General features: G+C 69.7%; 55 protein-coding genes (2 of these 55 cut by a window edge). 20 read left to right on the top strand and 35 right to left on the bottom strand.

Annotated elements, in window-relative coordinates; all coding sequences use genetic code 11:
- The 5 genes from ACT53Q_RS03535 to ACT53Q_RS03515 form a co-directional block, all read right to left on the bottom strand.
- On the bottom strand, positions 1-1,623 hold the 5' portion of the coding sequence (locus tag ACT53Q_RS03535; protein ID WP_476185278.1) for an ATP-binding protein. It extends 549 nt beyond the left edge of the window; the window shows 1,623 of its 2,172 coding nt (coding positions 1-1,623); its start codon is at positions 1,621-1,623; its stop codon lies beyond the left edge, outside the window.
- 52 nt (positions 1,624-1,675) lie between these two features.
- Positions 1,676-2,197 (bottom strand): TspO/MBR family protein, encoded by a 522-nt coding sequence (locus ACT53Q_RS03530; RefSeq protein ID WP_476185277.1) that lies wholly within the window; start codon positions 2,195-2,197, stop codon positions 1,676-1,678.
- A gap of 87 nt (positions 2,198-2,284) precedes the next feature.
- Entirely contained in the window at positions 2,285-3,760 is a 1,476-nt protein-coding gene (locus ACT53Q_RS03525; protein WP_476185276.1) for a sigma-54-dependent transcriptional regulator, read from the bottom strand.
- Between the two features lie 358 nt (positions 3,761-4,118).
- Positions 4,119-4,319: a CsbD family protein gene (locus ACT53Q_RS03520; protein ID WP_476185275.1), complete on the bottom strand. Its 201-nt coding sequence runs from the start codon at positions 4,317-4,319 to the stop codon at positions 4,119-4,121.
- 124 nt (positions 4,320-4,443) lie between these two features.
- The gene (locus ACT53Q_RS03515) at positions 4,444-4,794 is read right to left on the bottom strand and encodes a BON domain-containing protein (protein ID WP_476185274.1); all 351 of its coding nucleotides are present in this window, start codon (positions 4,792-4,794) and stop codon (positions 4,444-4,446) included.
- Positions 4,795-5,021: 227 nt separating this feature from the next.
- On the opposite strand from ACT53Q_RS03515, the gene ttcA reads away from it, so the two are divergent.
- From ttcA to ACT53Q_RS03500, 3 genes are all read left to right on the top strand, one after another.
- Positions 5,022-5,939, top strand: coding sequence for a tRNA 2-thiocytidine(32) synthetase TtcA (ttcA, locus tag ACT53Q_RS03510; protein WP_476185273.1), 918 nt, complete (start codon positions 5,022-5,024; stop codon positions 5,937-5,939).
- Positions 5,940-6,054: 115 nt separating this feature from the next.
- A complete protein-coding gene (locus tag ACT53Q_RS03505) occupies positions 6,055-6,957 on the top strand; it encodes a recombination-associated protein RdgC (RefSeq protein WP_476185272.1) in 903 nt (300 codons plus the stop codon).
- 109 nt (positions 6,958-7,066) lie between these two features.
- A complete protein-coding gene (locus ACT53Q_RS03500; protein WP_476185271.1) occupies positions 7,067-7,870 on the top strand; it encodes a M48 family metallopeptidase in 804 nt (267 codons plus the stop codon).
- Positions 7,871-8,008: 138 nt separating this feature from the next.
- Here ACT53Q_RS03500 and ACT53Q_RS03495 read toward each other — a convergent pair whose 3' ends face one another.
- Together ACT53Q_RS03495 and hemH are read right to left on the bottom strand one after the other, a co-directional pair.
- On the bottom strand, positions 8,009-8,860 hold the full coding sequence (locus ACT53Q_RS03495) for an alpha/beta fold hydrolase (RefSeq protein ID WP_476185270.1): 852 nt from the start codon (positions 8,858-8,860) through the stop codon (positions 8,009-8,011).
- Positions 8,861-8,883: 23 nt separating this feature from the next.
- Positions 8,884-9,879 carry a ferrochelatase gene (gene hemH / locus ACT53Q_RS03490; protein ID WP_476185269.1) on the bottom strand — a complete coding sequence of 332 codons (996 nt, stop codon included), beginning with the start codon at positions 9,877-9,879 and terminating at the stop codon, positions 8,884-8,886.
- A gap of 139 nt (positions 9,880-10,018) precedes the next feature.
- On the opposite strand from hemH, the gene ACT53Q_RS03485 reads away from it, so the two are divergent.
- The 5 genes from ACT53Q_RS03485 to ACT53Q_RS03465 all read left to right on the top strand — a co-directional run bounded on the left by ACT53Q_RS03485 (position 10,019) and on the right by ACT53Q_RS03465 (position 12,796).
- The gene (locus tag ACT53Q_RS03485; RefSeq protein ID WP_476185775.1) at positions 10,019-10,873 is read left to right on the top strand and encodes a lipid-binding SYLF domain-containing protein; all 855 of its coding nucleotides are present in this window, start codon (positions 10,019-10,021) and stop codon (positions 10,871-10,873) included.
- A gap of 96 nt (positions 10,874-10,969) precedes the next feature.
- Positions 10,970-11,194, top strand: a complete 225-nt coding sequence (gene tatA, locus ACT53Q_RS03480) for a twin-arginine translocase TatA/TatE family subunit (RefSeq protein WP_476185268.1) — start codon at positions 10,970-10,972, stop codon at positions 11,192-11,194.
- Between the two features lie 36 nt (positions 11,195-11,230).
- A complete protein-coding gene (gene tatB, locus ACT53Q_RS03475) occupies positions 11,231-11,632 on the top strand; it encodes a Sec-independent protein translocase protein TatB (protein WP_476185267.1) in 402 nt (133 codons plus the stop codon).
- Positions 11,619-12,365: a twin-arginine translocase subunit TatC gene (gene tatC / locus ACT53Q_RS03470; RefSeq protein WP_476185266.1), complete on the top strand. Its 747-nt coding sequence runs from the start codon at positions 11,619-11,621 to the stop codon at positions 12,363-12,365. The genes tatB and tatC overlap by 14 nt, the downstream gene beginning before the upstream one ends.
- Before the next feature lie 17 nt (positions 12,366-12,382).
- On the top strand, positions 12,383-12,796 hold the full coding sequence (locus tag ACT53Q_RS03465) for a hypothetical protein (protein ID WP_476185265.1): 414 nt from the start codon (positions 12,383-12,385) through the stop codon (positions 12,794-12,796).
- Between the two features lie 78 nt (positions 12,797-12,874).
- On the opposite strand, the gene ACT53Q_RS03460 is transcribed toward ACT53Q_RS03465, so the two are convergent.
- Both ACT53Q_RS03460 and ACT53Q_RS03455 read right to left on the bottom strand, forming a co-directional pair.
- A complete protein-coding gene (locus tag ACT53Q_RS03460; protein WP_476185264.1) occupies positions 12,875-14,539 on the bottom strand; it encodes an MFS transporter in 1,665 nt (554 codons plus the stop codon).
- A 14-nt stretch (positions 14,540-14,553) separates the two neighbouring features.
- Entirely contained in the window at positions 14,554-15,924 is a 1,371-nt protein-coding gene (locus ACT53Q_RS03455) for a DcaP family trimeric outer membrane transporter (protein WP_476185263.1), read from the bottom strand.
- A gap of 200 nt (positions 15,925-16,124) precedes the next feature.
- On the opposite strand from ACT53Q_RS03455, the gene acs reads away from it, so the two are divergent.
- The 3 genes from acs (at position 16,125) to ACT53Q_RS03440 (ending at position 19,309) form a co-directional block, all read left to right on the top strand.
- Entirely contained in the window at positions 16,125-18,086 is a 1,962-nt protein-coding gene (gene acs, locus ACT53Q_RS03450) for an acetate--CoA ligase (RefSeq protein WP_476185262.1), read from the top strand.
- Between the two features lie 88 nt (positions 18,087-18,174).
- Complete coding sequence (locus ACT53Q_RS03445; RefSeq protein WP_476185261.1) at positions 18,175-18,843, top strand: response regulator transcription factor; 669 nt, start codon at positions 18,175-18,177, stop codon at positions 18,841-18,843.
- A gap of 127 nt (positions 18,844-18,970) precedes the next feature.
- Positions 18,971-19,309: a lysozyme inhibitor LprI family protein gene (locus ACT53Q_RS03440; RefSeq protein WP_476185260.1), complete on the top strand. Its 339-nt coding sequence runs from the start codon at positions 18,971-18,973 to the stop codon at positions 19,307-19,309.
- 21 nt (positions 19,310-19,330) lie between these two features.
- Here ACT53Q_RS03440 and ACT53Q_RS03435 read toward each other — a convergent pair whose 3' ends face one another.
- The 3 genes from ACT53Q_RS03435 to ACT53Q_RS03425 form a co-directional block, all read right to left on the bottom strand.
- On the bottom strand, positions 19,331-19,522 hold the full coding sequence (locus tag ACT53Q_RS03435) for a CPXCG motif-containing cysteine-rich protein (RefSeq protein WP_476185259.1): 192 nt from the start codon (positions 19,520-19,522) through the stop codon (positions 19,331-19,333).
- A gap of 150 nt (positions 19,523-19,672) precedes the next feature.
- Positions 19,673-20,317: a class I SAM-dependent methyltransferase gene (locus tag ACT53Q_RS03430; RefSeq protein ID WP_476185258.1), complete on the bottom strand. Its 645-nt coding sequence runs from the start codon at positions 20,315-20,317 to the stop codon at positions 19,673-19,675.
- Positions 20,314-20,739 (bottom strand): hypothetical protein, encoded by a 426-nt coding sequence (locus ACT53Q_RS03425; RefSeq protein ID WP_476185257.1) that lies wholly within the window; start codon positions 20,737-20,739, stop codon positions 20,314-20,316. The genes ACT53Q_RS03430 and ACT53Q_RS03425 overlap by 4 nt, the downstream gene beginning before the upstream one ends.
- Positions 20,740-20,860: 121 nt before the next feature.
- Between ACT53Q_RS03425 and ACT53Q_RS03420 the strand changes: the two genes are divergently transcribed.
- On the top strand, positions 20,861-21,166 hold the full coding sequence (locus ACT53Q_RS03420) for a winged helix-turn-helix transcriptional regulator (protein ID WP_476185256.1): 306 nt from the start codon (positions 20,861-20,863) through the stop codon (positions 21,164-21,166).
- Positions 21,167-21,216: 50 nt separating this feature from the next.
- Here ACT53Q_RS03420 and ACT53Q_RS03415 read toward each other — a convergent pair whose 3' ends face one another.
- The 7 genes from ACT53Q_RS03415 to ACT53Q_RS03385 all read right to left on the bottom strand — a co-directional run bounded on the left by ACT53Q_RS03415 (position 21,217) and on the right by ACT53Q_RS03385 (position 32,302).
- A complete protein-coding gene (locus ACT53Q_RS03415) occupies positions 21,217-21,966 on the bottom strand; it encodes a hypothetical protein (protein ID WP_476185255.1) in 750 nt (249 codons plus the stop codon).
- A gap of 29 nt (positions 21,967-21,995) precedes the next feature.
- A complete protein-coding gene (locus ACT53Q_RS03410; RefSeq protein ID WP_476185254.1) occupies positions 21,996-25,460 on the bottom strand; it encodes a NahK/ErcS family hybrid sensor histidine kinase/response regulator in 3,465 nt (1,154 codons plus the stop codon).
- A 662-nt stretch (positions 25,461-26,122) separates the two neighbouring features.
- Positions 26,123-27,382 carry a JmjC domain-containing protein gene (locus tag ACT53Q_RS03405; RefSeq protein ID WP_476185253.1) on the bottom strand — a complete coding sequence of 420 codons (1,260 nt, stop codon included), beginning with the start codon at positions 27,380-27,382 and terminating at the stop codon, positions 26,123-26,125.
- Positions 27,379-28,530, bottom strand: coding sequence for a hypothetical protein (locus ACT53Q_RS03400; protein WP_476185252.1), 1,152 nt, complete (start codon positions 28,528-28,530; stop codon positions 27,379-27,381). Before ACT53Q_RS03400 ends, ACT53Q_RS03405 begins: the two co-directional genes overlap by 4 nt.
- Positions 28,527-30,929, bottom strand: coding sequence for a DUF6624 domain-containing protein (locus ACT53Q_RS03395; protein WP_476185251.1), 2,403 nt, complete (start codon positions 30,927-30,929; stop codon positions 28,527-28,529). The genes ACT53Q_RS03400 and ACT53Q_RS03395 overlap by 4 nt, the downstream gene beginning before the upstream one ends.
- A gap of 78 nt (positions 30,930-31,007) precedes the next feature.
- The gene (locus tag ACT53Q_RS03390) at positions 31,008-31,229 is read right to left on the bottom strand and encodes a hypothetical protein (protein ID WP_476185250.1); all 222 of its coding nucleotides are present in this window, start codon (positions 31,227-31,229) and stop codon (positions 31,008-31,010) included.
- An 83-nt stretch (positions 31,230-31,312) separates the two neighbouring features.
- Positions 31,313-32,302, bottom strand: coding sequence for a helix-turn-helix transcriptional regulator (locus ACT53Q_RS03385; protein WP_476185249.1), 990 nt, complete (start codon positions 32,300-32,302; stop codon positions 31,313-31,315).
- 105 nt (positions 32,303-32,407) lie between these two features.
- Here ACT53Q_RS03385 and ACT53Q_RS03380 point away from each other — a divergent pair, with 105 nt between their 5' ends.
- Genes ACT53Q_RS03380 through ACT53Q_RS03370 form a run of 3 tightly spaced genes read left to right on the top strand, consistent with a single transcriptional unit; the run spans position 32,408 to position 34,046 of the window.
- A complete protein-coding gene (locus ACT53Q_RS03380; RefSeq protein WP_476185248.1) occupies positions 32,408-32,995 on the top strand; it encodes a hypothetical protein in 588 nt (195 codons plus the stop codon).
- Positions 32,992-33,486, top strand: coding sequence for a hypothetical protein (locus ACT53Q_RS03375; RefSeq protein ID WP_476185247.1), 495 nt, complete (start codon positions 32,992-32,994; stop codon positions 33,484-33,486). Before ACT53Q_RS03380 ends, ACT53Q_RS03375 begins: the two co-directional genes overlap by 4 nt.
- A 47-nt stretch (positions 33,487-33,533) precedes the next feature.
- On the top strand, positions 33,534-34,046 hold the full coding sequence (locus ACT53Q_RS03370) for an N-acetyltransferase family protein (RefSeq protein ID WP_476185246.1): 513 nt from the start codon (positions 33,534-33,536) through the stop codon (positions 34,044-34,046).
- 154 nt (positions 34,047-34,200) lie between these two features.
- Here the strand turns inward: ACT53Q_RS03370 and ACT53Q_RS03365 are convergent, their stop codons facing one another.
- The 3 genes from ACT53Q_RS03365 to rpmB form a co-directional block, all read right to left on the bottom strand.
- Positions 34,201-35,610: a phospholipase D-like domain-containing protein gene (locus ACT53Q_RS03365; RefSeq protein ID WP_476185245.1), complete on the bottom strand. Its 1,410-nt coding sequence runs from the start codon at positions 35,608-35,610 to the stop codon at positions 34,201-34,203.
- A 232-nt stretch (positions 35,611-35,842) separates the two neighbouring features.
- Positions 35,843-36,007, bottom strand: coding sequence for a 50S ribosomal protein L33 (gene rpmG, locus ACT53Q_RS03360; protein WP_476171532.1), 165 nt, complete (start codon positions 36,005-36,007; stop codon positions 35,843-35,845).
- A gap of 13 nt (positions 36,008-36,020) precedes the next feature.
- Positions 36,021-36,257 (bottom strand): 50S ribosomal protein L28, encoded by a 237-nt coding sequence (gene rpmB, locus ACT53Q_RS03355; RefSeq protein ID WP_345302467.1) that lies wholly within the window; start codon positions 36,255-36,257, stop codon positions 36,021-36,023.
- Between the two features lie 489 nt (positions 36,258-36,746).
- On the opposite strand from rpmB, the gene ACT53Q_RS03350 reads away from it, so the two are divergent.
- Positions 36,747-37,466, top strand: coding sequence for a 2OG-Fe(II) oxygenase (locus tag ACT53Q_RS03350; RefSeq protein WP_476185244.1), 720 nt, complete (start codon positions 36,747-36,749; stop codon positions 37,464-37,466).
- A 162-nt stretch (positions 37,467-37,628) separates the two neighbouring features.
- On the top strand, positions 37,629-38,141 hold the full coding sequence (locus tag ACT53Q_RS03345) for a hypothetical protein (RefSeq protein WP_476185243.1): 513 nt from the start codon (positions 37,629-37,631) through the stop codon (positions 38,139-38,141).
- 39 nt (positions 38,142-38,180) lie between these two features.
- On the opposite strand, the gene ACT53Q_RS03340 is transcribed toward ACT53Q_RS03345, so the two are convergent.
- The gene (locus ACT53Q_RS03340; protein WP_476185242.1) at positions 38,181-39,341 is read right to left on the bottom strand and encodes a PA0069 family radical SAM protein; all 1,161 of its coding nucleotides are present in this window, start codon (positions 39,339-39,341) and stop codon (positions 38,181-38,183) included.
- Between the two features lie 50 nt (positions 39,342-39,391).
- Here ACT53Q_RS03340 and cls point away from each other — a divergent pair, with 50 nt between their 5' ends.
- The 3 genes from cls (at position 39,392) to ACT53Q_RS03325 (ending at position 42,062) form a co-directional block, all read left to right on the top strand.
- Positions 39,392-40,849 carry a cardiolipin synthase gene (gene cls, locus ACT53Q_RS03335; protein WP_476185241.1) on the top strand — a complete coding sequence of 486 codons (1,458 nt, stop codon included), beginning with the start codon at positions 39,392-39,394 and terminating at the stop codon, positions 40,847-40,849.
- A 150-nt stretch (positions 40,850-40,999) separates the two neighbouring features.
- Entirely contained in the window at positions 41,000-41,293 is a 294-nt protein-coding gene (locus ACT53Q_RS03330; protein WP_476185240.1) for a hypothetical protein, read from the top strand.
- 19 nt (positions 41,294-41,312) lie between these two features.
- A complete protein-coding gene (locus ACT53Q_RS03325; protein ID WP_476185239.1) occupies positions 41,313-42,062 on the top strand; it encodes a pyridoxine 5'-phosphate synthase in 750 nt (249 codons plus the stop codon).
- A gap of 39 nt (positions 42,063-42,101) precedes the next feature.
- On the opposite strand, the gene ACT53Q_RS03320 is transcribed toward ACT53Q_RS03325, so the two are convergent.
- The 12 genes from ACT53Q_RS03320 to dnaA form a co-directional block, all read right to left on the bottom strand.
- Positions 42,102-42,503 carry an ExbD/TolR family protein gene (locus ACT53Q_RS03320; protein WP_476185238.1) on the bottom strand — a complete coding sequence of 134 codons (402 nt, stop codon included), beginning with the start codon at positions 42,501-42,503 and terminating at the stop codon, positions 42,102-42,104.
- A gap of 172 nt (positions 42,504-42,675) precedes the next feature.
- Entirely contained in the window at positions 42,676-43,089 is a 414-nt protein-coding gene (locus ACT53Q_RS03315) for an ExbD/TolR family protein (RefSeq protein ID WP_476171541.1), read from the bottom strand.
- Between the two features lie 21 nt (positions 43,090-43,110).
- On the bottom strand, positions 43,111-43,533 hold the full coding sequence (locus tag ACT53Q_RS03310) for an ExbD/TolR family protein (RefSeq protein WP_476185237.1): 423 nt from the start codon (positions 43,531-43,533) through the stop codon (positions 43,111-43,113).
- Positions 43,534-43,574: 41 nt separating this feature from the next.
- Entirely contained in the window at positions 43,575-44,345 is a 771-nt protein-coding gene (locus ACT53Q_RS03305) for a MotA/TolQ/ExbB proton channel family protein (protein ID WP_476185236.1), read from the bottom strand.
- A gap of 89 nt (positions 44,346-44,434) precedes the next feature.
- The gene (locus tag ACT53Q_RS03300) at positions 44,435-45,103 is read right to left on the bottom strand and encodes an energy transducer TonB family protein (RefSeq protein ID WP_476185235.1); all 669 of its coding nucleotides are present in this window, start codon (positions 45,101-45,103) and stop codon (positions 44,435-44,437) included.
- Positions 45,104-45,343: 240 nt separating this feature from the next.
- Positions 45,344-46,513 carry a tetratricopeptide repeat protein gene (locus ACT53Q_RS03295; RefSeq protein WP_476185234.1) on the bottom strand — a complete coding sequence of 390 codons (1,170 nt, stop codon included), beginning with the start codon at positions 46,511-46,513 and terminating at the stop codon, positions 45,344-45,346.
- Between the two features lie 82 nt (positions 46,514-46,595).
- A complete protein-coding gene (locus ACT53Q_RS03290) occupies positions 46,596-47,429 on the bottom strand; it encodes a M48 family metallopeptidase (RefSeq protein WP_476185233.1) in 834 nt (277 codons plus the stop codon).
- A 175-nt stretch (positions 47,430-47,604) separates the two neighbouring features.
- Positions 47,605-48,363 carry a lysostaphin resistance A-like protein gene (locus tag ACT53Q_RS03285; protein WP_476185232.1) on the bottom strand — a complete coding sequence of 253 codons (759 nt, stop codon included), beginning with the start codon at positions 48,361-48,363 and terminating at the stop codon, positions 47,605-47,607.
- Positions 48,356-50,824, bottom strand: a complete 2,469-nt coding sequence (gene gyrB, locus ACT53Q_RS03280; protein ID WP_476185231.1) for a DNA topoisomerase (ATP-hydrolyzing) subunit B — start codon at positions 50,822-50,824, stop codon at positions 48,356-48,358. The genes ACT53Q_RS03285 and gyrB overlap by 8 nt, the downstream gene beginning before the upstream one ends.
- A gap of 587 nt (positions 50,825-51,411) precedes the next feature.
- Positions 51,412-52,518: a DNA replication/repair protein RecF gene (gene recF / locus ACT53Q_RS03275; protein WP_476185230.1), complete on the bottom strand. Its 1,107-nt coding sequence runs from the start codon at positions 52,516-52,518 to the stop codon at positions 51,412-51,414.
- Between the two features lie 109 nt (positions 52,519-52,627).
- Positions 52,628-53,728, bottom strand: a complete 1,101-nt coding sequence (gene dnaN, locus ACT53Q_RS03270) for a DNA polymerase III subunit beta (RefSeq protein ID WP_476185229.1) — start codon at positions 53,726-53,728, stop codon at positions 52,628-52,630.
- Positions 53,729-54,027: 299 nt separating this feature from the next.
- Positions 54,028-54,612: the end of a chromosomal replication initiator protein DnaA gene (gene dnaA / locus ACT53Q_RS03265; RefSeq protein ID WP_476185228.1), read on the bottom strand. Its footprint extends 753 nt past the window's final position; only the last 585 of its 1,338 coding nucleotides appear in the window; its start codon lies beyond the right edge, outside the window; the stop codon is at positions 54,028-54,030.

Here is a 54,612-nt window from a genome sequence, read left to right as displayed (position 1 = left end):
CATCACCGCGTCGGGACGGAAGCTGCGCCCCATCGCCACCGCCTGTTCGCCGTCGCGCGCCACCGCGACGACATGGCGGCTGCCGTGCAGGTAGCCGCGGGCGACTTCGATGTTCCACTCGACGTCGTCGACGATCAGGATGCGCAGCGGCGGCAGGCGATCGAAGTCCGCGCGCTCGTCGCCGTCGCCGGCGCCGGTCGCGGCCACCGGGATCGCCGGCGACAGGTCGGGCAGCATGACCTGGAAGGTCGTGCCTTCGCCGATCCGGCTGCTGAGCTGGATGTTGCCGTGCATCAGGTCGACGAGGCGGCGGGTGATGCTCAGGCCCAGGCCGGTGCCCTGGCGATGCCGGCCGTCGGGGCTGTCGGCCTGGAAGAACGGCTCGAAGATCTGCGCCTGCGCGTCCGCCGCGATGCCGGTGCCGGTGTCGCGCACCGTCAGCCGCAGGTCGCGGCCGTCGCCCAGCGGCGCGGGCCGCATGGCCACCGACACCACCACTTCGCCGCGCTCGGTGTACTTCACCGCGTTGCTGATCAGGTTCATCAGGATCTGGCGCACGCGGTGCGCGTCGATCGCCACCGGCACCAGCTCGGTCTCGTCGATCTCGCTGCGCAGGACGAGGCGCTTGGCCTCGGCCATCGGCTCGAACAGCGCGACGATCTCGCCAGTCAGTTCGGCGATGTCCGTGCCCTGCGGATTGAGCTGCAGCTTGCCGGCCTCGATCTTCGACAGGTCCAGCACGTCGTTGATCAGCGCCAGCAGCATCTGCCCGCTCTTGCGGATCGACGCCACCCACTCGCGGTGCAGCGGCTCGCGCAGCTGGTCGGCGAGCAACTGCGCGAAGCCGAAGATCGCGTTCATCGGCGTGCGGATCTCGTGGCTCATGCTGGCGAGGAACGCGCTCTTCTCTTCGCTGGCGCGGCGCGCCTGCGCGGCATGCAGCTCGACCAGCAGCGTGTTCTCGGCCTCGCGCTGGGCGCGGCGCAGCGCGAAGAAGCCCAGCAGGCCCGCGAACAGCGCCAGGCCGTTGGCGATCAGCAGCGTGGCGTTGGTCTGCTTCACCAGCGAATCGCGCTCGATGCGGCGCAGCGCCAGCAGCCGGTTCTCCTGCGCCGCCATTTCCTCGATCCGGGCGCGCATGCGGTCGACGATGGCCTCGCCCTTGCCGTCGCGGAGGCGGCGGATCGCCGCCAGCGCGTCGCCCTTGCGCATGTCGGCACGCTTGATCGCGACCGAAGCCTCGGCGCGCTGCACCAGCAGGGCGTGGTCGTCGGCCAGCCCGGCCAGCGCACGCTGGTGCGCCGGATTGTCGGTGGTCATCGTCTTCAACTGGCGGATGTTGGTGCGGATCTCGTCGAGATGCCGGCGCATGCCGTCGAGGTGTCCGTCGTCGCCGACGATCATGTAGCGCAGGCCGTCGGCTTCCATCCCGCCCATCGCGTTCTGCAGCACGGCGAGGCGGTCCTTGACCTGCACGGTGTGGCTGATCCACGAGATCGACGTGCGCAGTTCGTCGATCGATTTCACCGACACGAACGAGGTGACCAGGATCACCCCGAAGGCCAGGGCGAGCAGTCCGATGTTGGCGCGATTGCGGAACTGGCTGACGCGGGAGAGCGGCATCGGCGCTGGGCCCGTGATGTGGCGTATGCCGGAACTCCGCCGGCGCGGCGACTCAGGCGTTCATCAGCCAGATGGTACCGTTCAGCACGAGCGCGAACGACACCCACAGCATGTACGGCAGCAACAGGTAGCCTGCCAGCGGACGCACGCGACCGAAGGCCAGCGTGGTGGACAGCAGCGCCAGCCACAGCAGGCAGATGTCGAGGAACGCCAGCCCCGCGCTGTGCAGGCCGAAGAACAGCGGCGTCCACACCAGGTTGAGCACGAACTGGACCGCGAACAGCTGCGTGGCGCGACGCCGCAGCGTGCGATCGTCGGCATCACGATGACGGCGGACCAGCCACAGTGCCACGGCCATCAGCGCATACAGCGCCGTCCACACCGGCCCGAACAGCCACGAGGGCGGATTGAAGGTCGGCTTCAGCAGCGCGTCGTACCAGTCGTCCGGCGCGAACAGGACGCCGGCACCGGCGCCGAGCGCGACCAGCAGGAGGATCCAGGCGACGAGGCTCAGCCCCTCGCCCAGCGGCGTGGCGGCGAAATCCTCGGAAGGCGTGTCACGGGAATCGGTCATGCGGAACAGCCCAAGTGTTGCGATGGCGCGGCAGGGACGCGAAAGGCCCGGGCTTGGAAGGCCCGGGCCGGCCATGCGCGCGCGGGATCAGAAGCCGTAGAGCTTCCGCTTGCGGTACAGGGTGGAGGCGTCGATGCCGAGAGTGCGCGCCGCCGCGTCCAGACTGTCGCTGACCGCGAGAATGCGTTCGATGTGCAGGCGTTCCAGTTCCTGCAGGGACATCAGTGCGCCGGGCTGCACGTCCGCGCGCTGGCCGCTACCCAGCGCCAGCAGGTCGGCGCCGATCTCCTCGCCACGGGCGAGGATCACCGCGCGTTCCATCATGTTCTGCAGTTCGCGCACGTTGCCCGGCCAGGCGTAGGTGCGCAGCTTGGACAGCGCCGGCGCGGACAGCCGGCGCGCCGGCAGGCCGTAGTCGGCGGCGTAGCGGCGGACGAAGCCGTTGGCCAGGTCTTCGAGGTCTTCCTGGCGTTCGCGCAGCGGCGGCAGGGTGATGCTGATGACGTTGAGCCGGTACAGCAGGTCCAGCCGGAACTGGTTGTCGCGGACCATCGCCTCGAGGTCGCGGTTGGTCGCGGCGACGATGCGCACGTCGGCCTTGCGCGTGGCGGGGTCGCCGACGCGCTCGTATTCCTTGTCCTGGATGAAGCGCAGCAGCTTGGGCTGCAGCGCCTGCGGGAAGTCGCCGATCTCGTCCAGGAACACCGTGCCGCCGTCGGCGTGGGTGATGCGGCCGACGGTGCTCTGCACCGCGCCGGTGAACGAGCCCTTGGAGTGGCCGAACAGCTCGCTCTCCATCAGCTCCGCCGACAGCGACGGGCAGTTGACGGTCACGAACTCGGCCGCGGCACGGCCGCTGGCGCGGTGCACGGCGCGCGCGAGCACGCCCTTGCCGGTGCCGCTCTCGCCCAGGATCAGCAGGTTGGCGTCGGTGCGCGCGACCTGCAGGGCCATGTCGATGGCGGCCTGCATCGCGGGACTGCGGCTGGCGAACTCGTCCGGCAGCGTCCGCCCGACTTCGCGCTCGAGGGTGTCGATGCGGTCGAGCATGCGCCGGGTGTCGATCTGGCGCGCGACCGCGATCCGCAGCTGTTCGGGCGAGCACGGCTTGACCAGGTAGTCGGCCGCGCCCAGCGAGATCGCGCGCACCGCGTCCTCGACGCCGGCGTTGGCGGTCACCATCACCACGCGCATCTGCGGCGCCAGCTCGGCGAGGCGCGGCAGCGCGTCGATACCCGAGTCGTAGCCGATGTTGTGGTCGAGCAGGCAGACCTGGAACGGCCGGGTCGCGGCCAGGCGCAAGCCTTCGGCCAGGCTGTCGGCGGTCTCCACGCTGTAGCCGTGGCGACTCAGCGCCATCGAGAAGTTCTGGAGCTGGCGGCTGTCGTCGTCGATCGCGAGGATGCGACCGGCGGGCTTGGTGTCGGACTTCGGCACGGCGCGGGCATCGGCGGAGGACGATCCCACTATATCGGCGCCGACCGCCGGCGGCAGGCTGCTGCCGAGGATGGCGACGGGGGACATGGGCAGCGGGCGGGCGGGGGTGGTGACGGCGGCAGGCATGGACGCTCCTTGGATCGCCGCGCGACCGTTCGCGCGGTACGGGATCCGTCGTGCAAAGGGCATGCCACCTTGTAACCGATTGATTCCAATGGCCGCGCAGTCCTTGGACCGTGCGTTTCGCATGCTGCACGACGACGGCATCGTGCATTGCGCAAGGCGGCGTCCCTGCCCATGCCGGAGAAAGAAGCCGCCCCGCGCGGGGAGACGCGGAGCGGCGAAGACCCCGGGCATCCGGGGCGGGAGAGGCGATCACGATGTGGGGAGACGCGCCCTCCCGGCGGGGACGGAGGCGCCGGGAGTGCGGGAGAAGCGCCGGCCCGCACCGGCAGGGTGCGGGCGGCGGGGGACAGGCCGGGGATCAGTGCAGGTGCTTCTCGAAGTCCTTCACCTGCTGCTCGGCGACGTCCTTGGTCACGCCGTAGCGCTCCTGGACCTTGCCGGCGAGGTATTCGCGGCCGCCTTCGGCCACGGTCAGATCGTCGTCGGTGAGCTTGCCCCACTGCTGCTTGATGCGGCCGTTGAGCTGCTTCCACTTGCCCTTGATGATGTCGGTGTTCATTGCGTCACTCCTCGGGGGATTGGAGAAAGGTGTTGCGGGGGAACCGCGTGGACGCGGGCGTCCTGCGCGGGGTGCCGGCGACCGGGACAGGAATCGGCATGCCGGGGTGGAACGCCGCGGTCGATCAGCCGTGCGGCTTGACCGTCAGCGTGGTGGTGTCGACCGACTTCACGCCCTTGATGGCGCGGGCGATCGCGGTGGCCTTGTCGACCTGGGCCTTGCTGTCGAGACGGCCGGCCAGCGTGACCACGCCGTTCTGCGTGCTGACGTTGATGTCGAGGCCCTTGGTCTCTTCGGTCACCAGCAGATCGGCCTTCACCTTGGTGGTGATCCAGCTGTCGGTGACCGGCTGCTCGGACGCCGAAGCGTCGGCCTTGGCCTGGTCGCCGGCCGTGCCGTGTGCGATCGCCAGCGGCGCGGACAGCGCCAACGCGAACGGCAGCGCGATCAGGGCCAGCTTCGAAACGGAAGGCATGCGGTTGTGCGGCATGTTGCGAACTCCATTGCGGGGGAATGCCGACGCATTACATCGGCAGGGTGATGACTGCACATCGCGTGCCAACCGCCTTCGTCCATTGGAATCAATGCGTTACGACTGCCCGCAGGCAGGACGGAGGTTGCAGCCTGCGCGGCCCGGCCTGCGCCCTGCCCGATCCGTCATCGCTTCGGGGCTAGAATGCGCGGCCCACGCTGTGCCTTCGCATGAACACGACCCTGCCCCTGCCGGACCCCTTGCCGCCGGCCTCGCGCCGCGTCGCGCACGAGGCCAACAAGCTCGCCAAGCGCCTGCGCCACCAGGTCGGCCGCGCGATCGCCGACTTCGGCATGATCGAGGACGGCGACAAGGTCATGGTGTGCCTGTCGGGCGGCAAGGACAGCTACACGCTGCTCGACATCCTGCTGCAGCTGCAGAAGAAGGCGCCGGTGTCGTTCTCGATCACCGCGGTGAACCTCGACCAGAAGCAGCCGGGTTTTCCCGAGCACGTGCTGCCGGACTACCTGGCGTCCATCGGCGTCGACTACCGCATCCTCGAACAGGACACCTACTCGGTCGTCACCCGCGTGGTGCCCGAGGGCAAGACCATGTGCTCGCTGTGCTCGCGGCTGCGCCGCGGCGCGCTGTACACCTTCGCCGAAGAGCAGGGCTTCACCAAGATCGCGCTCGGCCACCACCGCGATGACCTCGTGGCGACGTTCTTCCTCAACCTGTTCTTCCACTCGAAGATCAGCGGCATGCCGCCGAAACTGCTGAGCGACGACGGCAAGCACGTGGTGATCCGCCCGCTGGCCTACGCCCGCGAGGACGACATCGCCGCCTACGCCGAAGCCAGGCAGTTCCCGATCATCCCCTGCAACCTCTGCGGCTCGCAGGAGAACCTACAGCGCAAGCAGGTGAAGAAGATGCTCGACGCCTGGGAACGCGAGACGCCCGGCCGCATCGAGCAGATCGCCCGCGCGCTGGGCGACATCCGCCCCTCGCAGCTCAGCGATCCGAAGCTGTTCGACTTCCTCGCGCTGGGCAAGCGCGGCGACGGCGCGCTGCCGGATGCGCATGCGTGGCTGGGGGGCGCGAGCGACACCGACGCGAACGAGGGGCCCGGCGACACCGCGATGCCCTGAGGGTGTCCTCCCGGGCACAGCGAGGGACCCGCTGCGTCCTTCCCGTTTTCCCGCAGCGAATCCCGAAGCCATCCGGCCGCGGGACGACACGACCCCCACTCTTTCCGGATTCCCGATGTTCTTCCGCAACCTCACGTTCTTCCGTTTCCCCGCCTCGCTGAACGTCGACGACCTCGACGCCGGCCTCGTCGAATGCGCGCTCAAGCCGGTCGGCGCGCTGGAACTGTCCTCGCGCGGCTTCATCTCGCCGTTCGGCCGCAACGAGGAAGCACTGTCGCATCGCATCGGCGACGCGCTGTGGCTGGCCGCCGGCAGCGAGGACAAGATCCTCCCGGGCTCGGTGGTCAACGACCTGCTGCAGAAGAAGCTGGCGGAGATCGAGGAGAAGGAAGGCCGCCGCCTCGGCGGCCGCGCGCGCAAGCGGCTGAAGGAAGACCTCGTCCACGAACTGCTGCCGCGCGCGTTCGTGAAGCCCGGCCGCACCGACGCCCTGATCGATCTCGCCAACGGCTTCATCGCCATCGACACCTCTTCGCGCAAGAGCGGCGAGGCGGTGGTGTCCGACGTGCGCCAGGCGCTGGGTAGCTTCCCGGCGCTGCCGCTGAACGCCGAAGTCGCGCCGCGTTCGATCCTCACCGGCTGGATCGCCGGCGACCCGCTGCCCGCGGGCCTGTCGCTGGGCGACGAATGCGAACTGCGCGATCCGGTCGACCACGGCGCGATCGTCAAATGCCAGCACCAGGAGCTGCAGTGCGACGAAATCGCCAAGCATCTGGAAGCCGGGAAGCAGGTCACACGCCTGGCGCTGACCCTCGACGACCATCTCGGTTTCGTGCTGGGCGAAGACCTGATCGTGCGCAAGCTGAAGTTCCTCGACGGCGCCGTCGACCAGCTCGAATCCACCGAGCGCGACGACCTGCGCGCCGAACTCGACGCGCGCTTCGCCCTGTTCAGCGCCGAAGTGCGCCGGCTGTTCCTCACCCTCGAACCGGTGCTGAAACTCTCGAAGGCCGACTGAGGCACGTCGAGGCGCGTCGACGCGCGACGAGGCCGATCATCGAGGCCGATCGACGCCTCCGACGTTCGTCCCCTTCCGCAGCGCACGACGCTGCGGGTAGCATGTCGCAATGCCTTTCCGATTCCGATGGCGGGACGACGCTTCCCCCGCACGTGCGCCTGCGCGTGCCGCCCGCACGCAGCAGCGCGATGTCGTGCCGTTCCGCTTCGAGGACGGTCGCGCCGTCGACGTGCTGCGCGTGCGCGATCCGCGCGCGCGCCGGATCAAGCTGTCGGTGAGCGAACGCGGCGTGCGCCTGACCGTGCCCGAGCGCGCCAGCCTCGGCGCCGCGGACCGCTTCCTGGCCGAACACGGCGAATGGCTGGACGCGCAGCTCGCGCGCCTGCACGGCATCGGCCACATCGCGCTGCGCCGCGACGAAACCACGGCCCTGCCGCTGCGCGGCGCCGCGGTGCCGCTGCGCTGGGCCCCGGGCCGGTTCACCGCGGTGCGCCGCGAGGACGACGCGCTGGTGTTCCACGTCGCCGCGCGCGCCGGCGATGCCGCGCTGCATCGCGCGCTGCGCGATTTCTACGAGGCCGAGGCCCGCGCCGACGTCGGCCGCTGGCTGCCGCGCTGGCTGCCGACCGTGGCGCGCGAGCCGCGTCGCGTGCAGTTCAAGATCATGAGTTCGCAGTGGGGCTCGCTGGCACCCGACGGCACGGTGTCACTGGACCTGTCGCTGGTGCTGGCGCCGCCGGAGGCGTTCGAGTACGTGCTGGTGCACGAGCTGTGCCACCTGATCCACCACGACCACTCGCCGGCCTACTGGGCCGAGGTCGAGGCGCGCTTCCCGGGCTGGCGCGAACAGCGCGACTGGTTCCGCGAACACGGCCGCGCGCTGAAGGCGCAGCTGCTGGCGCTGGTGCGCTGAGACAGCTTCGGATCGGATCCGCTTTCGGTAGAGCGGCCTTCAGGCCGCTGCCTTTCTTGAGAACGTCCAGAGCAGCGGCCTGAAGGCCGCTCTACCGAGCCGGCAGTCGAAGCATCCTGCGACCAGTGATGCGGCGTCTCACAACCCCAGCGCCGCCACCACCTCGGCCGGATGGGTCATGTGCAGGTGATGGCTGCCGGCGATCGACGTGCAGCGGATGTCCGCGACGCAGGCGAGCCGGCTTTCACGCAGGCCCGGCGGGAAATACGGCGGCGACGGATCGGCGACCACCAGCCGCACCGGACAGGCGATCGCGCGCAGGCAGTCGCGGATCTGCGGCTCGGTCATCCGCAACGCGGTGGGTGCGGTCAGGCGCGCGTCGCTGCTCCATTCGTGGCCGCCGGGGACCACGTCGATGCCGCGTTCCACCAGCAGGCGCGCCGAAGCCTCGTCCATCTCGGTGATGTTGTTCTGCATCCGCACCTGCACCGCCAGGCCGACGTCCTCGAACGCCCGCTTGCGCTTGCCGTCCAGCGCGCGCCGCTTGGCCACCGCATCGCGCAGGCGCTCGGCGGTAGTGTCCTCGCCGCCGGACAGCGGCCCCAGCGCTTCGATCAGATACAGGCGCTCGACGCGCTCGGGCGCGACGGTCCCGAGCAGGCTGGCGATCGCGCCGCCCATCGAATGCCCCAGCACCGAGAACCGCTCCCAGCCCAGCGCATCGGCCGCCGCCAGGATGTCCAGCAGCGTGCTGAACAGGCTGTACTCGGCGTGCGCCGGGTAATGGAAGCTGCGACCGCAGCCGGGCAGATCCAGCGCCACCAGATCGTAGGCGGCCAGATGCGGCGCCATCGGGACGAAGCTGGCGGCGTTGTCCAGCCAGCCGTGCAGCGCCAGCAGCCGCGGGCCGCCGTCGTGGTCGTTGCGCAGGCCGGCGAAGCGGCCGCGGACGGTCTCCAGCCGGAAATCGCGCAGGGGGGTGGCGGACATCGGGGTGTCGTGCATGGACTCGTTCATCGGTCGGTCGCCTCCAGCGTGCGTCGTGCCAGGGCCGCCAGCGCATCGGCGTGCGCGTCGGAGGCGTTGAGACAGGGGATGTAGCGCAGCGCCTCGCCGCCGGCCGCGCGGAACAGGGCCGCGTTCTGCAGCGAGATTTCCTCCAGCGTTTCCAGGCAGTCGACCGCGAACCCCGGGCAGACCACGTCGATCGTCTTCACGCCCTGCGCCGCCAGCGCCTTCAGCGTCTCGTCGGTGTAGGGCTGCAGCCACGGCTCGCGGCCGAAGCGCGACTGGAAGGTCTGCACCGCCTGCGCGGGGTCGAAGCCGGCATCGGCGGCCAGCGCGGAGACGATCGCGTCGGTGCCGGCGCGGCAGTGCACCGGATACGGATCGCCGGCGTCGGCCAGCCGCTGCGGGATGCCGTGGAACGAGAACAGCAGGCGATCGGCGCGGCCGTGTTCGGCCCAGTGCTCGCGGATCGAGCCGGCGACCGCCGCCACCCAGGCCGGATCGACGTGGTAGTCGGCGATGGTCCGGAAGGTCATCGCGTCGCGGGCCTCGCGGGCAAGACGCGCGACCACATCCTCCACCGACGCCGTGGTCGTGGTCGAGTACTGCGGATACAGCGGCAGCACCACGACGCGGCGCACGCCCTCGGCGCGCAGGGCGGCGACCACGTCGGCCATCGCCGGCCTGCCGTAGCGCATCGCCCAGGCCACGCGCAGGTCGGGCAGCCGCGCCTGCATGGCGTCGGCCAGCGCGGCGGTGTGCACAGCCAGCGGCGAACCGCCGTCCATCCAGATCTCGGCGTACTTGTGCGCGACCTTCGGGCCGCGGACGGGCAGGATGATGAAGTGCAGCAGCGGGCACCACAGCCAGCGGCTCAGCGACACCACGCGATGGTCGTGCAGGAATTCGGCCAGGTAGCGGCGCACCGCCGGCGCGGTGGGCGCGTCGGGCGTGCCGAGGTTGACCAGCAGGACGGCGGTTCCGGGCGCGGAACCTTCCATGGCAAGGGCATCGGAAACAGGTGTCGTCATCGCCATAGGATGACAGCTGCGTCTGCGCCCGTCAGCGGAGACTGGCGCGGTTCATGCCGCCCGCATTACGCTCGGCCGCACCCCGCCCGAGAACTCCCCGCCCATGTCGATCACGCGCCTCGCTGCCCTGTCCCTCGCCGTCTCGCTCGCCCTGGCCGCACCCGCGCACGCCGGCCCCCGCGAGGACGCCCAGGCCGACAACGCCGTGCGCGTGCTCGACGAGATCCAGGCCATCCCGGAGTCCGGCATCCCGGACCGGCTGCTCGACGAGGCCAAGGCCATTGTCGTCGTGCCCGACACGATCAAGGCCGGGCTGGTGGTCGGCGGTCGCCGCGGCCACGGCCTGCTGTCGATGCGGACCGCCGACGGCAACTGGTCGAACCCGGTGTTCGTGAAGCTCACCGGCGGCAGCATCGGCCTGCAGGTCGGCGTGCAGTCGTCCGACGTGGTGCTGGTGTTCCGCAGCCAGCGCGGGCTGGATTCCATCGTCAACGGCAAGTTCACCCTCGGCGCCGATGCCGGCGTCGCCGCCGGCCCGGTCGGCCGCCAGGCCGCGGCGCTGACCGACGGCCAGATGAAGGCCGAGATCTGGTCCTGGTCGCGCGCCCGCGGCCTGTTCGCCGGCGTCGCCCTCGACGGCGCGGTGCTGAGCATCGACGATGCCGCCGACGAGGCGGTCTACGGCCAGGACACCACCCCGCGGATGATCTTCGAGGACCGCGCCCCGCAGGCGCCGTCGGCGTCGGTCTCCGGCTTCCGCGAGCGCCTGCTGCAGGCGAGCAACGCCGCACGCGCCGCGCGCCAGCCGTCGGAACCGGCGACCGACGCCGCACCGGCCGCCACCGCGCAGGCGCAGCCGCAACCGTTCCAGCCGGTCGAAGGCAAGCCGATCGAGAGCACGCCCATTCAGAGCACGCCGATCCAGAACCCCGCCAAGGTCGAGGCCCTGCCGGCCACGCCCTGAGCGCCGTCCACCGCCGCCGCGGACCCGGATTCAGGGCCTGCCGGCGGCGATGCGGTATCCTGCGCGTCCGTTCTTTCTCTTCCAGCGAGCACTCCCATGGGCGGCATGAGCCTCACGCACTGGATCATCGTTCTGGTCATCGTGCTGCTGGTGTTCGGCACCAAGCGCCTGACCAGCGGCGCCAAGGACCTCGGCAAGGCCGTCAACGAATTCAAGAAGGGTGTGCAGGGCGAGGACGAGAAGCCCGCGCAGCTGAAGGACCAGTCGCAGCGCGATCCCGCGGCCGACGCCCAGCGCAACGACGACCACGTCGCCCGCTGATCCGGCGGCAGGACCCGGCCGTCGCGGCCGTCCGTCATGTTCGACATCGGCTTCTCCGAACTCGTGGTGATCGGGATCGTCGCCCTCGTGGTGCTCGGTCCCGAACGCATGCCCAAGGCCGCGCGCTTCGCCGGGCTGTGGGTGCGCCGCGCCCGCGCGCAGTGGTACTCGGTGAAGTCGGAGCTGGAACGCGAACTGGCGGCCGAGGAACTCAAGCGGACGCTGCACGACACCCGGCAGACCATGAGCGACCTCGACGCCGGCATGCGCGCCGCCACCGACGATGCCCGGCGCGAGTTCGAAGCCATGCAGGCGCAGCTGCGCCAGGCCACGGCCGAAGTGCCGGCGCCCGACGCGGCGCTGCCCGCGCCCGCGACCGATCCCGCCGCCGCCGTGACCGGGGGACACGATGCCGGGGAGCACGATGACCGACGCTGACGGCGGCGCCGAGGGCAGCCTGCTCAGCCATCTCATCGAACTGCGGGCCCGGCTGATCCGCGGGCTCGCGGCCGTGCTGGTGGTGTTCTTCGCGCTGGTGCCGTTCTCCAAGCCGTTGTTCACCTGGCTGGCGCACCCGATGCTGGCGGTGCTGCCGGCGGGCGCCACGCTGAACTCGTACGAGGTGATGTCCTCGTTCATGGCGCTGATGAAGCTGGACTTCTTCATCGCCGTGTTCGCGACCATGCCGTGGCTGCTGTACCAGGTCTGGGCGTTCGTGGCGCCGGGGCTGTACCGCAGCGAGAAGCGCATGGCGCTGCCGATCCTGGTGTCGTCGCTGCTGCTGTTCTACGCCGGCTGCGCGTTCGCCTATTTCGTCGTGCTGCGCGGCGCGTTCCGGTTCCTCACCTCGTTCGCGCCGGACATCATCAAGATCACGCCGGACCCGGTGAAGTACCTCGACTTCGTGATCGTGCTGTTCTTCGCCTTCGGCGTGAGCTTCGAGCTGCCGGTGGCGCTGGTGATCCTGGTGATGCTGGGCCTGGTCACGCCGCAGCAGCTGTCGCAGTGGCGCGGCTACGCGCTGATCGGCATCGTCGTGGTGGCCGCGGTGATCACGCCTCCGGATGCCGTGTCGCAGCTGATGCTGGCAATCCCGATGTACCTGCTGTACGAGGTCGGCATCATTGCCTCGCGGCTGGTGGCACCGAAGCGGGAAGCGGCCGCGGCCTGAGCGTCGAGAGATCCTCGATGTATCTGCTCGAACGGGAAATCTCTCCCTACACCGGCGCCAATCTCTGCCTCGGTGTCTTCGATTCGCGCGAGGCGGCCGAGATCGCAAAGGCCCGCTACCAGGGCGTCTCGGCCGAGAACGACCCGTGGCGGGCGCAGGCCTACCGTGAAGTGGACCTGGCGACCGACGTCCGCATCGTCGAAATCGAAGTCGTGGGCCATCCGGAAACGGAACTGCATCTCGTCAGCGCGTATTACGAAGGGTTCGGCCAGTGCGTGCGCCGTTTCGTCATCCTGCACGCGCAGCGCGACGCGGCCGATGCGCACGCGCTGGCATTGCAGGAACAAGAGTCCGAAACCGAGGAGATGGCGAACGAGTGCGAGGTCGAGACGCTGGTCATCAATCGGTTGCTGTTTCCATCGCCGGAGTGACGCCGCGATCCACATGCACACACGAAGACGCCGGCTTGCGCCGGCGTCTTCATTGCACGGGTGACGGGCAGGATCGCGTTACTGGGTGATGTCGACGTCCTTGGTCTCGCGCAGGAACAGCGAGCCGATGACGGCGGTCATCACCGCGATGCTGATCGGGTACCACAGGCCGCTGAAGATGTCGCCGGTGGCCGCCACGATCGTGAAGGCGATGAACGGCAGGAACCCGCCGAACCAGCCGTTGCCGATGTGGTACGGCAGCGACATCGAGGTGTAGCGGATGCGGGTGGGGAACAGCTCCACCAGCCACGCCGCGATCGGGCCGTAGACCATCGTCACGAGCAGCACGAGGTAGGTCAGCAGCGCGATCACCATCGGCTTGTTCATCTGCGCGTCGTCGGCCTTGGCCGGATAGCCGGCGGCCTTCAGCGCATCACCCAGCGACTTGCCGAACGCGTCGGACTGCGCCTTGAAGGTGTCCTTGTCCAGCGACTCGCCTTCGAAGCTCGGCAGGGTGGCGGCACCGATCTTGACCTCGGCGACGCTGCCGGCCGGGCCGTCGACGATCGTGTACGGGATGCCCTTCTTCGCCAGCGCCGAGGTGATGATGTCGCACGACTGCTTGAAGGTCTTCTTGCCCACCGGGTCGAACTGCAGCGCGCAGCGGCTGCGGTCGGCCTTCACCGTCGCCGGGGCACTGGCCACGGCCTGTTCCAGCGCCGGGTTGGCGGCGTGCATCAGGCCCTTGAACACCGGGAAGTAGGTCGCCGCGGCGATCAGGCAGCCGGCCATGATGATCTTCTTGCGGCCGATCTTGTCCGACAGCCAGCCGAAGAAGACGAAGCCGCCGGTGGCGATGGCCAGTGCGATGGCGATCAGGATGTCGGCCGTGTTCGGGTCGACGCTGAGCGTCTTGGTGAGGAAGAACAGCGCGTAGAACTGGCCCGTGTACCAGACCACGGCCTGGCCGGCGGTGGCACCGAGCAGCGCGAGCAGGGCGATCTTGCCGTTGCGCGAGAAGAAGCTCTCGGTGATCGGCGCCTTCGACTGCTTGCCTTCGGCCTTCATCTGCTGGAACAGCGGCGACTCGTGCAGCTGCATGCGGATCCACACCGACACGCCCAGCAGCGCCACCGACACGATGAACGGCACGCGCCAGCCCCAGTCCTCGAAGGTTTCCTTGCCGAGGTAGTTGCGGCAGGCCCAGATCACCAGCAGCGACAGGAACAAGCCCAGCGTCGCGGTGGTCTGGATGAAGCTGGTGTACAGGCCGCGCTTGCCGTGCGGCGCGTGCTCGGCGACGTAGGTCGCGGCACCGCCATACTCGCCGCCGAGCGCGAGGCCCTGCAGCAGGCGCAGCGAGATCAGCGCGACCGGCGCGGCGATGCCGATGGTGTCGTAGCTCGGCAGCACGCCGACCAGGAACGTCGACAGGCCCATGATCACGATCGTGACCAGGAACGTGTACTTGCGGCCGATCATGTCGCCGAGGCGGCCGAACACCAGCGCGCCGAACGGACGCACCGCGAAGCCGGCCGCGAAGGCGAGCAGCGCGAAGATGAACTGGCTGGTGTCGTTGAGGCCGGTGAAGAAGTGCTTGCCGATGAGCGCGGCGAGCGACCCGTAGAGGTAGAAGTCGTACCACTCGAAGACCGTCCCGAGACTCGAGGCGAAGATGACCTTCTTGTGGGCGCCGGTGAGCGCTCCCGTCGCGGGAACGCCTGGTGCGGTGGTGCTGGACATGGTGCGTTCTCCGGTCAGAAGCTGTACTTCACGTGGGTGTGCAGGCGCTGGAGGTCACCGTCGAGGTCGTTCTCCAGCGTGCGGCGGCCCCAGATCAGTTCGGCGCCGATGTCGAGCTTCGGGATCGGCGAATAGATCAGGTTGGCGTGGAACGACTCGGCGCCCTTGGTGACCGCGACGCCGGTGAGCGCGGTGTCGTTGTCGAAGGCGGCGGCCGAGTAGAACAGGTTGCTGCGCAGCTTCGGCGAGAACGCGTGGCGCCAGGCGGCGAAGCCGCCGTAGCCGTCGATCGCCTCCAGGCTGCCGCCCGCATCGAGCACGGTGTCGCTGGCGAGGCCCAAGCCGAGGTAGCGGCCGATGCCCTTGCCGTAGGTCGCCATGTAGCGGATGTCGTCGTTCTTGCCGAGGTTGAAGCGGCCGGACACGCTCAGTGCGCCACCGGTGCTGGTGTCGTTGATGTGCGCGGCCGGGTTCTGGTAGGCGAACTGGCGGACCATGCCCGCGACCGACACGTAGCCCCAGTCGCCCTTCTTCTGCCAGCGCGCGGTGAGGTCGGGCATGTTGTTGTCGTCGCTGCTGATGCGCGCGCCGACGTTGTGGTACGGCGTGATCGTGGTTTCCGGATTCTCCAGCGAGAACGACCACGCGCCCTTGGTGTAGCGCACTTGGGCCTGGCGCACGAAGATCGTGCCTTCGGTCGGGCCGACGAAGTCGACCGCATCCGGCAGCGCGGCCACGTCCTGGAAGTTCGACCACGTCTGGCCGGCGAGCACGCTGCTGCCGTCCGGGCGCGTCCAGTTCACGTAGGCCTGGCGCAGGCTCACGCCGTAGGTGTTGGTCGACACCTCGTTGCCGGTGATGTTGCCGCCGCCGAACATGTCGAGTTCGATGTAGCCCTTGAGCTTGTCGCCCGATTCGAGGTCGGTGTCGCCCGCAAACCAGAAACGCGACAGCTGCGCGCCCATGTCGGTGTCGGTGCCTTCATCGGCGCCGGTCGCCCCGATCGGAATGGTCGACGGCACGTAGAACAGGCGGCCCACGCTGCCGTCGGCGATCTCGCCGTCGCTGGTGTTGGTGATCATCGCGTCGAGCTTGATGAAACCACCGTACGAGAACCGCGTGCCGGCGTTGGCCGACGGCATGATCGGCGTGCTCTGGATCTTCGGCTTGTTGTCCGCGGGCGCGGCAGCGGGCGCGGCCGTCTGCGCGGCCTGTGCCTGTTGCTGCGCAGCGAGCTGCTGCACGATCTTCTCGAGCTCGGCGACGCGCGCTTCGAGCGCCTGTTCGCGTGGCGTGGATGCCTGCGCGAGGGCGAGCCCCGGCGCGAGCAGACAGACCATCAGCGACAGCGTCAACGGCCTCCTGGATTGCAGTCGATGGTTCATGGCGGGCCCCTCCCGAGGGCACGTAACGGTGCGAAGTGGTCGCAGCCTGTGCCCCGCCATCCGGCCCGCCTATTCGCCATTGGTCGAAGCGCGCGGCCATTCCCGGCATTTTGCGACCATGGTCTAAACGCCATGTTGCACTGCAAAACAACGGGTTTGCGGCACACTGTGCCCATTGCATCCCCGCGGAGGAACACGCCATGTCGCAGACCGACAACGCCCCGTCCGTCTATCCGGTGCCCGCCGCGTTCGCGGCGCAGGCCAGGATCGGACGCGAAGACTACGCACGCGACTACGCCGCCGCGATCGACGATCCGGAAGGTTACTGGGGCCGCATCGCGCAGCGCCTCGACTGGTATCGCGCGCCGACGAAGATGAAGAACGTGAGCTACGCGCTCGACGACTTCCGCATCCGCTGGTTCGAGGACGGCGAGCTCAACGTCAGCGTCAACTGCCTCGATCGCCACCTCGCCACGCGCGGCGACAAGGTCGCGCTGATCTACGAACCCGACGATCCGGCGAAGCCGGCCGAGCGCATCACCTACCGCGAACTGCACGCCCGCGTGTGCAAGCTCGCGAACGCACTGCGCGCGCTGGGCGCGAAGAAGGGCGACCGCATCACCATCTACCTGCCGATGATTCCCGAAGCGGTCGTCGCGATGCAGGCCTGCGCACGCATCGGCGCGATCCACTCGGTAGTGTTCGGCGGCTTCTCGCCGCATTCGATCGCCGATCGCATCGCCGACTGCGGCAGCCGCATCGTCATCACCGCCGACGAAGGCCTGCGCGGCGGCAAGTCGGTGCCGCTGAAGGAAAACGTCAACGCCGCGCTGAAGATGGCCGGCACCGATTCGGTCGACACCGTGCTGGTGCTGCGCCACACCGGCGGCGCGGTCGAGATGCAGATGCCGCGCGACCGCTGGTACGACGCCGTGGTCGACGAACAACCCGCCGAGTGCGAGCCCGAGCGCATGAACGCGGAAGACCCGCTGTTCATCCTCTACACCTCCGGCAGCACCGGCAAGCCCAAGGGCGTGCTGCACACCACCGGCGGCTACCTGGTGTGGGCCAGCTTCACGCACGAGTCGGTGTTCGACCTGCGCGAGGACGACGTCTACTGGTGCACCGCCGACGTCGGCTGGGTCACCGGCCACAGCTACATCGCCTACGGTCCGCTGGCCAACGGCGCGACCTCGGTCGTGTTCGAGGGCGTGCCGAACTACCCCAGCGTGTCGCGCTTCTGGGAAGTGGTCGACAAGCACCAGGTCACGATCTTCTACACCGCACCGACCGCGATCCGCGCGCTGATGCGCGAAGGCGAGGCGCCGGTGAAGAAGACCTCGCGCGCGTCGATCCGCCTGCTCGGCAGCGTCGGCGAACCGATCAATCCCGAGGCCTGGCGCTGGTACCACGACATCGTCGGCGACGGCCGCTGCCCGATCGTCGACACATGGTGGCAGACCGAGACCGGCGGCATCCTGATCTCGCCGCTGCCCGGCGCCACCGACCTCAAGCCCGGCTCCGCCACGCTGCCGCTGCCGGGCGTGCGCCCCGCGCTGGTCGACGCCAACGGCGAACACCTGGAAGGCGCCACCGAAGGCAACCTCGTTCTGCTGGATTCGTGGCCGGGCCAGATGCGCACGGTCTACGGCGACCATCCGCGCTTCATCGACACCTACTTCCGCACCTACCCGGGCAGCTACTTCACCGGCGACGGCTGCCGCCGCGACGGCGACGGCTACTACTGGATCACCGGCCGCGTCGACGACGTGATCAACGTCAGCGGCCACCGCATCGGCACCGCCGAGGTCGAAAGCGCGCTGGTCTCGCATCCGAAGGTCGCCGAGGCCGCGGTCGTCGGCTTCCCGCACGACATCAAGGGCCAGGGCATCTACGCCTACGTCACGCTGGTGGCCGGCGAAACCCAGACCGAGGAGCTGCGCAAGGCGCTGGTGGCGCACGTGCGCAAGGAGATCGGGCCGATCGCCACGCCCGACTTCGTGCAGTGGGCGCCGGGCCTGCCCAAGACGCGATCGGGCAAGATCATGCGCCGCATCCTGCGCAAGATCGCCGAAAACGCGCCCGACCAGCTCGGCGACACCTCGACCCTGGCCGACCCGTCGGTGGTGAAGTCGCTGGTCGAGGAGCGGCTGGTCAAGTGACGCCGCCCCGATGAACCGGCGGCCGCCATTGGAGCCGGCCGCCGGTCTGCGTTACCTTGGGCGCGCCATCCTCGCCGTGCCGCCCGCCATGCCCACGATTCTGGTTGCCGACGATCACCCGCTGTTCCGCGAAGCCCTGCGCGGCGCGGTGTCGCGCGCGCTGCCCGGCGCCCGCCTGCACGAGGCCGACAGCGTCGACGCGCTGTACGCGCTGGTCGAACGCGAACCCGACGCCGACCTGCTGCTGCTCGACCTGAACATGCCCGGCGCGCACGGCTTCAGCGCGCTGGTGCACCTGCGCGCGCACTACCCGCAGCTGCCGGTGATGGTGGTGTCCGCGCGCGAGGAGCCGCCGGTGATGCGCCGCGCGCTGGACCACGGTGCCGTCGGCTTCCTGCCGAAGTCGGCCGACGCGACGACCCTGGGCGAGGCCATCGACACCGTGCTGGCCGGCGACCGCTGGGCGCCCGCCGCCGCGCTGAAGGCCCCGGCCGCCGGCGCGGACGAACACGACGCCGCCGCGCGCGTGCGCGAACTCACGCCACAGCAGTTCCGCGTGCTGCAGATGCTCGGCGACGGCCTGCTCAACAAGCAGATCGCCTACGAGCTGGGCGTGTCCGAGGCCACGATCAAGGCGCACATGACCGCGATCCTGCGCAAGCTCGGCGCCAGCAACCGCACCCAGGCGGTACTCATCGCCGGCAAGCTCGCGGTCGATCCCGAAGCGGTCACGCCGCCGCCGCCGGACGACGAGTAAGCAGCAGGCCGCGATATCGCGCACATCGCGATGCGCGTCGTGCGCATCGCCACCCAAGCGCCACATTCATCCACGACTTCAACGTCGCACCTACACTCGACGCGTCTTCATCGCTCCGGAGTCGCCCATGCGCCGTCTCTGCGCACTCGCGTTCGTCTTCCTCGCACCCGTCGCCACGCACGCCGCCAGCTTCGACTGCGCGAAGGCACGTGCCGCCGACGAGAAAGCCATCTGCCGCCATCGCGCGCTGGAAGACGCGGACGTGCGCATGGCGACGATGTTCGAACTCGAAGGCCACCTGCTGGCGATGGGCGGCCGCGGTGCGCTGCAGGACGCGCAGGTCGCGTGGCTGAAGCAGCGCCGCCGTTGCGGCGCCGACGTCGCCTGCCTCACCCGCAGCTACGACCACCGGCTCGCGGAACTGCAGCGCGTGTTCGACGACATCGCGTCGCGCGGACCGTTCTGACGCGGCGTCTGCGAGCCGGCGTCACTCGTCCTCGCCACACGCCTCGACGAACGTCACTTCGCCATCCTCGGCGGCGACGGTGAACACGATCGGCCGGCAGCAGACGCTGCAATCCTCGACATAGGTCTGCTGGTCGACCGAACCATCGACCAGCACCTCGATTTCCTCGCCGCAATACGGGCATTGCACGAACGCACTGTCGAGACCGGGCATGGGGGTGTCCTCCTGCTGCATTGACGTGTCGGGACGCGACCGCGTCTTGGCGAACCGCAGCGACGATCGTAACGCGCGACCCGCGGCATCGCCGGTCGCGAAGGAATCCGGTTCAGTCCCGATGCGCGCATTCCTGCACGAGAAGCTCGATCAGCCGATCACCGGCGCATCGCGCAGGCCATGTCGTGCCACCAGCACCCACACCTTCGCCAGCCCGCCGAGCGCGGGATGTTGCGTCGCAGTCCAGCGCGGATCGTCGAAGGTCGCATCGGGCAAGGCGCGGCCGCTGCGCGCCATCGCCCAGAGCAGCAGCATCCCGCCGCCGGACCCGAGTCCGCCGCGCAGCCACTGCCGCAGTGCGCGGCCACGGGTCATCGCCGGCGCAACCTCGATCACGATGACGCAGCCATCCGGCGGCGTCAGCGAGAACAGGCGCTGCAATGTGGCGTGCGGATCGGGCGTGACCACCACCAGCGACGACGCCGACACCACGTCGTATCCGCGCCCCTCGGCGACTTCGTCGGCGAGATCGGAGACGGCGAATTCGATCGTCATGCCGTGCATCGCGGCCAGGCGTTCGGCCGTCGCGATCATGCCGGGATCGCGATCGATGCCGCGCACGCGGAAACCGCGCGCCGCGGCGATGCGCGCGAACACGCCGGGGCCGCAGCCGACGTCCAGCCACGTGCGATCGTCGTTTGCGACGCCGGCCAGATCGGCGGCGGTCTCGTGCAGGCCGCGGTAGAACGCCGCGGCCTGCAGTCGCGCGAACAGCGCCGGTCCGGGCATCGTCATGCGGCTTCGATGCGCGCGGCCGGCATCGCCGCCTGCCGCCGCAGTTCGCGCAGCAGCACGACGATGAACAGCACCGGCAGGAACGGCGCCGTGGACGTCTGCAGCCACGTCACCTTGCCCGCGGACAGCGCCGCCAGCGTGCCGAGCCAGTCGATCGCCTGCACCAGCACCATCGCGCGCAGCCAGCCGGCGTTCGCGCGCGGATCGCGCAACGCCAGACGCATGCCGTAGGCGAACCCCAATGCACGCGCACCGAACTGCGCGAACATCCAGTCGGTCCAGGCCGGCGCCGGCGGCAGTCCCAGCGCATGCGCGAAGGCCTGCGGCGCCAGCACGAACACGACGCCGAGCGTCGCCTGCACGATCAGGATGAGGACGGTCACGCCGCGCGCGAACGCGCCGGGTCTGTCGAAGGTCTGCATGGGCTCTGCTCCGGTTGTCGGCGCGCAGCATAGGTGCCAGCATGCGGCCCCGGAAGAACGCACTTTCCGGTAATCCGGTATACGGAAGTGAAGCAATGGCCGTTGCACGCGCGGAGGCGAGATGGGCCTGAAAGGTTGTCCGATCGAACGCGCCGTCGACGTGCTCGACGGCAAGTGGACGCTGCTGATCCTGCGCGAACTGTTCGACGGCACGCGCCGCTTCGGCGAACTGCGCGCCGCCCTGCACGGCGTCAGCCCGAAGGCGCTGACCGACCACCTGCGCCGCCTCGAAGACGGCGGCGTGATCGAACGTACCGTGTATCCGGAGATCCCGCCGCGCGTCGACTACCGCCTCACCGACCGCGGCCGCGCCGCGTGGCCGGTAATCGAAGCACTGCGTGCGTGGGGCGAGACGCTGGGAGGTTGAGCAAAAGCATCGTTGAAAATTCCCTCAAAATTCACGGGAACATGATGCTCTTACTCAGTCGGTCTTGTTTCAGACAAAGAAAGTCCTCGTTGATTTTTTGTCAACTCTTTCTTGATCTCCAATAGATAATTTTTAATTTCATTTTCGAGGCCGCCATACGCTATTCCAACGGCTTTTTTTCTCATGCTTTTATAAATCAAAAAGGCAGACCACAGGCCGCATTTCAAAGAAAGCGCAAGGATATCTTTTCTTAGATCTTGACAAGCGATGGCGAAAATCTCTTTATTCGCGATTGAAATTCCAAACTCGGCAAAATAGAGCTCTTCGTCTGAAAACCTACCTTTCATCATCGTAACGACGTGATGATTGTAGTTTTTGATTTCAGAAAGCGCTCTTTTGATTTGCCTGTTCATGTCTAGGCGTGCGGCCATCACAGGATCAATCGGCGCAATGCTTTGAATTGCCGAGCGATACCCCTCTATCAAATCACCATCTTCTTCTATGATTGATTTTGCAATAGCTTCTCTCATGAAAGGCATGATCTCTTTCTTAAAAGCAGCCTTGTGCTCCTCGATTGGTTCTTCCGGAAAAACTTCTTGAGCCACCCGGAAGTAAACGTCTATCCACTGCGAATGATCAGGCGGAGCAGCTGCCCTGATGGCCTGATAAAGCTCAATAAGCTTGAAAAGCGCGACATTGAGCTTGCTTATATTTTCGAGCCTTCTCCTATAAAGGAATCCCATTGCCGTAAAGACTGATCCCACGATGATTCCGATGATGCCGGCATATATTTCAGACACGAAGAGCTCCTTCTCTGTTCGAAGATCTACTAACCCCACGCCCCCAGCCACGCCCGCAGCGACGCGGGTTTCACCGGTTTGGTCAGCACGGTGCAGCCGTATTCGCGGGCAGCGTTCTTGAGCATGTCGCTGCCGTCGCCGGTAAGCAGCGCGGCGGGCAGATCGCGTTTCGCGCGGCGGCGCAGTTCGGCGATCACGCCGAGGCCGTCGAGCCGGTCGTGCAGGTGGTAGTCGACCAGCGCGACGTCGGGCAGCGTGGCGGGGTGGTCGAGATCGATGTGCGCCAGCGCTTCGTCGACGGTGGCGGCGGTGAGCGCGACGGCGTTCCAGCGATCGAGCAGCGCGCGCATGCCGTCGAGGATCTCGGGGTCGTTGTCGACGCACAGCACGCGCAGGCCGGCGACAGCATCGGCCGCGGGCATCACGCGTGACGGGCGCGCGGGCATGGCGCGACCGGGCGGCACGCGGATCGAGAACACGCTGCCGCGGCCCACGCGCGAATGCACCTGCAGCGGATGGCCGAGGATGCGCGCGATGCGCTGGCAGATCGACAGACCGAGGCCGAGGCCGCGTTCGCCGCCGACGCCGGCCTGCTCGAAGCGGCGGAATTCCTCGAAGATCTGGCCGAGGTGGTGCGCGGGAATGCCCGGGCCGGTGTCCCACACCTGCAGTTCGATGCCCTGCCCGCGGCGGCGCAGCGCGAGCAGCACGCCGCCCTCGCGGGTGTAGCGCAGGGCGTTGGCGAGGAAGTTCTGCAGCGCGCGACGCAGCAGGCGGCGATCGCTGCGCGCGAACGTGCCCGGTCGCGCATGCACGCGCAGCGCGAGGCCGCGGCCAGCGGCGCTGGGCGCGTACTGCGCGGCGAGTTCGTGCAGCAGTTCGGTCGCATCGAAGTGCGACAGTTCCGGTTGCAGCACGCCGGCGTCGAGACGCGAGACGTCGAGCAGGCCGTCGAGCAGGTCCTCGGCGGCGCGCAGCGCGGTATCGACGCGTTCGGCGAGGCGCGTGCGCTCGTCGGGATCGGGCGTCTCGCGCAGCGCGGAAGCGAACAGCCGCGCGGCATTCAGCGGCTGCAGCACGTCGTGGCTGACCGCGGCGAGGAAGCGCGTCTTCGACTGCTGCGCCGCCTCGGCCTCGCGCGTGCGCTGCTCGACGCGCTGCTCCAGCGTCTCGTTCACCTCGCGCAGCTGGCGTTCGACATGCTTGTAGTCGGTGATGTCACTGAAGCTGGTGACATAGCCGCCGCCGGGCAGCGGCTGGCCGCGCATCTCGATCACCTGGCCGTTCGCGCGCACGCGCTGGAACACGTACGCCTGCCCCGCGCGCAGGTGCGCGAGGCGGCGATCGACCTGGTCCTCGACCGACAGCCCGGCACCGCTGCCGACTTCGTTCATCTCGGCGCGCTCGGCGCTCCAGCGGATGAGATCGGCGATCGGTCGGCCGACGTAGAGCATGCCTTCGGGGAAGCCGAGCATCTGCTGGTAGCGCCGGTTCCACGCGACCAGGCGCAGGTCGGCGTCGACCACGCTCACGCCCTGGCTGATGTTCTCCAGCGTGGTCGACAGCACCTGGCGATTGAAGCGCAGCTCCTGGCTGGCTTCGTCCAGCAGCGACACCACTTCGCCCAGTTCCATGCCCGAGCCGCGCAGCGCGCTGGTCAGCGTGAGCCGCGCCGACGCCGCGCCGATCGCCGACGCCAGCAGGCGCTCGGTGAACTGCACCAGCGCGCGATCGGCGAGCTGCTGCGGCTGCCACTGCCGGCGCACCGTCGATTCGGCGAAATCGGCGAACGCGCGCCGCGCGTGGCGCTCGCCGACGATGCGTTCGGCCAGCGCCAGCAGTTCGCCGCTGCGCACGGTGCCGGCCCAGCCGCCCGGACCGAGCGGCGACTTCTGCGCGTAGGGATCGAGATACGACGCGGACAGCAACTGTTCCTGCAGCAGCGGCCGGCGCCGCGCCGACACCAGGAACAGCGCGCCGATGTTGAACAGCAGCGACCAGAACACGCCGTGCGTGAGCGGGTCCCAGCCGGTGAGGCCGAACAGCTGCCGCGGCCGCAGCCACGACAGCCCGAACGGCCCGTGCGCCAGCCACGACGCGCCCCACTCGCCGCCGAAGCCGCCGCTCTGCGCCAGCGTCGGCAGCATCAGCGTGTAGGCCCAGACCACCGCGCCGGCGAACACGCCCGCGAACGCGCCGGCACGGCTGGCGCCACGCCAGTACAGCCCGCCGATCAGCGCCGGCGCGAACTGCGCCACCGCCGCGAACGACAGCAGGCCGTGCTGCGCAAGGCTGTCGCCGGCGGCAGCGGCCATGCGGTGGTACGCGTACGCCAGCAACGCGAGCAGCAGGATCGTCACGCGCCGCACCCACAGCACCAGCCGGTCGATGCCGCCGGCGGTGGGCGCGCGGCCGCGCAGCAGCAGCGGCATCACCAGGTCGTTGCTGACCATGGTCGCGAGCGCGACGCTGGCGACGATCACCATGCCCGTCGCAGCGGAAAACCCGCCGATGTAGGCCACCAGCGCCAGCCAGTCGCGATCCAGCGCCAGCGGCAACGCCAGCACGTAGGTGTCCGGCGAGACGCCGCGACCCGACAGCAGTTCATGGCCGGCCAGCGTGATCGGCACCACGAACAGGCTGAACAGCACGAGATAGCCGCCGAACAACCAGCGCGCCGGACGCAGGTCGGCGACGTCCTGGCATTCGACCACCGCCACGTGGAACTGGCGCGGCAGGCAGACGATCGCGGCGAAGGCGATCAGCGTCTGCGCGACGAAGCCCGCCGGCAATCCCGGCGCCGACGCGGCGCCGCCGGCCGCGGCGATGCGCGCGATCAGGCTGCCGTCGCCGGGCAGGTGCAGCAGCGCGAACACGCCGATGCCGAGGAACGCGAGCAGCTTCACCAGCGATTCCAGCGCCACCGCCAGCACCATGCCGCGGTGGTGCTCGGTGGCGTCGATGGCGCGGGTGCCGAACAGGATCGCGAACGCCGCCAGCAGCAGCGCGACGTACAGCGCGGGATCGGCGAACAGCTGGCGGTCGCTGCCCGGCGCCAGCACCTCCACGCTCATCGCCACCGCCTTGAACTGCAGCGCGACGTAGGGCACCGCGGCCAGCACCGCCACCGCCGCGACCAGCGCCGCCAGCCCGGGCGCGCGGCCGTAGCGCGAGGACAGGAAGTCGGCGATCGACACGATGCGGTGTTCGCCGGAGATCAGCACCAGCCGTTCGAGGATGCGCCAGCCGAACAGCAGCAGCAGCAGCGGCCCGAGGTAGATCGGCACGAAGCCCAGCCCCGTACGCGCCGCGGTGCCGACCGCGCCGTAGAACGTCCACGACGAGCAGTACACCGCCAGCGCCAGCGCGTAGACCGCCGGCCGCAGCCAGCGCCAGCGCGGCCGCTCGCCGCGCACGTCGCCGATGTAGGCGACGGCGAACAGCACGCCGACATAGCCCAGCGACACCAGCAGCAGTACCCAACCCGGGATCATGCGTCCCCCTCGGACGAGGCCCGATCGAAGGGTCGAGTGTACGTCGGTGCAGGGCTCAGCCCTGAGGTATCCCCACTTTTTGTGCCGACAGACCATCGGGGCAAGCGATTTCGCCCCATTTCGTGTCATCCCGAGCCCAAGGCGAGGGACCTGCTTCATTGACGATCGGGGTCATCCTTGACGAAGGCATGCGGCGAGCTTGCCTGCCCGGCTTTTGGTTTCGCTCGCTGCCGCGAGCGAGTCACCTTTCTTTGCTTGTGCACTGCGCCGCTTGCGGCGCGAACGGCGAAGCCGGCCCGAAGGGCGAGCGCCGCAGGCGCGAGTCAAGAAAAGTCGCCAAAAGAAAGCATTCCCGGCCCATGCGCGCAGCGCATGGGCGCTCAGTCGCCCGCGCGCCGGTGGCGCGCAAGCGGGCGTCTTCGCCCCCGTCGGTCGCGCCCGACGCTGCGCGTCGGGTGCACGGGCTTCGCGGGGTTTTTCGACAGCACATCCCTGTGCTGGTCGAAAAACGCGCGGCCTCCTGCCGCGCGCCCTGCGGGCCTGATTCGCGAAGCCCGTCGCGACCAGGGGCCCCGGCAGATCAAGAGCAGAACCGGCTCACGAATGTCGTCGGGACGTGAATGCCCAAGGATTCCACGAAAATTTGTGGGGATACCTCAGACTCAGCCGCGCCGGCGGCGCAGCGCACGCCACGCCACCAGGTCGGTCAGCAACACGTGCAGCGCGCGACGCGCGGGCGCATCGGCCGCGAACGCCAGCAGCCGGCGCAGCGGATGCGCGCGGCCGTCGTCGAGCACGGCGATGAGCCGCGCGACGGTGGCGGCGTCCAGCACGGTCCCGGCGACATGGCCCTCGGCGCCGACCAGCACCGGCGCGCCTGCGGCGGCGGACCACAGCAGGCGCACGCCGGGGACCCGCTGCAGCGTGTCGCCCGTCGCGAGCGCCGGTCGCTTCGCCGGCGGCGGCACCGGCTCGAAGCCGCCGGCGCCGGCGCGGGCCAGCGCGACCCGGCGCGCGCTCGCGGCCAGCCGGCGTGGGGCGCAGCGGCGGCGCAGGTCGGCGGCGGCGGCGCGCCACACCGCGGGCACGTCGTCGACGGTGTCGCGCTGCGCATCGACGGACATCGCGACGCAGGGCCTCGCCGGCACGACGATGCGCGCGGCGGACGGCATCGGCGCATCGCGCGGCGCGAGCAGATCGTCGATGTCGTAATGCCGATGCTGCTCGCCACGCGGGATGCCGACGTTGACGCTGGTCGCCGCGCCATCGCCGGCGGTTTCGCCGACGTGGTAGTAGCTCGCCGGCCAGTACAGCGCTTCGCCCGGGCCCAGCTCGACCGCGAACGACTGCGGCAGGTACGCGGCGTAGTCGACCCGCGTCGTCACCGGCTCGCGCCACGGGCGCTCGGCCCAGAAACGCATGCGCTTGCGCCCGGCCAGCACGAACATGAAGGTCGCGAACCGGTCCTTGTGCACGCCGATCGGGCTGTGGTCGTAATCGCCGTGGAACCACGTGGTGATGGCGCTGCCCGACGGCAGTCCGACGCGCGCCCACAGCGGCGCGAACCAGTCGCGCTCGCGTCGCCACAGCGCGTGGTCGAAGCCGTGCAGGCGATTGACGATCACCGCATGGCGACGGCCATCGGCGAGATCGGCGAGGCGGCGCGCATAGGCGGCGAGATCGCGTTCGCCGGCGCGCGGCAATGCCGGTCGCGGATCGGTCTGCTGCGCGCGATCGAGCGTGAACTGCGCGTAGGGCAGCGGCGATGCCTCGACGCCGGCCGCGCGCGACGCCGCACGCAGCACCTCGCCGGCCACGAACGGCGCGCGGCCGCAGTCGACGATGCGCACCGGGCGCCGGTCCCAGTGCGCGGCGACGAAGCGGTCCCAGTCCAGCGTCGGCAGCACGTCGTGGTCGGTCATGGCGCGTCTCCCGCCACCAGGTCGAGCGCGCCCAGCGCATGCAGCACATCGAGCCGTTCGCGCAACACATCGCGATCGCGCGCGCCGCCCACCAGATCGCCCACGCGCTGCGGCGCGCCCGTGCACAACCGCGCCCACGCGCGACGCCACGCGGGCCGCGCGTCGACGAGCTGCACGTGGCCGTTGACCGCGAGCAGCCAGCGGCGATCGTCGAGGCGGCGGCGGATCACGCCGTCGGCGCAGAGCCGCACAAGCGCCTCGTCGCGCAACGGTGCGCGGCGCACGCCGGGGATCGGCAGCAGGCCGCGGCTGCTCGCGCGCAAGCAGGCATCGAGGTCGAGCGCGTCGGCCAGCGCGTCGTGCAGCGACGCCGCGGACAGCGCCTGCGCCACCGCGCGCAGTGCCGGCGGCGGTGCCAGACCGCGCGCGCCGAGCGGCGGCGGAAACGGCCGCATTTCGACGGCGCCGTCGTCCGGCCACTGGCGTTCGAGCAGGTCGCGCAGCAGCGCATCGGTCGCCTCGGCGACGGCCTGCGCGATCGTCTCCGGATCGGTCGAGATGCACAGCGACAGCAGCAGCGCGTCGTCATCGTGCGGCGATGCACCGGCATCGGCCGGCCACCACAGCGCATCGCCCGCGGCGACGATGCGGCCATCGTCGAGCCGCAGCGTGCCGTCCAGCACCGCGATCAGCCGCGCGTGGCCGTCGGGCCAGGTCCATGGCGCCGGCGCAGCGCCGGCGCGCAGCGTCAGCGCCGCCGCCACCGGCAGCACCGGAATTGCGTCGGCACCGAGCGCATCGCGCAGCAGTGCGCGTGCGGCCTGCCACAGCGCAGCGTCGGCGAGCAGCGGTTCGTCGATGCGCAATGCGAAATCCTGCGCACCATCGTCGGCGAGGCGCGCGCGATACGCCGCGAGACTGCGATCGGACGGCCCGGGCAACGCCGTGCCCGGTGCGCGCAGTCGCGCGTCGTCGCGCCAGAAACGCACGTCGGGCAACACGCGGAAGCGGGTGCCGTCGCGGAACGGTGCGCAGGCCGCACGCAGCGCGCGCCAGGCATCGCGTGCGTGCAGGCCGGCCGCGCGCGCGGCGCCGGGCAGCGGCTGCGGCGCGACGGGCGACGTCCAGACGACAGGCTCACGGGTCATCGGCTGCGCTCCATGGCAGTCAGCTTGCGCGCCGCCTGTCGCAGGTAGCGCGCCATCGGCGGCAGGCCGACGGCGGCCCGGCGCGCATCGACCTGCGCGGCGCCGCGGATCGGATACGGCACCAGCACGCCGTCGACGCGCCGCAGCTTGGTGCCGAAGCGCTGCGGTCGCCCGGCCTGCACGCACAGCGCGTCTTCGAGGTACGCTGGCTGCGACGCCGGCACGTCGCCGGCCTGCGCCGCCGCGCGCAGCAGGCGCAGGCAACGGCGCTGGAACGCGACGTCATCGGGCAGGTGCTGGATCAACCGGCAGGCCGCCGCGGCCGCGCGCTGGCCGACCAGCGCGTGCCCGGGCCAGCCGTGCGCGTCGACGACGGCCTGCAGCCAGTCGCGCGCGCCGCGTTCGAGCGCACGCAGCTCGCGCGCGACCTCGCCGCGCGCGGGGAATCCCGCCGCCGCCCAGCGCGCGCGCAGCGCGGCATCGACGCGATCGATCCGCAACAGCTGCGTGCGCAGCCGCGTGCGTTCGGCCGCCTCCGGTGGCGGCGACGGCAGCGGTTCGGCACGCAGACGCAGACGCTCGCCGTGCCAGCGGAACACGAGGCGATGGCCCTGCTGCGGCCAGTCGAACGTCGCGCTGCCGCGACGCGCACCGTCGATGCGCAGCGACACGCCGAACGCGGCGTCCTCGCGCACGCACGGCCCGGTGTCGCGGAACACGTAGGCCGCCGCATCGCGCAGCGCAGCGCCGAGATCGATGATCTCCGGCACCTTCGCCAGACCGTCACGCGACAGCGGCGCGGGATCGGGGCAGCGCCGCGTGCGCCAGCGCGGCGTACCGTCGTCGTCGACCGCGCACCAGCGCAGCGGCCCGCCGCGCAGCGCGCGATAGAACGCGGGCAGATCGCCGCGCCGCATCTGCGCACGCTCGGCGGCATCGAAGGCGTCGAAGCCGGCGCGCGCATCGAGCATCGCGTCATCCATCGCCGCGGCGTAGACGTCGCTCGATCGCCGCAGCACGCGAGTGCGCGCATCGGCGGCATGGCGACGCAGCCAGGCGTCGAGGCGCGGGCGTTCGAGGCACAGCGTGAGCCAGGCGTCGAACATCCCGCGGAAGAACTCGGGCAGGTACGGCGCGTAGCCGATGCGGCCGCGCGCATCGGCGACGACGTTCGCGGTCGTCGCACGCGCCAGCGAGGCATCGATGCGGCGCAGCGCGATGCGGCCATCGGCGTCGCGCACGAAACCGGTCAGCGGCGTGTCGGTGCTGCACAGCCGCGGCAGGCGCTCGAAGCCGACGTGGTGGTTGCCGCCGTCGGCGGCATCGCCGACCAGCCCGGTCTGCCACAGGCCCGGCAGCGGCTGGAAGCAGACTTCCGGATCGACCGGATACGGCAGCGGCTCGGCGAGTGCGCGGCTTCGGCCGACGCGCACGTTGCCGCCGAACAGATCGGCGATGCCGAAGCCGAAGCTCGCCGCGGCCAGCGCGCCGGCGTCGTGCCAGAAGCGGCGCGCCGTGCGCTGCGGCAGCCGCGGCCCGCGCAGGCGCCACGCGCCGTCGCGGCGCAGCGTGCCCTGTTCGTCCGCCGGCGCGATCCACTCGCACCAGACGCAGTCGCTGCGCACGCCGTCGACCGATGCCAGCTGCGGCAGCCGGAACGCGCCGGCCGCCGCGGGCGCGCGCTGCAGCGCGTCGAACAGGCCGCCGGCGCGCAGCAACAGGCGTTCGCCGTCGGCAGGACGCGCCTTGTAGACGATGGCGACGTCGTCGCGGAAACCGACGCGCAGCACGCGATCGAACCCGTTGTGGGTTTCGTCGCCCAGCGCGGCGAGCGCGAGCGCGCGACCGCGCACGCCGAGGGCCTGCAGGCGACCACCGCGCAGATCGCGACGCAGGCGATGCAGGAAACGTTCCATCGCGGCGCAGAAGGCGCGGCGGCGATGTTCGAGCCAGCGTGCGTTGTCGGCGACGCGATGCGCTCCGGCACAGCGCTCGAACGCCTCGCGCAGCAGATCGCCGTAGACGTCGCCGTTGAGCAGATCGAGCTGCCGCGGCGCGAGCACGTCGGCACAGCGCGGCGCCTGCACGCGGCGCCACGCGTCCAGTGCGGACAGCAGCGTCAGGAACGGCGCGAACGCCGGCCGCGACCACAGCGCGAGCAGCGTGCGGGCGGTGTCGGCGCCGGAGAGCGGGCCGTCGGCGACGGCGAGGCGACCGCCATCGGGGCCGTCGCGCAGTGCGAGCACGGGCGGCAGCAGCGTGCCCGCGTCGCCGCGCGCGACCGCACGCGCAATGCGCCGCGCGACCGGCGGCAGCGTGCGCGAGACGGGACCGGGTTCGAGGACGCACAGCGCGGACGCGTCGGCGCACGCAGTCGCGTCGTCCATGCGTCCGTGCATGCGGGCGTGTCGCCTGTGCCGGCGCGAATCAGCACACGCCCGCCGGCCGCGCGCGGCGACCGGCGGGCGCGCGGGACATCAGAAGCAGTAGATGAAGCGACGGCAGCTGCCAGCCGGGGCCTGGCCGGTGGGGGCCTTCTTCTCGAGGGCGCCGAGGACGGCGTCGAGGCGCTGGTCGCGGGAGGCAGTGCGGGTCTGCGGCGTGGTCTTGCGCTTCATGGCGTGGTTCTCCTTGAGGGTCGATGGAAACGCCGCCGCGGACGCGACGGCGTTCGACAGCATCACCAACGGACGTCGCATCGAAGGCGACGCGATGCCCGCAATCGGGCATCGAGGCGGTGATACCACGCCGCCGGAACGGGAAACAGCGGCATCGGTCCCATTCATGCGGTCGATCGCGACGAACGGCTGGCGCCGTCGCAGTGCCGCGCCACCGCTTCGGCCAGCGCGCGCAGGTGGTCGCGCAGGGCGTCCGGGGCGTCGACGCGGACCTCGGGCCCGAGCCCGAGCAGCAGCAGCGCGGCCTGATCGATCCGCTCGATCGGCAGCGTCACCCGCGCCCAGCCGTCGTCGTCCGCCGGCCCGGCCGCGTCCACCGCGCGTCGCGCCCAGGTGCCCTGCGCCGCCAGCCGCTTCAGGCCGGTCGCGGTGAGCCGCAGCGTGGCGAGCGCCGGGCGGAGGTCGGCCTCGAACCGCGCCAGCGCCTCCGCCCAGTACGCGGCGAGCGCGAAATCCGCCGGCCGCGCGAAGGTCGCCTCGGTCACGGCATGGGCGCGGATCTGCACGACCTTGAACGTGCGCACCTTGCCGTGGCCGTGCGCCACCAGGTACCAGTCGCCGGCCTTCAGCACGAGGCCCAGCGGCTGCACGGTCCAGTCGCGCACGCCGGTCCAGCTGTCGTAGGTCATCGCCAGCACGCGCTGGTCGAGCACCGCGCGGGCCAGCGCGGGCAGCGACGGCGGCGGTTCCAGCTGGCGGTACCACTCCGCGGCATCGAGGTGGAAACGCTCGCGCAAGCGACCGGCCAGCGCCAGTCGCGTCTCCGGCAGCGCCGCCAGCAGCTTGCGGCGGGCGTCCGCGGCGGCGGCGCCCAGACCCATCGCCTCGGCCGCGGCGGGCAGGCCGATCATCGACAGCGCCTCGGCCTCGTCCGCGGACAACCCGGTCAGCCGCGTGCGGTAGCCATCGATCAGGCGGAAGCCGCCGCCCGGGCCGAGGTCGGCGCAGACCGGCACGCCGGCGGCGCCGAGGCGTTCGATGTCGCGGTAGATCGTGCGCACCGAGACCTCGAATTCCCGCGCCAGCGCCTCGGCCGTGGCGCGACCGTGCAGCTGGAGATGGAGCTGGAGCGAGAGCAGTCGGCTGCTGCGCATCGGGACGATCCGGGGTGGGCGTGCAGGGTCGCAGTCTATGCCTGACAGCCGTTGTCAGGTATCGCGGCGCAGGCTGTGCGCTCCCGATCCCTGCCGGAGCCCGCCATGTCGCTGCCCCCCGATGATCCCGCCCGCCGCGCCCTGCTGAAGACCGCCGCCGCGGGCCTCGCCGTCTCGCTCGCCGGCGACGCGCTGGCCGAAGCCGCCGCCCCGCCGCCCGCGCGTCCGGTCCCGGCCCCGGGCCGGCCGGGCGAGTTCGACTTCCTCGCCGGCGAATGGCGGATCCGCCATCGTCGGCTCAAGTCCGCCGCGACCGGCGAGTGGGACGAATTCGACGGCGAAGCCACCTGCTGGACGATCCTCGGCGGCGTCGGCAGCGTCGAGGAACTGCGCATCCCCGCCCGCGACTTCAGCGGCATGGGCCTGCGCCTGCTCGATCGCGAGACCCGCGTGTGGTCGGACTTCTGGGTGAACACGAAGTCCGGCGTGCTGGGCACGGCCGGCCTGACCGGCGGCTTCGTCGACGGCGCCGGCGTGTTCACCGCCGAGGACACCGACGACGGCAAGCCGATCGTCGTCCGCGGCGTCTGGGACGAGATCACGCCGACCTCCTGCCGCTGGCGCCAGGGCATGTCGCGCGACGGCGGCGCGACCTGGGACGACAACTGGATCATGCACTGGCGGCGCGCATGAGCGCCGTCTCGACCTCGCCCACCGCCGGCGTGCACGCCTTCGACTTCTTCCACGGCGACTGGCGCGTGCGCCATCGTCGCCTGCGCGCGCGGCTCACCGGCTGCACCGACTGGGACACGTTCGACGGCAGCTGCCGCGTGCGCCCGCTGCTGGGCGGCACGGGCAACGTCGACGACAACGTGCTGGACCTGCCCGGCGGCGCCTATCGCGCGGCCACGCTGCGCAGCTGCGATCCCGCGACCGGCCTGTGGTCGATCTGGTGGCTGGACGGCCGCTGGCCGCATCGCCTCGACGTGCCGATGGTCGGTCGCTTCGTCGACGGCATCGGCACGTTCCTCGCCGACGACACGCTGGACGGCCGACCGATCCGCGTTCGCTTCCTGTGGCGCGCGGGCAAGACACCGCGCTGGGAGCAGGCGTTCTCGGTCGACGATGGCGTCAGCTGGGAAACCAACTGGACGATGGACTTCGTCCGCGAGGCGCCGCCATGACCGTGCTTCGCGGATACTGTGCCGCCGCGTCGCCACCGAGCCCGTCCATGCACGAAGACATCCGCCTCGATCCGCTGACCGACGCCGACTTCGGCACGGTCGCCGCGCTCGCCGACACCATCTGGCGCAGCCACTACGGCACGATGATCTCGATGGCGCAGATCGACTACATGCTCGACGGCCGCTACACCGCCGACAACCTGCGCCGCTACGTCGACGCCGGCGACCGCTGGCTGTGGCTGCTGCGCGTCGACGGCGACGCGGTCGGCTACTGCAGCTGTTCGCTGGGCGAACAGGCCGACGAGATGAAGCTCGAACAGCTCTACCTGCTGCCCGCCCTGCACGGCCGCGGCCTGGGCGGCCGCATGCTGCGCCACGTCGAAGCGATGTGCCGCACGCAGGGCCGCGACGTGCTGTGGCTCACGGTGAACAAGGGCAACGCCGGCTCGATCGCCGTCTACCGCAAGGCCGGCTTCACCGTGCGCCGCGAAGCCGTGTTCGACATCGGCCACGGCTACGTGATGGACGATTACGTGATGGAGAAGCGGCTGGGCGCGTGAGCCGCACGCAGGCAAGAACACTCTCGCTTTCGGTAGAGCGGCCTTCAGGCCGCTGCTCTTCGCCTCGGACCATCTGCCTGACCAAAAAAGCAGCGGCCTGAAGGCCGCTCTACCGAGCATCGCGCCATTGTGGCGGCATTGCGAACCGTGATCCTCACAACAACGAATCCGCCAACCGCGCGATGCCATCCCGCGTGCGCCGCCACGTCGGCCGCCGCGCCCACTGCGCCGGATCGACGACATCGCTTTCGGCCAGGCGCGCCGCCTCGATCGCATGCAGCCGCGCCACCACGCCGCTGTCGTAGCTCAGCAATCCCGCCTCGGCGTTCAGCGCGAACGAACGGATGTCGAGGTTGATCGACCCGATCAGCGCCACGTCGTCGTCGACACTCAGGTGCTTGGCGTGCAGGAACCGCGGGCGATGCAGCGCGATGCGCACGCCGGCGGCGAGCAGGTCGTCGAAGTACGAGGCCTGCGCCCATGCGGTGAGCGTCTGGTTGTTGCTGCGCGAGAGGATCAGCGTGACCTCGATGCCCGACAGCGCGGCGATGCGCAGCGCGGCCAGCACGGCGTCGTCGGGCACGAAGTAGGGCGTGGCCAGCACCACGCGCCGGCGCGCGCGCTGCAGCAGCGCGACGACCGCATCGCGCGCGTTCTCGAACGGATACGCCGGCCCCGACGGCAACGCCTGCGCGATGCCGCCGCCGGGCACCGGCGCGCAGGTCGCGACGTCCAGCGCCTCGCCGGTTTCCAGGTACCAGTCGCTGGCGAACAGCGCCGCAAGCTGCGCCACCGCCGGGCCGCGCAGGCGCGCGACCAGTTCGCGGTTGGGATGGCCGGGCACGAAGTCCGGCGCGGCGAGGTTCTGCGAACCGGTGTAGCCGATGCTGCGATCGATCACCGCGATCTTGCGGTGGTTGCGCAGATCGGCGCGGGCACTGCGGCGCCAGCGCAGGCCGCCGGGCAGCATCGCGTGCACCAGCACGCCGCCGTCGACCAGGCGCCTGCGCCACGCGCGCAGGCCCGGCTTCGCGCCGAGCGCATCGAGCAGCAGACGGCAGCGCACGCCGCGGGCCGCGGCACGCCGCAAGGCGTCGCAGACGACAGCGCCGACGGCATCGTCGAACATCAGGTAGTACAGCAGGTGGACTTCGTCGGTCGCGGCGTCGATGTCGTCGATCAGCCGCTGCAGGCTGGCGTCGTAGTCGTCGAGCAGTTCCACGTGGTTGCCGGGCATCGGCAGGAAGCCACCCAGGCGTTCCACCAGCACGGCGACGTCCGCCCCGGCGCCGGCGGGCACGGCACGCAGCGCGGCCAGCGGCGCCTGCGCCTCGCGGATGCGCGCGGAGGCCTGCGCCTGGCGCGCGCGGCGTTCGCGCGAGACCCACGGCTGCCCCAGCAGCAGGTACAGCGGCAGGCCGAACAGCGGCACGAAGCCGACCAGCAGCAGCCAGCTGCGCGCGGCGGCGGGACGGCTGCGCGACGGGATCCACCACAGCGCGGCGAGGCGGATCGCCCAGTCGACGATCAGCAGCCAGTAACCGGGATGCAGGCCCAGGAGCATGTCGCGATTGGAGCATGGCCCCCGCGGCATGGCGAGCGCGAAGCCGCGGAACGGTCTTTTGCGCGATCCCGCGCCTCGGGATCGCGCGTCGGAATGCGGGCGCCGGAAAGCAAGAACCCGCCTTGCGGCGGGTTCTCGTGGAACGTCTTCTCGAAAAGGCAGATCCCTCGCCTGCGGCTCGGGATGACGTCATGGCAAAGGCGATCGCGCGCGGCGCGATCGCGCCATGACGTCACTTGATCTTGCCTTCCTTGTACATCACGTGCTTGCGGACGACGGGGTCGTACTTGCTGACCTCCATCTTGCCGGGGGTGTTCTTCTTGTTCTTGTCGGTCGTGTAGAAATGACCGGTGCCGGCCGAAGAGATCAGGCGGATCTTGTCGCGCTTGGAAGCCATGGTCGATTACTCCTCAGATCTTTTCGCCGCGGGCGCGGAGCTCGGCGAGCACGGCGTCGATGCCGTTCTTGTCGATCGTGCGCAGGGCCTTGGTGGAAACGCGCAGCTTCACCCAGCGGTTCTCCGAAGCCACCCAGAAACGGCGCTCGTGGAGATTGGGCATGAAACGGCGGCGGGTCTTGTTGTTGGCGTGCGACACGTTGTTGCCGGTCGCGACGCGCTTGCCAGTCACCTGACATTCGCGGGACATACGTACCTCTCGATCAAGAACGCGCGACGCGTGGGTCGTGCGATCTGCGGATGCCTCCCGTGGCCCGGGAGACGGCGGCCCCGGCGGCGGTCCGGGCCTGGGGCCGGGACGTTCGCCACGCGATGCGGGTCTGAAGTCGTTGCGGAGGTCGACGGATCGAGTCGACGGGGATCGCGTTCCCCGTCCCCGGGCATCCCGAAAGGGACGCACCGGCCGCAGCGAGCCGCGCATGATGCCAGCTTTTCCGAGCCCGGGCAAACACTTAGGGGGCGAACATCGGGCGGGACGCGAAGCCGCCGCCGTCCCGCGGTGGCCGCCCGTCGCCCGGGACCGGAAACGGGCGGCATCCCGCGACCGGCGTCGCGGGTTCTCGCGCGGGGATGAGACACCCGCGCGCCGAGGCTGCGCCAGAATGGCGCCTTCACGGACGAAAACGAACGCCATGACCCGCCACCTTCCCTCTGCCCGCGCCGACCGCGCCCGCCTCCCATGACCGGCCCGACCGACATCACCCAGGACGACTTCATCCAGGTCGTCCCCGACGCCCTGTCCCGCGAGCTGTGCGCGGAGATCGTCGCCCGCATCCGCGCCAGCGACGCGCTGCGCCCCGGCCAGGTCGGCGGCGGGGTGTACCCGGAGCTCAAGCACAGCCGCGACATCTCGATCACCGGGCAGGCCGGCTGGCAGGACGTGGAGCAGGTGCTGAACCTCGCGATGCTGGACGCCCTCGTCCACTACCTGCGCGCCTGGCCGCAGGCGCTGATCGCGCCGCTGATGCTGCAGCGGCAGACGCCCGACGGCAGCCTGCGCCGGCTGGCGGCGGAGGATTTCCCGGACATGGACGCGGCGCAGCTGAGCGAACTGGCGCGCCACTGCCTGCGCCCGGGCAGCGTCAACCTGCAGTGGTACCGCGCCGGCGAGGGCGGGTATCCCTACTGGCACTGCGAGCTGTATCCGCGCGATCCCGGCTGCGAGACGCTGCACCGCCACCTGCTGTGGACGGTCTACCTCAACGAGGAGTTCGAGGAAGGCGAGACCGAATTCCTGTTCCAGCGGCGCCGCATCAAGCCGACCACCGGCACGCTGCTGATCGCGCCCGCGGGCTTCACCCACACCCATCGCGGCAATCGCCCGCAGGGCGGCGACAAGTTCATCGCCACCAGCTGGATCCTGTTCCAGAAGGCGGAGCGGCTGTTCGCGCAGGGATGAGCGCGCGCGGATGAACGACGACGCCGTACGCTGTCGGAACTGACAGCTATCGGCCGGTCGGCGCGGGGCGTATCACGGGGGACGCGATGACGGGCCGGCCGGATCCGGCGCGATCGCATTCCGAAGTACAACCCGAAGCGCGCATTCCTCAAGGAGGACACCATGCTCCGTTCGAGTCCCGCAGGCCTCGCGGCGTCGTTGCTGGTCGCCGGTCTGTCGCTGTTCCTGTCGCCGGCGCAGGCCGCCGGTCCCGTGCACACCGGTGCCGTCACCCTCATGCTGAAGACCGCGAAGGGCCTGCAGCAGACCGGATCGCCCGATCCGTCGAAGGACCAGGCCTGCGCCACGCGCTTCGCCAACGTGCTGGGCCAGAAGGTCGCCACCAAGTACAGCATCAACACGCAGACGCTGATCATGACCGCGCAGTCCACGCTGCTGGGCAAGACCTACGTGCTGCATCCGCTGGGCATCTCGGGGCAGTACGCCTTCGGCCAGTACATGACGCCGAAGCCGCCGCTGCCGATCTACGGCGTGCTGTTCAGCGTGAACGCGCAGTTCGCCGCGCCGGTGAGCAACGTGATCCTGCAGCTGGACGCGACCACCAACTGCCTGATCAGCAGCGCCGACGACCCGCTGGGCGGCGCCGAACGCATCCGCTTCGGGACGTCGCCGTAAGCCTCGTCCCCGGCGCCCCGCTCCCTCGGCGGGGCGTCGTCAGAACAGCTCGCCCTGCGGCGACGGCGGTTTCGCGGGTGCAGGGGTGCGCACCGGGACGACCACCGGCGGCACGAACTTCGATGCATCCAGCGCCGGCAATCGCCCGAAGCCGATGCGCTTGTACGCCTTCGCGAAGCGCATCGCGATGAGGTCCGCGAACGGGCCTTCGCCGCGCATCCGCGTCCCCCACGCGCTGTCGTAGTCCTTGCCGCCACGCATCTGCTGCACCAGGCTCATCACGTGCGTGGCGCGCTCCGGGTAATGCAGCGACAGCCATTCGCGCCAGACGTCCTTCAGCTCGTGCGGCAGACGCAGCAGCACGTAGCCGGCGGCGCGCGCACCGTGCGCATGCGCGGCTTCGAGGATGTGTTCCAGCTCGCGGTCGGTGATCATCGGGATCACCGGCGCCACCATCGTGCCCACCGGCACGCCGGCCTCGTGCAGCGCCTGCACCGTTTTCAGCCGCGTGTGCGGCGCGGCGGCGCGCGGCTCCAGTTTCGACGACAGTTTGTTGTCGAGCGAGGTGATCGAGACGTACACCGACACCAGCCCGTCGCGCGCCATCGGTGCCAGCAGGTCGAGGTCGCGCAGGATCAGCCCGCTCTTGGTGATCAGGCTGACCGGATGCCGGGTCTCGGCGAAGACTTCCAGCAGTTCGCGAGTGATGCGGTACTTCCGCTCGATCGGCTGGTACGCGTCGGTGTTGATGCCCAGCGAGATCGGCGAACAGCGATAGGCCTTCTTCGCCAGCTCCGCGCGCAGCAGCGCCGCGGCGTTGGTCTTGGCGTACAGCTTCGTCTCGAAATCCAGACCGGGCGACAGGTCGAGGTAAGCGTGCGACGGCCGAGCGAAGCAGTACACGCAGCCATGCTCGCAGCCGCGGTAAGGATTGAGCGACTGCGAGAACGGGATGTCCGGCGACTGGTTGCGGCTGACGATGCTGCGCGCGCGTTCCTCGGTGACCTGCGTGCGCGGCGCCTGCACGGCGGGTTCGCCGTCCTCGTCGCCGGCGTAGACCGAACCCCAGCCGTCGTCCTCGGCCTCGGCGACGGTCTTCTCGAAGCGGCCGCGCACGTACGACGCCGCGCCGCGGCCCTTCAGCGGGGCGTCGCGCAGCAGGTTGTGGGTCGCGGGGTGCAGTTTGCCGCGGTGTGCCATCCGGGTAGGCTAGCGCGCACGGTTCGCACGTGCTGCGACGGAGAAGGCGGATGTACGCACTGTGGGACTGGCTGCACACGTGGCCGGGCTTCGGCCCCGCGCTCGCCTGGGTGCTGGTCGCCGGCTGGCTGCTGTACCTGGTGTGGCTGGGCGGCTGGATCGTGCTGCAGAAGCGCGAACCGGTCGCGACCCTCAGCTGGCTGCTGGGCCTGGCGCTGCTGCCGTACATCGGGTTCGTCATCTACTACCTGCTGGGGCCGCAGAAGATCCGCCGCCACAAGCTGCGCCGCGCGCGCAGCCGGCTGCAGGCCGACGCGCTGGGCAACAGCAGCTGCATCGACATCTGTTCGCCCGACGCGCAGGAACTGGCGACGCTGGCCCATGCCGCGACCGGCCTCGCCCCCAGCACTGCCCGCGACGTGCGCCTGCTCGTCGACGGCGCCGCGACCTACGACGCGCTGATCGAGGCGATCGGCACCGCTCGGCACCAGGTGCACCTGGAGTACTACATCTACACGCCCGACCAGAGCGGCGGCGCGCTGCGCGATGCGCTGGTGGCCTGCGCACGCCGCGGCGTGAAGGTGCGGCTGCTGCTGGACGCGATCGGCTCGGGTGCGTGCAACCGCGCGTTCCTCGCGCCGCTGGTCGAGGCCGGCGGCGAAGTGGCGTGGTTCCACCCCACCCGCTTCTGGCGCTTCTGGTCGCGGCCGTGGCTGAACATGCGCACGCACCGCAAGATCGCGGTGATCGACAGCCGCATCGGCTTCACCGGCGGCATCAACATCACCGACGAGGAGAACGAGCGCGTCCGCAGCGACGCCTACCGCGACCTGCACCTGCGGCTGGAAGGCGACATCGTGCGTTCGCTGCAGCTGGTGTTCGCCGAGGACTGGGTCTACGCCACCGGGCGCCGCGGCTTCCTCGACGAAGTGGCGCAGACGCTGCCGCCGCTGGCGCCGGGCCCGATCGCGATGCAGGCGCTGACTTCCGGCCCTGATGCGTCGTGGGAACCCATCCACCGCCTGCAGGTGAACGTGATCCACGCCGCGCGCAGCCGCGTGTGGCTGATCACGCCGTATTTCGTGCCCGGCGAGGCGGCGATGATGGCGCTGACCTCCGCCGCGCTGGGCGGGCTGGACGTGCGGCTGATGGTGCCGCGCATGAGCGATTCGCGGCTGGTCACGCTGGCCGCGCGGTCGTACTACGACGACCTGCTGGCCGCCGGCGTGAAGATCTTCGAGTACGGCCCGCGCATGCTGCACACCAAGGCGCTGCTGGTGGACGACGGCACCGCGATCCTCGGCAGCGCGAACTTCGACCACCGCAGCTTCCGCCTGAACTTCGAGGTGGCGCTGCTGGTGCAGGACCGCGGCGTCGTCGGCGAACTCGCGCGGCTGATGGAGGGCGAGCTCGCCGCCACGACGCCGGTGCGCGACGACCGCCGCCGTCCGCTGTTCGCCACCCGGCTGCCCGAGGCCTTGGCCCGGCTGCTGTCGCCGCTGCTCTGAGCGCCGGCGCCCGTCGACGCCCGTCGACATCCGGGATGGCCGCCCGGACCGACGACCAACGGGCGATGCGGCGACCCGGGCGGACTGTCGGCAGCGGTAGGGCCGGGAGTAGACTGGCACCCGTCTTTCAGCCCCCGACAAGGACACCCCATGCCCTGGTTGCTGCTTCTGATCGCGGTCGCCCTGTTTCTGGCCGCCCTCGGCGCCAGTTCGATGCTGCTGGTGGTGCTCTGCGTCCTCGGCTCGCTCGTGCTGAGCATCGTCGCGGTCATGAGCCTGCTGGCGCAGCGCGTGGACAACAGTTCGCGCAGCGAGACCCTGCTGATCGATCCGCAGGAGCTGCGCCGCCTGCGCGAGCAGGCCGAGGCCCGCCGCGCCGAGGCCGGCAACCCGGCACCGCAAGCGCCGCAGGTCGCCGCCAACGACACCGGCGCGCAGCCCTGAGCCCCGCGACGTTCCACGCGTGACCGTCCTCAGCGTCAACGTCAACAAGATCGCCGTGCTGCGCAATTCGCGCGGCGGCCACGATCCCGACGTGGTGACCGCCGCCCGCGCCTGCCTGGACGCCGGCGCGCACGGCATCACCGTGCACCCGCGGCCGGACGCCCGCCACATCCGCGAAGACGACGTGCTGGCGCTGGCGGTGCTCACCCGCGAGTACGGCGTCGAATTCAACCTTGAAGGCAATCCGTTCGCACCGCCGCGGCCGGGGTATCCCGGCTTCCACGCGCTGTGCGCGGCGGTCCACCCCGCCCAGGCCACGCTGGTGCCCGATGGCGACGGCCAGCTGACCTCCGACCACGGCTTCGATTTCGTCCGCGATCTCGATGCCCTGCGTCGGCAGGTCGCCGATCTGAAGGCGCTGGGCTGCCGGGTCAGCCTGTTCGCCGATGCCGGCGCGGACATGACCGCGGCCGCCGCCAGTGGCGCCGATCGCATCGAGCTGTACACCGGCCCCTACGCCGAAGCCTTCGCCGCGGGCCATCCGGGCACCGCCCTGCCGGCCTTCGCCGACACCGCCCGCGCCGCTGCCGCGCATGGTCTCGGCATCAACGCCGGCCACGATCTCAGCGCGGCGAATCTCGGCGCGTTCCTCGACGGCGTGCCCGGCGTGCTGGAAGTCTCGATCGGCCATGCACTGATCGGCGAGGCGCTGTACGCCGGGCTCGACGCCACGGTGAAGGCGTATCTCGCGGTGCTCGCCGGGCGCTGACGCCTGCCCGCCGCGCGGACAGGCGTCGCGCGACGATCGTCAGAGGAAGCGGATGTTGTCGAGGCCGGCGTTCTTCGCGGCGGCGATGACCTCCGCCACGGTCTGGTAATCGGCCTGCCCGTTCACGTCCATCTGCAGCGGCAGTACCTGCGCGCCGGCGCGGACGTGTTCGGCTTCCAGCACCGACGGCAGCGCCGACAGCGGCATCGGCCGGCCATCGACGAACAGGTCACCGCTGGCATCGATGCGGAGCGTGAGCGGTTTCGCGGGTTCGGGTTGATCGAAACCCTCCACCATCCCCGGCAGATCCAGCGGGATCGGCCGGCTCAGGATCGGCGCGGCGATCATGAAGATCACCAGCAGGACCAGCATCACGTCGATCAGCGGCGTGATGTTCATCTCGGCGATGTCGGACGGGGTCTGACGCTGGGCAAATGCCATGACGCACTCCTCGGGTGGTGGGATGCGTCCCTCACGCTACGCCCGGATCGCTGTTGGCTGCAAGCCCGGGGGCCGCGCCCAAAAAAAACGCCGCCCGGGTGGGGCGGCGTCCGAAAGGTGAAGCGGTGTTCGGCGCGGCGGCGGGCTGCAGGCCGCCGCCGGCCGGTGTGGCTTACTTCTTGACGAAGCCGATCTTCAGCATCTGCGCGTCCTTCGCCGAGGCCAGGACCTTGGCCAGGGTCTCGTACTGCGCATCCTGGTTCATGTCGATCTCGAGCGTCGGCTGGTTCTTCGGGTCACGCTCGACCTCCTGCGACATCATGCTGCGCAGGGCGCGGATCGGCGTCGGACTGTCGTTCCAGTAGATCGTGCCGGTCTGGTCGATGCGGAGCTTGATCGGCGGCGGCGGATCCACCGGGTTCGGCGGCGGATTCAGCGTCGGCTGCGGCAGGTCGATGTCGATCGGGTAGGACAGGATCGGCGCGGTCACCATGAAGATGATCAGCAGCACGAGCATCACGTCCACGAGGGGCGTGACGTTCATGTCGGCCATCGGGCCCGAACCGGAGTTGGAAGCGAATGCCATGGAGATTCTCCGGGGTCGCGGTCAGTTGCGTTCGCGGGTGGCGACGAAGCCGACCTTGCGCATGCCCTGGGCCTGCGCGAGGTTGACCACGTCGTTCACGAAGCGATACGGCGTGGTCTTGTCGCCGCGGATGTTGACCTGCGGCTGCGGGACCTTCTGCGCTTCCACCGACAGGCGGCTTTCCAGCAGTTCGCGGGTCACCGGTTCGTCGTTGAGGAACATCTTGCCTTCCTCGGTGACGGCGACGGTGATCGGCGGCGCGGGCGGCATCTTGTTCGGATCGCGGCTGTCGTAGTTCGCCTGTGGCAACTCGACCTTGACCTTGTGCGTCATCAGCGGCGCCGTGATCATGAAGATGATCAGCAGCACCAGCATCACGTCCACGAGGGGCGTGACGTTGATTTCGGACATCGGGCCGCCACCGCTACCGGTACTGAAGGCCATGGGTGTGCTCCGTCAGTGGTTCGGGTTCGTCGCGACCGGGATCAGCGCTTGCCGCCGACTTCGCCGACGCGAGCGCCGGTGGCGAAGAAGTCGTGCAGGTCGTGGGCGAAGGTGTCGAACTTGTTGTTCGTGATGCGGTTCAGGCGCACGAAGAAGTTGTACGCAAGCACCGCCGGGATGGCGACGAACAGACCGACCGCGGTCATGATCAGCGCTTCACCCACCGGACCGGCGACAGCGTCGATCGAGGCCTGGCCGCTGGCGCCGATCTTGATCAGGGCGCCGTAGATGCCCCACACGGTGCCGAGCAGACCGACGAACGGAGCGGTCGAACCGACGGTGGCGAGCACGGTCAGGCCGCTTTCCAGACCCATCGACTCGCGGGTGACGGCCTGACGCAGGGCGCGGTCGACGAACTCGGAGCGGTTCAGCGACTCGACCAGACGCGAGCCTTCATGGCGCTGGTGGTGCGCGGCGGCCTGGGCGGCGTCGAGCGCGATCTTCGAGAAGGGCTCGCTCTTGGGCTGCTCTTCCATGAAGCGGATCGAATCCTGCGCGTTCGGCGTTTCCCAGAAGGTCTGGGTGACGGTGTCACCGCGACCGCGGAGATTCAGGTTCTTGATGAAGTTGACCACGATCCAGTACCAGGACATCGCGGACATGACCGCGAGCACGGCAGCGACCGTGAGCTGGACGACGTAGTCGCCCGGATGGGAGAGCATCTCGCGCGCCAGATGGTCGACGCCCATCTGCTTCAGAGCGGCGGCGCTGTTGCCTCCCGCGGCGGCGGCGTTGGTGGTTTCCTGCAGCATGACGCTTACCTTTCTTGTGTGTGGAAAGAATCGACGAAGGGTCGGTGGAGCGGTGGAACGGGAACGGATCCCTTGCGCGGTCGGACGGCTTATTCGACCGCGAAGGCGAACGGCAGGCGGCCCTGGCCGGCGCTGCCGGGGCAGAGCTTGGCACGACGCGCCCAGGTGACGGCAGCGCGGTCGAGGTCGCGGTTGCGACTGCTCTTGGCGATGCTCACATCAGTGATGGTGCCGTCGGCCTGGTAGGTGATCAGGAGCGCGAGGTCGGCGGCGACGCCGGCCTTGCTGACCGCGGCCTGCAGCGGCGCCAGCGACGGACGGACGCACAGCGCGGACTTCAGGTCGTTGTCGTTGCGCGGCGTGCCGGTCGGCGCGGGCGGGGCCGGCGGCGCGGGCGGGGCCGGCGGCGGCGCGGGGGTCGAGACCGGCGTCGGGTCGTCGAAGACCACCGGCGGCGGTTCCGGCGGCGGCGGCGTCGGCGTCGGCTTCGGCGCCTCCTGCGGCGTCAGCTTGATTTCCTTCGGCGGCTCCGGCGGCGGCGGCGGCGGCGGCGGGGGCGGCGGCGGCGGTTCGATGATGACGACGCTGGTGTTTTCTTCGTCCTGCTTCTCGGCGCCCGGCGGGTTGACCGGAACGAGCAGCAGCATGAGCGCGGCGATGTGCAGCGCGATGGCGAAGCTGATGGCGGTGATCCGCGACCAATTCAGGCCGGAATCATCGCGGTCGCGCTTGTCATGGATCGGCAACGGTTGGGTCATGCGCAGCAGGCTCGGTTTAGCGGACTCGTGGAGCTGATTCGGTATCGCGTTCGCGATCGATCCCTGATAGTGAACCCGACCCCCAACCCGACACCCCGGAATGGTCGAACCGCGATTGTTCTGCGGACGAGAAGCAGTCGCGGGAATTTGCAAGCTTATACCAATCGCGGCAGGAGTTACCAACACCCCCATCGCGAATTTCCACCCGCCGCAATCCCCCCGCGGCGGGCAGGCCCCGCCTCACTTCCCGGGCAGGGCGAGGATGGCGTTGGCTTCCTTCTTTTCCTTGTCGGTCTTCAGGCCCTTGGCGACGGCTTCGCGCGCCGCGGCCTTGGCCTCGCCGACGCGGTTCTCGTTGCGGAGCACCTTGGCCAGATTCAGGTACGCGCTGCCGGATGTCGCGACTTTCGCGGCACGTCCGTAGAAATCGACCGCCTGCGGCACCTTGTCCTGGGCGAGATAGTTCTGCGCGATGAGCGTGTAATCGTTGGCCAGATCGTCGGAGGGCTTGAGCGCGCCCTTGCCGACGCCGTCCACCAGCACGTCTTCCGCTTCCTTGTACTTGTCGGCGTTGACGTAGCCGATGAACAGCGCGCGGAATTCGTTTTCACTCTGCAGCAGGCCCTGCTTGCGCGCGTTCTCGAGCAGCGCATTGGCCTTGTCGTCCTGGTCGGCCTGCTGGTACAGCGACACCGCGTTCATCATGATCGTGCGGTCGCCCGGATGCGCGGCGACCAGCTTTTCGTACACCGCGGCGCCTTCGGCAGCGCGATCGAGCTTGCTCAGCACGTACGCCTTCAGGCCCAGCGCCTGCTCGCTCTCGTTCTTGGTTTCGCTGAGGTAGCGATCGACCCAGGTCAGCGCTTCGGCTTCGCGGTCGACTTCGTTGAGCGTGACCGCGAGGTTGAACATGATCTGGTAATGGCCGTTGTTGTCGAGGCCGTTCGCCTGCATCGTCTTGAGGTAATAGTCGGCGGCCTTGGCCTTGTCGCCCAGCTTGAGTTCGGCGCTGGCGGCGAGCTGCGCGAAATAGCTGTTGAGATAGGCGTTCTGCGAGGTGGGCAGGAAGGCGTCGACCTTGCTGATCACGTCGGCGAACTTGTTGGCGTCGAAGTCGGCCTGGATCTCGTTGGCGGTCTTCGCTTCCTTCTGCGAGACCTTCTTTTCCGGCGGCTTGCGCGTGGCCTGCGGGAACAGTTCCGGCTGCGCGGGATTGGCGGCCTGCGCCTTGCGCTGGCGGGCGCGCTCGGCGGCGGCGGCGGCGCTGCCGCTCATCGTCGCGGAACGCGGCTTGCCCTCGTATTCGTCGTCTTCCTGCGCCAGGACCTGGCCGGCAAAGGCGCAGCCCAGCAGCAGCCCGATGGCGGCGGCGAGGGCAGTGTTCGGGAAGGGACGGACGGACACGGTCATGGCGGTTCTCGACGAAGGAAGGACGGCAGGAGCGGCGCAGGCCGCGATGGCAGGGGGGTGCAAGGGTAACGTGTCGCGGCGCTCAGCCACAGCTGGGCTTTCGGCCACTGGCGCGCGCCTGTTCGTACAGGGGCATCAGGCTGTCGGCGCGCTTGCGCATTTCGCCGATGCGGGATTTCGGGTCGGGGTGGGTGGACAGCCACTGCGGCGGACGGCTGCCGTTGACGGCGAGCATGTTCTGCCACAGGTCGATGGCCTGGTGCGGGTCGTAACCGGCCTGCGCCATCAGGCGCTGGCCGACGATGTCGGCTTCGTTCTCCTGTTCGCGCGTGCCGGGCAGCAGGAACGTGGTCTGCAGCAGCAGGCCGCCGCTCTGCGACACGCTCTGGGCGACGTTGTCGCCGTAGCGCGAACCGGCGAGCAGGCTGGCGACGGTCAGCGCGGCCTGCGCGCCGTACTGCCGCGTGATGCGCTCGTCGTGGTGGCGCTCGACGACGTGGCCGATCTCGTGGCCGACGACCGCCGCAAGCTGGCCCTGCGATTTCGCGACGTCGAAGATGCCGGTGTACACGCCGACCTTGCCGCCGGGCAGCGCGAACGCGTTCGGCGTCTTGTCGACGAACACCGCGGATTCCCAGCCGGTCTGCCGCCACTGCGGCGGCAGTTCGCGCACGATGCTGTCGACCACGCAGCGCACGTAGGCGTTCTGGCGCGCGTCCTGGCTCAGCGGTTTCTGGCCCTTTTCCTGGTTGAAGGCCTGGATGCCGAGCTGGTTGAGCTGGTCCTGCGACACCGCGCCGACGTACTGCGTGCGGCCCGTCGACGAGGTGGTGGTGGCGCAGCCCGCCAGCACGCACGCGCAGGCCACGCCGAAGGCAACGCCGAGCACGGCGGTGCGGGCATTCCTCGGTGTCATGGCGGCGTCTCCGGGCAGCGGGGGCGACACTTTGTAATCTGCCGGGGATTAAGGTTTCGTCAAACGTCGTCGCCGGGCTCCGTGCGGCGTGCCGGAGCGGGCACACGGCAATGCACGGCGTGCACTTCGCCAGCGCCGCGGAACGGGTCGCCGCACCCCGTGCGGCGGACCGCGGTCACAACATCAGCAGACTCAGCGTGTTGTGCAGCGCGTGCGCGAGGATCGCCGCCCACAGCGTGCCCGTGCGGCGGTAAACCCAGGCGAAGACTGCGCCCATCACCGCGTACGCGGACCACAGCACGAGTCCGGCGGCCACGCCGCCGTCGCCGGTGCCGGGAATTTCATGGGCGAACGCGAACAGCGCTGCGCTGATCGCCATCCCGATTCGCGGATGGCCCGCTTCCGCGAATCGCCCGTAAATGCCGCGGCGAAACAGCACTTCCTCGTACATCGGCGCGAGCCCGGCCACGAAAGCGCAGAGCAGCACGGGATGGTGCCGGACGAGTGCGCGGATGATCGCGTCGTTGCTCGGATCGGGATGCAGGCCGGACGCGGACGCCGCGAGTCCGATCACGACCACCAGCACGCTGGTGATCGCGGCCGCGAGCAGCGCGCGGCCCCAGGTCGCAGGTTGCCGCGCTGCAGCAAGCGACTGGCGCCATGCGTCCGACGAAGGACGTCGACGCCAGAGCAGCAGCGCGACGGCGGCGGCGCTCATCGCGGCGAAGGTCGACACCACCTGCGCCAGCGGGCCGGGCACGCCGGCGCGATGCGGCGCGCCGACGCCCGTCGAGGCGTGTCCGATGTCCTGCGTGGCGGCCCACACGACACCGCACACCAGCATCACCGCGAACGCCGTCGCGAGCACCACCGCGAGATCGATCGCGAACGCGGCGGCGAGGCCGCGCACGCGCGCGGCCGGCCGCTCAGACATCCAGGTTGGCGACCTTCAGCGCGTTGTCCTCGATGAACTCGCGCCGCGGTTCGACCACGTCGCCCATCAGCGTGCTGAAGATCTGGTCGGCGGCGACCGCGTCCTCGATGCGCACCTGCAGCAGGCGGCGGGTGTCGGGATTCACCGTGGTTTCCCACAGCTGCTCGGGATTCATTTCACCGAGGCCCTTGAAGCGCTGGATCTGGCGACCCTTCTTCGCTTCCTCGAGCAGCCAGGCGTAGGCCTGCGCGAAGTCGGACACCGGTTCCTCGCGATTGCCGCGCACGATCTTCGCGCCAGCGCCGAGCAGGTCGTGCAATTGGTCGGCGGCATCGCGGATCGCACGCAATTCGCCCTGTTCGAAACTGTTCGCGGCGAGTTCGTGCACCGCCGTCTCGCCCATGTGTGTGCGACGCACGATCAGCGCGGCGCCCTGCTGTTCGCCGGCGGCACGCGCTTCCAGGCGGAAACGCGCACGGCCCAGCGCGGTGCTGTTGAGGCGCTTTTCCAGCCCGTCCAGCGGTGCGCGGTCGGCGGCGAGCGTCGCCAGCGCGTCGGCGCCCAGCGGCGGGAACGCGATCAGCGCTTCGAGCAGTGCGGGATCGTAACGGTAGGCGTTGCGCGCGATCGCGTCGCGTGCGCCCGCATACGCGAGCAGCAAGTCCTGCAGGCCCTTGCCGGTCACCGGCGGCGCGCCGGCGGCGGGCACCAGCTGCGCGCCCTCGACGGCGTTGCCGGCGAGGTATTCGTCCAGCGCCGCGTCGTCCTTGAGGTACAACTCGTTGCGGCCCTGCTTGATCTTGTACAGCGGCGGCAGGCCGATGTAGATGTGGCCGCGCTCGATCAGCTGCGGCATCTGCCGGTAGAAGAACGTCAGCAGCAGCGTGCGGATGTGCGAGCCGTCGACGTCCGCGTCGGTCATGATGATGATGCGGTGGTAGCGCAGCTTGTCCGGGTTGTACTCGTCCTTGCCGATGCCGGTGCCCAGCGCGGTGATCAGCGTGCCGACCTCGGCGCTGGCGAGCATGCGATCGAAGCGCGCACGTTCCACGTTGAGGATTTTTCCCCTCAACGGCAGCACCGCCTGGTTGCGGCGGTTGCGGCCCTGCTTCGCCGAGCCGCCCGCCGAGTCGCCCTCGACGATGAACAGTTCGGAGAGCGCCGGATCCTTTTCCTGGCAATCGGCGAGCTTGCCCGGCAGGCCGGCGATGTCGAGCGCGCCCTTGCGACGCGTCAGGTCGCGCGCCTTGCGTGCGGCTTCACGCGCACGCGCGGCGTCGATGATCTTGCCGACGATGGCCTGCGCTTCCTTCGGGTTTTCCTGCAGGAATTCCTCGAGCTTGGAACCGAACACACTGTCGGTGACGGGGCGCACTTCCTCGGTGACCAGCTTTTCCTTGGTCTGCGAGGAGAAGCCCGGATCCGGCACCTTCACCGACAGCACCGCGACCATGCCTTCGCGCATGTCCTCGCCGGAAAGGCTGACCTTTTCCTTCTTCGCGGCGCCGGTCTGCTCGATGTACTTGTTGAGCACGCGGGTCAGCGCAGCGCGGAAGCCGGTGAGGTGCGTGCCGCCGTCCTTCTGCGGGATGTTGTTGGTGAAGCAGAACATCGTTTCCTGGTAGGCGTCGGTCCACTGCAGCGCGACGTCCACGGTGATGCCGTTCTGCTCGCCGGTCACCGAGATGACGTTCGGATGCAGCGGGTTCTTCAGCTGCGCGAGATGCTCGACGAAGCTGCGGATGCCGCCGGCGTACTCGAACAGGTCCTGCTTGCCTTCGCCGCGTTCGTCGACCAGCGAGATCTTCACGCCCGAGTTGAGGAACGACAGTTCGCGCAGGCGGTACGCCAGGATGTCGTAGTGGAATTCGGTGTTGCCCTTGAACGCCTCGACCGACGGCCAGAAGCGCACCAGCGTGCCGCGCTTGTCCGAGGCTTCCAGCTGCTTCAGCGGATACGCCGCCTCACCGTGACGGTATTCCTGCTGGTAGTGGTGGCCTTCGCGCCAGATGTCGAGCGTGAGCTTCTCCGACAGCGCATTCACCACCGACACGCCCACGCCGTGCAGGCCGCCGGAGACCTTGTAGCTGTTGTCGTCGAACTTGCCGCCGGCGTGCAGCACCGTCATCACGACTTCGGCGGCGCTGACCTCGCGGCCCAGCTTCTCGCTCATCGACGCATGGCGGCCCACCGGGATGCCGCGGCCGTTGTCCCAGACCGACACCGAACCGTCGGCGTGGATGGTGACGACGACCGTGTTCGCATGGCCGGCCAGCGCCTCGTCGACGCCGTTGTCGACGACCTCGAACACCATGTGGTGCAGGCCGCTGCCATCGTGCACGTTGCCGATGTACATGCCGGGGCGCTTGCGGACGGCTTCGAGTCCTTCCAGCGCAGTGATGCTGTTGGCGTCGTAGGTGTTGTTGCCGGTGCCGGGCTGCGGCTGGGTTTCGTCGGTCATTCGCTTCGATCGGCTGCGGTTGCAGGAAGGACACGGCGCGGGCAGCGCCGTGGGCGCGCGCGATACATTAGCTATGGTGTCCAGCTGCACATTATAGCCTCCGCCGGGGGAAGGCGGGCCGGGGGCGCCCCAGACCGCGCCAGAGGCGTTCAGCGGGCCGGCGCGGCTGCGCGCAGGGGGCGGGCCTGCCCGCAACGCGTGCGAGCGCCTGCACGGGCTCCTGAAGCGCGTGTCCGTGTCTTGCCGCGCCAGACCCTGCCCCGTGCCGGGCTGGTCCGCGCGACCGGCACGCTGGAGGGGCCACGCGCTCGAATCGCTGGCCCGGGGCGTCAGCGCGAACGCCGTCGTGGTGCGACCGGAGTGACCGAAGCCGCTGTCGTTGCAGGCGTCCGGCAGACCCGGGCATCGAAAGTGCGCCAAGCGGGCACGTGATGATCGAAGAACAACCGCCGGCAGGCCGTGGTCCCGTGGCGAGGTCGGCTCGGCCGAAGGCGGCCGCAATGGATCACGTCCATCCTTTCATGCGGAAGGAAGCAGCGCCCGAGACTGGCACCGCCTTCATGGACGGATGGTGATCCGCGACGGCTTCAATCGCCCGTGGAACCCGGCGGCACCGGCGCGACGCCATTCTGTTCCACGTGAAACATCGCGATCTCGCCGCCGAGGCCTTCGAGCACCGCGGGCGCTTCGGTGCCGGTGATGAACACCTGGGCGCCGGAAGCGACCAGCCGGTCGAGCACGCGGCGCTGATGGCGGCGGTCGAGTTCGGAAGCCAGATCGTCCAGCGCGATCACCGGCCATTCGCCGCAGGCGTTGGCGTGGCGCTCGGCCTGGGCCAGGAGCACCGACAGGGCCGTCAGCTTGGCCTGCCCGCGGGACAGGGCTTCCCGCCCGGGCAGGGCGGCGTAATCGATGCGCCAGTCGGCGCGGTGCGGGCCGACCGAGGTGAAGCCGTTGCCGAGGTCGCGATCGCGGGCGACGAGCAGGGCATCCGACAGCGACAGCGTGTCGCGCGCCCAGCCGGGCTGGAACTGGAGCCGCGCCATGCCCAGCGCCGGGGCCAGCTCGGCGGCGATCGCCTGCAGCACGGGTTCGAGCGTGTCGAGGTACGCCTGACGCCGGCGGGTCAGCGGTTCGCCGGCTTCGGCCAGCTCGTGATCCCAGACGTCCAGCTGGCCGTCGCGGACACGGGCCTTCAGCAGGGCATTGCGCTGCTTCAGCGCCCGGGCATAGCGGCGCCACAGCGGGAGGAAACCAGGTTCCACGTGGAACAAGCCCCAATCGACCAGCCGCCGCCGGGGTTCGCCGCCCCCGGTGATCAGTGCGTGGCTGCCCGGCTCGAAGGTCACGACCGCCAACGCCGCGCACAGGTCGCCGAGCTGGGCGACGGACGCGCCATCCAGCCGGCCTTCCCAGCGCTGCCCGGCGTGGCGCAGACCGGCCCGGCGGGAACGGCCACTGGCGTCTTCCTGCCATTCGGCGAAGACCTCGACGGCGTCGGCGCCGGTCCGGATCAGGCCGTCACGGACGCGCCCGCGGAAGCTGCGACCGTAGGCGAGCAGGTGCAGGGCTTCGAGCAGGGACGTCTTGCCGGCGCCGTTGTCGCCGGTGATCAGGTTGAGGCCCGGGCCCGGGCGCAGTTCCGCCGCTGTGAAGTGGCGCACGTCGGTCAGGCGCAGCCGGGTCACGCGCATGCGGCGACTCCGCATGCGAACCCGGGCACCAAACGAATTCGCCCGGGCGGTCCCGGGCGAATCGTGTCGAAGCGGATGCGATGTTCCACGTGAAACCGCATAGGTGCGGTCAGAGCCGCAGCGGCATCACCACGTGGCGGCATTTCTGGCTGCCGGCTTCGCGGAGCAGGGCGGACGAGTTGGCGTCGCGCAGCTGCAGGACCACGTGTTCGTCGCGCAGGGCGGACAGGGCATCGAGCAGGTAGTTCACGTTGAAGCCGATCACCAGGCTGTCGACGCGGGTCTCGGCCTCGACTTCTTCCTGCGCTTCTTCCTGTTCCGGGTTGTGCGCGTTGATCTTGAGCTGGCCGGGCGAGACTTCGATGCGCACGCCGCGGTACTTCTCGTTCGAGAGGATCGCCGCGCGTTGCAGCGAGGCGCGGAAGGCCTCGCGGTCGATCTTCACCTCGCGGTCGGCACCGATCGGGATCACCGCCTCGTAGTCGGGGAAGCGGCCGTCGATCAGCTTGCTGGTGAAGGTCACGTCGTCGCGCTTCACCCGGATGTGGCTGCGGCCCATTTCCAGTTCGAGTTCGCGGTCGCCGCCTTCCAGCAGGCGCTGCAGTTCCAGCACGCCCTTGCGCGGCACGATGATCTGGCGCTTGGTCTGCACCGGCGCTTCCAGCGCGGCTTCACACAGCGCCAAGCGATGGCCGTCGGTGGCCACGCAGCGCAGGATCGAATCACGCAGGTCGAACAGCAGGCCGTTGAGGTAGTAGCGCACGTCCTGCTGGGCCATCGCGAACGCGGTGCGTTCGATGAGTTCCTTCAGGCCGGCTTCGCCGACCTTCACGCGTTCGGTGGCATCAACTTCGTCCAGCGCGGGGAAATCGTTCGCTGGCAGGCTGGCAAGGGTGAAGCGGCTGCGGCCGGCCTGCACCGCGATCTTGTCGCCGCTCTGGCTGATCGTGACCCGGCTGCCGTCGGGCAGGGCACGGACGATCTCGAACAGCTTGCGGGCGGGAATGGTGACTTCGCCGTCCTGGGCATCCTCGACCCGGGTACGGGCGACCATCTCGACTTCGAGGTCGGTTCCGGTCAGCGAGAGCAGGTCGCCTTCGACCCGGGCCAGCAGGTTCGCCAGCACCGGCAGCGTCTGTCGACGCTCGACCACGTTGACGACCTGAGCCAGCGGCTTCAGGAGCACTTCGCGTTGCAGGCTGAAACGCATCGGATTCGGTTCCCCTCGTGCGTCGGCGTTGGTCCGCCGCTCTGGCTTCTAAAAGATGTAAATCTTAAAAGATGGTGGTGATGGTAGCGCGAAAAACGGTGGGAAACGCATTCAAGTCGCTGTTTCCGAACGTTTTTCCCGACGTCGGAACGTCTGTATAACCGTCACTGCGTCGTGGGGATCGCCTGTGGATAAAAACCGGGGTCGTCGCGGCCTCCGCTTTTATCCACAACTTGTCTCCACGCCATGCGCAACTTACGGAAAGCGGGTGTGGATATCCACACCTTTCGCCCTTGGCGTTACTCGCTGAGCTTGCGGATCAACTTGTCCCAGTCCTCGCGCAGCTTGCCGTCGCTCTCGATCAGCGTGCGGATCTGGCGGCAGGCGTGCAGCACGGTGGTGTGGTCGCGCCCGGCGAAGGCATCGCCGATCTCCGGCAGGCTGTGCTCGGTCAGTTCCTTGGCCAGCGCCATCGCCACCTGGCGCGGACGCGCCAGCGAGCGCGTGCGGCGCTTGGACAGCAGGTCCTTGATCTGCAGGCCGTAGTAGTCGGCGACCGCCTTCTGGATGTTGGCGATGCCGATCGCCTGCTGCTGCGCGCGCAGCAGGTCGCGCAGGGTTTCCTGGGCGAACTCGGCGGTGATCGCGCGGCCGGTGAAGTTCGCGCGCGCCGCCAGCGTGTTGAGCGCGCCTTCCAGATCGCGCACGTTGCTGCGCATCTTCTTGGCGAGCAGGAACGCCACGTCCTCCGGCAGCGCCACGTTGCGCTCGCGCGCCTTGCTCAGCACGATCGCGGCGCGGGTCTCAAAGTCCGGCGGATCGATCGCCACCGACAGGCCCCAGGCCAGCCGCGACTTCAGCCGTGGCTCCAGGCCCTCGACCTC

Source organism: Lysobacter sp. DMC97 (genome assembly GCF_056313745.1).
The sequence above is the reverse complement of the archived record's forward strand: the minus strand, read 5'-3'. Positions and strand labels throughout refer to the sequence as shown.

Coding starts and splice junctions, on each gene's coding strand:
- ACT53Q_RS03530 (WP_476185277.1), bottom strand. CDS start 2,197: ATGACCGATTCCCGTGACACGCCTTCCGAGGATTTCGCCGCCACGCCG.
- ACT53Q_RS03525 (WP_476185276.1), bottom strand. CDS start 3,760: ATGCCTGCCGCCGTCACCACCCCCGCCCGCCCGCTGCCCATGTCCCCC.
- ACT53Q_RS03520 (WP_476185275.1), bottom strand. CDS start 4,319: ATGAACACCGACATCATCAAGGGCAAGTGGAAGCAGCTCAACGGCCGC.
- ACT53Q_RS03515 (WP_476185274.1), bottom strand. CDS start 4,794: ATGCCTTCCGTTTCGAAGCTGGCCCTGATCGCGCTGCCGTTCGCGTTG.
- ttcA (WP_476185273.1), top strand. CDS start 5,022: ATGAACACGACCCTGCCCCTGCCGGACCCCTTGCCGCCGGCCTCGCGC.
- ACT53Q_RS03505 (WP_476185272.1), top strand. CDS start 6,055: ATGTTCTTCCGCAACCTCACGTTCTTCCGTTTCCCCGCCTCGCTGAAC.
- ACT53Q_RS03500 (WP_476185271.1), top strand. CDS start 7,067: ATGCCTTTCCGATTCCGATGGCGGGACGACGCTTCCCCCGCACGTGCG.
- ACT53Q_RS03495 (WP_476185270.1), bottom strand. CDS start 8,860: ATGTCCGCCACCCCCCTGCGCGATTTCCGGCTGGAGACCGTCCGCGGC.
- hemH (WP_476185269.1), bottom strand. CDS start 9,879: ATGGAAGGTTCCGCGCCCGGAACCGCCGTCCTGCTGGTCAACCTCGGC.
- tatA (WP_476185268.1), top strand. CDS start 10,970: ATGGGCGGCATGAGCCTCACGCACTGGATCATCGTTCTGGTCATCGTG.
- tatB (WP_476185267.1), top strand. CDS start 11,231: ATGTTCGACATCGGCTTCTCCGAACTCGTGGTGATCGGGATCGTCGCC.
- tatC (WP_476185266.1), top strand. CDS start 11,619: ATGACCGACGCTGACGGCGGCGCCGAGGGCAGCCTGCTCAGCCATCTC.
- ACT53Q_RS03465 (WP_476185265.1), top strand. CDS start 12,383: ATGTATCTGCTCGAACGGGAAATCTCTCCCTACACCGGCGCCAATCTC.
- ACT53Q_RS03460 (WP_476185264.1), bottom strand. CDS start 14,539: ATGTCCAGCACCACCGCACCAGGCGTTCCCGCGACGGGAGCGCTCACC.
- ACT53Q_RS03455 (WP_476185263.1), bottom strand. CDS start 15,924: ATGAACCATCGACTGCAATCCAGGAGGCCGTTGACGCTGTCGCTGATG.
- acs (WP_476185262.1), top strand. CDS start 16,125: ATGTCGCAGACCGACAACGCCCCGTCCGTCTATCCGGTGCCCGCCGCG.
- ACT53Q_RS03445 (WP_476185261.1), top strand. CDS start 18,175: ATGCCCACGATTCTGGTTGCCGACGATCACCCGCTGTTCCGCGAAGCC.
- ACT53Q_RS03440 (WP_476185260.1), top strand. CDS start 18,971: ATGCGCCGTCTCTGCGCACTCGCGTTCGTCTTCCTCGCACCCGTCGCC.
- ACT53Q_RS03435 (WP_476185259.1), bottom strand. CDS start 19,522: ATGCCCGGTCTCGACAGTGCGTTCGTGCAATGCCCGTATTGCGGCGAG.
- ACT53Q_RS03430 (WP_476185258.1), bottom strand. CDS start 20,317: ATGACGATGCCCGGACCGGCGCTGTTCGCGCGACTGCAGGCCGCGGCG.
- ACT53Q_RS03425 (WP_476185257.1), bottom strand. CDS start 20,739: ATGCAGACCTTCGACAGACCCGGCGCGTTCGCGCGCGGCGTGACCGTC.
- ACT53Q_RS03420 (WP_476185256.1), top strand. CDS start 20,861: ATGGGCCTGAAAGGTTGTCCGATCGAACGCGCCGTCGACGTGCTCGAC.
- ACT53Q_RS03410 (WP_476185254.1), bottom strand. CDS start 25,460: ATGATCCCGGGTTGGGTACTGCTGCTGGTGTCGCTGGGCTATGTCGGC.
- ACT53Q_RS03405 (WP_476185253.1), bottom strand. CDS start 27,382: ATGACCGACCACGACGTGCTGCCGACGCTGGACTGGGACCGCTTCGTC.
- ACT53Q_RS03400 (WP_476185252.1), bottom strand. CDS start 28,530: ATGACCCGTGAGCCTGTCGTCTGGACGTCGCCCGTCGCGCCGCAGCCG.
- ACT53Q_RS03395 (WP_476185251.1), bottom strand. CDS start 30,929: ATGCACGGACGCATGGACGACGCGACTGCGTGCGCCGACGCGTCCGCG.
- ACT53Q_RS03390 (WP_476185250.1), bottom strand. CDS start 31,229: ATGCGACGTCCGTTGGTGATGCTGTCGAACGCCGTCGCGTCCGCGGCG.
- ACT53Q_RS03385 (WP_476185249.1), bottom strand. CDS start 32,302: ATGCGCAGCAGCCGACTGCTCTCGCTCCAGCTCCATCTCCAGCTGCAC.
- ACT53Q_RS03380 (WP_476185248.1), top strand. CDS start 32,408: ATGTCGCTGCCCCCCGATGATCCCGCCCGCCGCGCCCTGCTGAAGACC.
- ACT53Q_RS03375 (WP_476185247.1), top strand. CDS start 32,992: ATGAGCGCCGTCTCGACCTCGCCCACCGCCGGCGTGCACGCCTTCGAC.
- ACT53Q_RS03370 (WP_476185246.1), top strand. CDS start 33,534: ATGCACGAAGACATCCGCCTCGATCCGCTGACCGACGCCGACTTCGGC.
- ACT53Q_RS03365 (WP_476185245.1), bottom strand. CDS start 35,610: ATGCTCCTGGGCCTGCATCCCGGTTACTGGCTGCTGATCGTCGACTGG.
- rpmG (WP_476171532.1), bottom strand. CDS start 36,007: ATGGCTTCCAAGCGCGACAAGATCCGCCTGATCTCTTCGGCCGGCACC.
- rpmB (WP_345302467.1), bottom strand. CDS start 36,257: ATGTCCCGCGAATGTCAGGTGACTGGCAAGCGCGTCGCGACCGGCAAC.
- ACT53Q_RS03350 (WP_476185244.1), top strand. CDS start 36,747: ATGACCGGCCCGACCGACATCACCCAGGACGACTTCATCCAGGTCGTC.
- ACT53Q_RS03345 (WP_476185243.1), top strand. CDS start 37,629: ATGCTCCGTTCGAGTCCCGCAGGCCTCGCGGCGTCGTTGCTGGTCGCC.
- ACT53Q_RS03340 (WP_476185242.1), bottom strand. CDS start 39,341: ATGGCACACCGCGGCAAACTGCACCCCGCGACCCACAACCTGCTGCGC.
- cls (WP_476185241.1), top strand. CDS start 39,392: ATGTACGCACTGTGGGACTGGCTGCACACGTGGCCGGGCTTCGGCCCC.
- ACT53Q_RS03330 (WP_476185240.1), top strand. CDS start 41,000: ATGCCCTGGTTGCTGCTTCTGATCGCGGTCGCCCTGTTTCTGGCCGCC.
- ACT53Q_RS03320 (WP_476185238.1), bottom strand. CDS start 42,503: ATGGCATTTGCCCAGCGTCAGACCCCGTCCGACATCGCCGAGATGAAC.
- ACT53Q_RS03315 (WP_476171541.1), bottom strand. CDS start 43,089: ATGGCATTCGCTTCCAACTCCGGTTCGGGCCCGATGGCCGACATGAAC.
- ACT53Q_RS03310 (WP_476185237.1), bottom strand. CDS start 43,533: ATGGCCTTCAGTACCGGTAGCGGTGGCGGCCCGATGTCCGAAATCAAC.
- ACT53Q_RS03305 (WP_476185236.1), bottom strand. CDS start 44,345: ATGCTGCAGGAAACCACCAACGCCGCCGCCGCGGGAGGCAACAGCGCC.
- ACT53Q_RS03300 (WP_476185235.1), bottom strand. CDS start 45,103: ATGACCCAACCGTTGCCGATCCATGACAAGCGCGACCGCGATGATTCC.
- ACT53Q_RS03295 (WP_476185234.1), bottom strand. CDS start 46,513: ATGACCGTGTCCGTCCGTCCCTTCCCGAACACTGCCCTCGCCGCCGCC.
- ACT53Q_RS03290 (WP_476185233.1), bottom strand. CDS start 47,429: ATGACACCGAGGAATGCCCGCACCGCCGTGCTCGGCGTTGCCTTCGGC.
- ACT53Q_RS03285 (WP_476185232.1), bottom strand. CDS start 48,363: ATGTCTGAGCGGCCGGCCGCGCGCGTGCGCGGCCTCGCCGCCGCGTTC.
- gyrB (WP_476185231.1), bottom strand. CDS start 50,824: ATGACCGACGAAACCCAGCCGCAGCCCGGCACCGGCAACAACACCTAC.
- recF (WP_476185230.1), bottom strand. CDS start 52,518: ATGCGCGTGACCCGGCTGCGCCTGACCGACGTGCGCCACTTCACAGCG.
- dnaN (WP_476185229.1), bottom strand. CDS start 53,728: ATGCGTTTCAGCCTGCAACGCGAAGTGCTCCTGAAGCCGCTGGCTCAG.